Genomic DNA, 40406 nt, shown 5'->3' on the forward strand with positions numbered 1-40406 from the left:
CCGCTCCCGCGACCACCGCCCCGGCGCCGCGCGGAGACACGCGCGGGTACGCGGACGGGCCCGACCGGCGTCTGCCGGTCGGGCCCTTCTCGCTGTTCGGGTGTCGGCTCGCGCCGGTCAGCCGGTCAGCCGGTCAGCCGGTCAGCCGATCAGCCGGCCAGACGGTCAGCCGGCCAGACGGTCAGCCGGCCAGACGGTCAAGCGGTCAGACGGTCACCGGGAGACCGAGTAGCGCGGAGGCCTTCTGGAGCGGGCTGAGGGCGCGTGTCGGCGTCGCGGTCCGGGGAAGGCTGCCGCGGCAGGTGAAGCCGAGCTGGGTCATGGCGCGGAGGACTTCGCCGGTGCTGAAGTCGCGGCGGTCCTGGCGGGTGATGACCTGGCCGACCTGCTTGACGGGGTAGGTGCGGCGGCCGATGATCACGGACTCGCCGATGACCTGCTCGGGCTTGATGCCCTTCATCGATTCCAGGACGCCGCTCTTGGTCAGGTCGAACGGGAAGCGGGCGATGACACAGCGCATGATGCCTCACAGGGTGTAGGGGGGAACGGGTCGACCACGGTGAGGTGGTTCAGCGGGCGAGGGCGAGGACGCCCAGGGCGCTTCCGTGCTGGTCCACGACGGGCAGGGCGGTGAGCCTGCGGTAGTGCATCGCGTGCTGGGCCTCGGCCATCGCGGTCATGGGGGAGGTGAACGGTCCGCGGTCGCCGAGGACATCGCGTACACGGAGCTGGTCCGTGTACGCCGCGCTCTCGCGGACGGCGGTGAGCTGGGCCTGGGTGACCAACCCGGTGCACAGGCCGTCCTCGTCACAGACGAGCAGGTAGTCCGCGCGGGAGCCGGCCATGACGGCCAGGGCCACCTCGACGGTCATGTCGTCGCAGACCTGCGGACCAGCCGCTTCCATGGCGTCGTCCACCGTCCGGTGGACGAGGTCGGCATGCGCGGAGCGGGGCTGCATCTGGACCAGCGTCAAAATCTGCCTCCTGCAGAGATGGGTCAGTTTCCTGATCACGTTGTTCTCAGGCCGCCGCGTCGAAGGCGGACTGCCGTGCGCTCGCGCGCCGGGCGGCAGAAGCGGGCCCGCGGCGGCCACGGGAGGCGGAGCTGCGCTTGGGCCGCTCGGACACCGGTGCGGTGATGGTGACCGGGATGCCCGAGGGAGCCTGGGCGCCGGTGATCCGGTGGAGGGCCTCTTCGCCGGAGCGGACCTGGGTGGTCTGGGGGACGATGCCGGCGGCGGCCATGAGGCGGGTCATGTCGCGGCGCTGGTTGGGGGTGACCAGGGTGACGACGCTGCCGGACTCGCCGGCGCGGGCGGTGCGGCCGCCGCGGTGCAGGTAGTCCTTCGGGTCGGTCGGCGGGTCGACGTTGACGACGAGGTCGAGGTTGTCGACGTGGATGCCGCGCGCCGCCACGTTCGTGGCGACCAGCACGGTGACGTGGCCGGTCTTGAACTGGGCCAGCGTGCGGGTCCGCTGGGGCTGCGACTTGCCTCCGTGGAGGGCGGCGGCGCGGACCCCGCTGTCGAGGAGGTCCTGGGTGAGGCGGTCGACGGCGTGCTTGGTGTCGAGGAACATGATCACCCGGCCGTCGCGCGCGGCGATCTCGGTGGTGGTGGCCTGCTTGTCGGTGCCGTGGACGTGCAGGACGTGGTGCTCCATCGTCGTCACCGCACCGGCCGAGGGGTCGACGGAGTGGACGACGGGGTCGGTGAGGTAGCGGCGGACCAGGAGGTCGACGTTGCGGTCCAGGGTTGCGGAGAACAGCATGCGCTGGCCCTCGGGGCGCACCTGGTCGAGCAGGGCGGTGACCTGCGGCATGAAGCCCATGTCGGCCATCTGGTCAGCCTCGTCAAGGACAGTGATCGCGACCTGGTTCAGCCGGCAGTCGCCGCGGTCGATGAGGTCCTTGAGCCGGCCGGGCGTGGCGACGACCACTTCGGCCCCGGCGCGCAGCGCGCCTGCCTGGCGGTGGATCGGCATGCCGCCGACAACGGTGGCCAGGCGCAGCTTGACCGATCGGGCGTAGGGGGTGAGCGCGGCCGTGACCTGCTGGGCGAGCTCACGGGTGGGTACGAGGATCAGCGCGAGCGGCTGACCCGGCTCGGCGCTCTGGTCGGCCGTACGGGCCAGCAGGGCGAGGCCGAAGGCCAGGGTCTTTCCGGAGCCGGTGCGGCCGCGGCCGAGGACGTCACGGCCCGCGAGGGTGTTGGGCAGGGTGGCGGCCTGGATCGGGAACGGCGTGGCCATGCCCTCGCGGCTGAGTGTGGTCAGCAGCTGGGCCGGCATGTCGAGGTCGGCGAAGGCCTCGACGGCGGGCAGCGCGGGGGTGATCGTCTTCGGCGGTGCGAACTCGCCCTGGATCGCTGCGGGCCGGCGGCCGTATCCTCCCGAGCGGCTCGGACCTCCGGAGCGGCTCGGGGCTCCGGAGCGGCTGGGGGTAGACGAGCCGAAGCGGCTGCCCCGCCCCGAACCGCTGCCGGTGCCGAAAGCGGGTCCGCCGGTGCGGCCGCGGGTGCGAGAAGAGCGCTCGTTCGTACGTGTGGGGTTCATGCGGAACCTTCCTTGATACGGCACGTATCAGGGAATTCCCGCAGCGTAGGAGCGGCGCAAGGAATTGCGAGAACGGGCCGAATGGAATGCGAAAGCGGATCTGGCGGACAGGGAATCTGTTCGGGCTCAGACGCTGAAATAAAATGGTGTCATGCGGACGCGACAGCCAAGAAATAAATCGGGTGCAGCTCCGAGAGGGCCAGTCGGCCGGATCTCTCAATGCTTAATACCGCGGGTGAACGCACCGCAGGAAATGCATACAGCTGGGGCCCGCACCCCGAGGGATGCGGGCCCCAGCTGCAGAATGCGTGTCAGCGTCAGGCGGGAACGATGTTCTCGGCCGTCGGGCCCTTCTGGCCCTGCGCGATGTCGAAGGTGACCTTCTGGCCCTCGTTCAGCTCGCGGAAGCCCTGGGCGGCGATGTTCGAGTAGTGGGCGAACACGTCAGGGCCGCCACCGTCCTGCTCGATGAAGCCGAAACCCTTTTCCGCGTTGAACCACTTCACGGTACCAGCAGCCATGTCATATCTCCTTTGGGGCAATACATCGACGTCTGCACTGTGCGGACGCCGTGTCGCCGCGATGATGCCCCGCCCGGAAATTGACCGGGAAATACAAAGCGCTTCCATGTGGGCCGAAGTCCGGCTGGAGGCGCTTGAAGTTCTTGGGTACCAAAACTGCAACCGAGATCGACAGTAGCACGCTGCAGTGGCTTGTGTGCGTTGAAGATTTCCGGCCGCCGTGTGGCGGTAGAAACTCTCCCCGCGGGATCCGTTAAATTCTTAGGTCGCGGTGACAGATATTGATTCACCCCGAGCGCAGCGTTTTTGAGTGCTCGCCGCCGGCTGCAGGATGCGGCTAGCGAAGTCGTTGTCGTGGAGGTGGCCCGGGTGCCCGGAGCGGGTTTGCCGCCACGCAGTTCTCCCGTGCCCGACTGCTTGATGGGGCAGCCTCCGGCGCCTGGGGCGCCTGGGGCGCCTGGGGCGCCTGGGGTCGGCGGGGGTGCCGTGCCCTCGCGAACTGGGTAGCGCGGGCGGGGTGGTTGACCGTCCGCATTTCAGGGGGCGAACGGGCGAATCGGAGCGGGCCTGTGGCGCGGGTCGCGCGAATTCCTGCTCGCGGTTCGAGGCGGCGTCGCGCTCCTGCGGTGCAAGTGGCGCGTGAAGGGCCTTCCGGCCAGGGCGTTCAGGCGAGTTGGGGCACGCGGAGGGCACGGCAAAGGCTGAGAGGTCTAGACAACGAAGAAGGCCCAGGTCGCTGACCTGGGCCTTCTTGCAAGAGCGGATGACGGGAATCGAACCCGCGCTATAAGCTTGGGAAGCTCATGTTCTACCATTAAACTACATCCGCATATCGGTCCATTTGGTGTCTGGAGCCGTATCGTTCCTCACCCTACCCCATGATCGGCCCCCGGTGAATTCACCGCGGGGCCGTCGTCGCGTGTGGGGTGCACGAAGGGTCGTGGGGGCGGGAGTTGGGGCGTACCTTGTGCGTGCGGGGCGACGGCTGGAGTGGCGGCTGGAGTGGGTCTCGTTCATCCCCTAATGTGGCGATTCATCGCAGTACGGCTGGTTGGGGAAAGGGACTCGATGGAGCACACCGTCGTCCGTTGTGCCGAAGGGCACGTATTCAGCACCGCTTCGTTCCCGCTGCAGCACCTCGGTGCCGGCCGGATCGGGCCGGGTCGGCTGCTGCGGTGTCCGCGCTGTGCGCGGCTGCGGCACGCCGTGCCCGTGGGGGCGGCGCCGAAGCGGTAGACACCGGCGCGCGGGGTCCGCCTCGATTGGGGCGGCCCGCGCGCTCTGCGTATCCTCGGGTCGTGCTTCTCTCTGATAAAGACATCCGGGCCGAGATCGACAGCGGACGGGTTCGCATCGACCCCTTCGACGAGTCGATGGTGCAGCCCTCCAGCATCGATGTGCGTCTCGACCGGTTCTTCCGGGTGTTCGAGAATCACCGCTACGCCCACATCGACCCCGCCACCGAGCAGTCGGATCTGACCCGGATGGTCGAGCCGGACGGTGACGAGGCGTTCATCCTCCACCCCGGTGAGTTCGTGCTCGCGTCGACCTACGAGGTCATCTCGCTGCCCGACGACATCGCCTCCAGACTGGAGGGGAAGTCCAGCCTGGGCCGCCTCGGCCTGGTGACGCACTCGACCGCCGGGTTCATCGACCCCGGGTTCTCGGGGCACGTGACCCTCGAACTGTCGAACCTCGCCACACTGCCGATCAAGCTCTGGCCGGGTATGAAGATCGGGCAGCTGTGCCTGTTCCGGCTCAGCTCGCCCGCGGAGTTCCCGTACGGCAGTGAGCGGTACGGATCGCGGTACCAGGGCCAGCGCGGCCCGACGGCCTCGCGGTCCTTCCAGAACTTCCACCGGACCCAGGTGAGGCACGAGGCATGAGCGAAGTCCGCGAGAACCTGACCTACGAGGGGTTCGGGCGCGCCGTGCGCGAGCTGGCCCAGACCATCGCCGACGACGGGTACGAGCCCGACATCATCCTGAGCATCGCCCGGGGCGGCGTCTTCGTCGCGGGCGGGCTGGCGTACGCCCTGGACTGCAAGAACATCCACCTGGTGAACGTGGAGTTCTACACCGGTGTGGGCACCACCCTCTCGATGCCGGTCATGCTGGCGCCGGTCCCCGAGGCGATCGACTTCACCGACAAGAAGGTGCTGATCGCCGACGACGTCGCCGACACGGGCAACACGCTCAAGCTGGTGCACGACTTCTGCCTCGGCCACGTCGCCGAGGTCCGGTCGGCCGTGATCTACGAGAAGTCGCACTCGCTCGTGAAGTGCGAGTACGTGTGGAAGAAGACCGACGAGTGGATCAACTTCCCCTGGTCGGTCGAACCGCCCGTCGTGAAGCGTGAGGGACAGGTCCTCGACGCCTGACGGGTGCGCATCCCGTACGGAAGGGACCCGTACGGAAGGGGCCCGCCGCGCTGCTCAGCGTGGCGGGCCCCTTCGTGCGTCTCGTGCCCGTCCGGCTAGATCGTGCCCAGCTTGATGATCGACAGCAGGGCGACCAGCTGGATCGCCGACGCGCCCAGGGCCTTCGGCCACGGCAGGTCGTGCGACTTGGCGACGAGCGAGGTGAACAGCGCACCGGCCGCCACCCAGGTGACCCAGCCCAGCACCTGTACGAGCATGTTGTCGCCGCTCAGGAACATCGCGAAGAGCAGGCGCGGCGCGTCCGTGAGGGTCATGACCAGCATCGAGAGGCCCACCGTCGGCTGCCAGGCCCCGTCGCCGCCCATCTGACGTGCCAGCGTGTGGGTGACGGCGCCGAGGATCAGGCCGCAGAGCACGAAGGCCACGCCCGCCGACAGCACGATCGGGACGGCCTTGGACAGGGTGGCGTTGATGACGTCCTTGCGGGTGTCGTCGAGGCCGAAGACCGCGAGGAGCCCGTAGAGGAAGGTCACGGTCAGCGCCGGCCCCCAGACGGCGTAGTCGCGCATCTGCAGGAAGGTCGGCCCCGGCCGCGTCACGATGCCGCGCAGCAGCTCCTTCCACGGCAGGCGCGGACCGGTCGGGGCGGCGGCCTGGGCCGCACCCGCCTGGTAGGTCGCGCCGGGGTTGTACGGGTACGGGTCCTCGCCGATGGCGAAGGCCTGGGTGTACCCCGGGGCGTCGCCGGGGCTTCCCGGGCCCTGCCCGTATCCGTAGCCGCCGGGGCCCTGCCCGGGGTTGCCGCCGTGATCCGCGGGCCCGCCGTGCGGGTCGAAGTACTCGGGCTCGCCGTGCCCCCCGGCCGCGGCCTGCTGAGGCCATTGCTGGGGTGCGTAGGGCTGCTGGCCGTACGGTGCGGGTGCCTGCGGCGCCTGGTGGGGCGCCTGCTGCTGACCGTACGGCTGCTGCCGCGGGGGTTGTTGCGCGGTGCGGTTGTTGCCCCGGCCGCGTCCGATCCTGAATCCAGCCACGTGATCGAAAGTACCCGCTCCGGAGGGGCCCGGTGGCCGGGGCGGCGGAAACGGCACCCTTTGCGGCTGACCTGTGACATCCCCTAGGGGGTACCTGGAGGGCCGTCTCGGGGTGGGGTGCGCGGCGGCTCGGGGTGGGTTGCGCGGCGTCTCGGGGTGGCTTGCGCGGCTGCGCGGCGGTCTGCGGGCCTCCGTCGCGCGGGGCCGCTGCGCAGGGCTTTCCCCACCCCGCCCCTTCCCGAAACCGGGGCTCCGCCCCGGCCCCCGCGCCTCGAACGCGGAACGGCCCGCCCCCACGAGGGGCGGGCCGTTCCGGCGTACAGCGCTGCGCGGGCTACTTCGCCTCGGCGTCGGTACCCGGCTCCGCCGGGACCTCCTCCGGCTCCGCAGCCTTCGCCGCGGGTGCCTCCGCCTTCGCGGGCTCGGCCTTGGCCTCGGCCACCGGCTCCGCCTTAGCGGGCTCGGCCACCGGCTCCGCCTTGACGGGCTCGGCCTTGGCCTCGGCCACCGGCTCCGCCTTAGCGGGCTCGGCCACCGGCTCCGCCTTGACGGGCTCGGCCACCGGCTCCGCCTTGACGGGCTCGGCCTTGGCCTCGGCCACCGGCTCCGCCTTGACGGGCTCGGGCTCCGGCTCCGGCTCGATCTCCGGGGTCTTCACCGAGTCAAGCAGCAGCTGCGCCACGTCGACGACCTGGACGTGTTCCTTCGCCTGGCCGTCGTTCTTCTTGCCGTTCACCGAGTCGGTCAGCATCACCAGGCAGAACGGGCACGCCGTCGACACGATGTCCGGGTTCAGGGACAGGGCCTCGTCGACGCGCTCGTTGTTGATGCGCTTGCCGATCCGCTCCTCCATCCACATCCGCGCGCCACCCGCGCCGCAGCAGAAGCCCCGCTCCTTGTGGCGGTGCATCTCCTGCTGGCGCAGGCCCGGCACGGCCGACATGATCTCGCGCGGCGGCGTGTAGACCTTGTTGTGCCGGCCCAGGTAGCACGGGTCGTGGTACGTGATCAGGCCGTCGACCGGGGTCACCGGCGTGAGGCGGCCCTCGTCGATCAGGTGCTGGAGCAGCTGCGTGTGGTGGATGACCTCGTACTCGCCGCCCAGCTGCGGGTACTCGTTCGCGATGGTGTTGAAGCAGTGCGGGCAGGTGGAGACGATGCGCTTCGCCGACTTGGGCTTGCGCGTGGACTCGTCCTCGTCGTCCTCGCCGAACGCCATGTTCAGCATGGCGACGTTCTCCTGGGCCAGCTGCTGGAAGAGGGGCTCGTTGCCGAGGCGGCGCGGGGAGTCACCCGTGCACTTCTCGTCGCCGCCCATGATCGCGAACTTGACGCCCGCGATGTTCAGCAGCTCCGCGAAGGCCTTCGTGGTCTTCTTCGCCCGGTCCTCCAGCGCGCCGGCGCAGCCGACCCAGTAGAGGTAGTCGAACTCGGAGAGGTCCTCCGCGTCCTTGCCGATGATCGGGACCTCGAAGTCCACCTCCTTGGTCCACTCGACGCGCTGCTTCTTGGCGAGGCCCCAGGGGTTGCCCTTCTTCTCCAGGTTCTTGAGCATCGTGCCCGCCTCCGACGGGAACGCGCTCTCGATCATCACCTGGTAGCGGCGCATGTCGACGATGTGGTCGATGTGCTCGATGTCGACCGGGCACTGCTCGACGCACGCGCCGCAGGTGGTGCAGGACCACAGGACGTCGGGGTCGATGACCCCGTTCTCCTCGGCGGTGCCGATCAGCGGGCGCTCGGCCTCGGCCAGGGCCGCCGCCGGGACGTCCTTGAGCTGCTCCGCCGTGGCCTTCTCGTTGCCCTCCATGTCCTTGCCGCCGCCCGCCAGCAGGTACGGGGCCTTGGCGTGCGCGTGGTCGCGCAGGGACATGATCAGGAGCTTCGGGGACAGCGGCTTGCCGGTGTTCCAGGCCGGGCACTGGGACTGGCAGCGACCGCACTCGGTGCACGTGGAGAAGTCGAGGATGCCCTTCCAGGAGAACTGCTCGACCTGCGAGACGCCGAAGACGTCGTCCTCGCCCGGGTCCTCGAAGTCGATGACCTTGCCGCCGCTGGTCATCGGCTGCAGGGCGCCGAGCGCCGTGGAGCCGTCCGCGTTGCGCTTGAACCAGATGTTCGGGAAGCCGAGGAAGCGGTGCCAGGCCACGCCCATGTTGGTGTTCAGCGATACGACGATCATCCAGATGAGCGAGACGCTGATCTTGATCATCGCGGTGATGTAGATGGCGTTCTGCAGTCCGGCGAAGGACAGGTGCGAGAAGGCCAGCACCAGCGGGTACGAGGCGAAGTACGCGGGCTCGTAGCCGTCGACGTGGTGGATCGCGCCCTCGAGGCCGCGCAGGCACAGGATGGCGATGCCGATGGTGAGGATCACGTACTCGACGAAGTACGCCTGCCAGGACTTCGAACCGGCGAAGCGCGACTTGCGGCCGGCCCGCGAGGGCAGCGACAGCAGTCGGATCACCATCAGCACGACGATGCCGACGACCGTCATCAGGCCGATGAACTCGGTGTAGAGCTCGAAGGGCAGGAAGTCGCCGACGATCGGCAGCAGCCAGTCCGCCTCGAAGAGCTGCCCGTACGCCTGGACCAGGGTGGGCGGCAGGGTCAGGAAGCCGATCGCGACGAACCAGTGCGCGAAGCCGACGAGGCCCCAGCGGTTCATCCGGCTGTGGCCGAGGAACTCCCGGACCAGGGTGAGCGTTCGTGCCTTCGGGTCGTCCGTACGGCTGCCTGCCGGTACGGGCTGTCCGAGCTTCACGAAGCGGTAGATCTGCGCCACGGCTCGGGCGAGCAGCGCGACGCCGACGACCGTCAGGACCAGCGACACGATGATCGCGGCGAGTTGCATGGAAGGGCTCCTCGGGCGGCACTTACTAAGCGGTAACTTATCCAGTCAAGGCTTGAGGTTACCCAGTCCCGACGCCGCAATGTAGCCGAGCGCGCGGTGATCTGCGTCGCTCGCCCGTCCCTCGGGCCCGCCGTGCGGTCGCCGGACGCGACCCGGCCCCCGCCCGGCCGCCTTCCGGCCGCCGCGCCGGTGCCGTCGCGGGCCCGCCTCAGGTCCGCCGGTGCCGCCAGGCCGCCCCCGGGGTCCGCGCGATGATCTCCAGGTCCATTCCCAGCCAGTGGTTCTCCACATAGTGCCGGTCCAGCAGGTCCATCTCCTCCCACGGCAGGTCCGAACGCGCGCTCACCTGCCACAGCCCGGTCATCCCGGGCCGTACGAGCAGCCGCTCGGACCGGTCGGACGCCTTGGTTCCGGGGGCCGGCCCGACCAGCGACATCTCCCCGCGCACCACGTTGACCAGCTGGGGCAGCCCGTCCAGCGCGCACCGCTCCATCGCCGCCCCGGCCCGGCCCTCGCCGATCCGCAACCGCCAGGCCCGGAAGGGCCGTCCGCCCAGTCCGGCCGCTGGTTCGCCCACGAGGACCCGCCCGCCCTGGGTCGCGTACAGCACGCAGGCGAGCACGGTCAGCGGCAGTGCGAGCAGCGTCAGCAGGACGAGCGCGCCGGCCAGGTCGAGGGTGCGCTTGGCGGAGGGGGTCCGCCAGAGGGGCACGGCGATCGGCAGATGCATGGGGGCACCGTGCCCCACGGGCCGGGGGAAGCCGGTGCGCCGCGCTGCGAGGGTCCCCCGCTCGGCTGGCTTGCGCGTAAGGAGCGCCTAAAGGTTGAGCCCCCTCGGCTCAGCTCTGTTGACGCACGATCGACGGTCGTGCATTCTTGAGTCTGTTCCACTCAAGTCAGCTGGAGGAATCAAAATGGCACGTGCGGTCGGCATCGACCTGGGCACCACTAACTCCGTCGTCAGCGTTCTGGAAGGCGGCGAGCCCACCGTCATCACCAACGCCGAGGGCGCCAGGACCACGCCGTCCGTCGTCGCCTTCGCCAAGAACGGCGAGGTTCTCGTCGGCGAGGTGGCCAAGCGCCAGGCGGTCACGAACGTGGACCGGACCATCCGCTCCGTCAAGCGCCACATGGGCACTGACTGGAAGATCAACCTGGATGGCAAGGACTTCAACCCGCAGCAGATGAGCGCCTTCATCCTGCAGAAGCTGAAGCGCGACGCCGAGGCGTACCTGGGCGAGAAGGTCACGGACGCGGTCATCACCGTCCCGGCCTACTTCAACGACTCCGAGCGCCAGGCGACGAAGGAGGCCGGCGAGATCGCGGGCCTGAACGTCCTTCGCATCGTCAACGAGCCGACCGCCGCCGCCCTGGCGTACGGCCTCGACAAGGACGACCAGACCATCCTCGTCTTCGACCTCGGTGGCGGCACCTTCGACGTCTCGCTCCTCGAGATCGGCGACGGCGTCGTCGAGGTCAAGGCCACCAACGGTGACAACCACCTCGGTGGCGACGACTGGGACCAGCGCGTCGTCGACTACCTCGTGAAGCAGTTCCAGAACGGCCACGGCGTCGACCTGTCCAAGGACAAGATGGCGCTCCAGCGTCTGCGCGAGGCCGCCGAGAAGGCGAAGATCGAGCTGTCCTCCTCCACGGAGACCTCGATCAACCTGCCCTACATCACGGCTTCCGCCGAGGGCCCGCTGCACCTGGACGAGAAGCTCACGCGCGCCCAGTTCCAGCAGCTGACCGCGGACCTGCTGGACCGCTGCAAGAACCCGTTCCACAACGTCATCAAGGACGCGGGCATCAACCTGTCCGAGATCGACCACGTGGTCCTCGTCGGCGGCTCCACCCGCATGCCGGCCGTCGCCGAGCTCGTCAAGGAGCTCACCGGCGGTCAGGACGCCAACAAGGGCGTCAACCCGGACGAGGTCGTCGCCCTCGGCGCGACCCTCCAGGCGGGCGTGCTCAAGGGTGAGGTCAAGGACGTCCTGCTCCTCGACGTGACCCCGCTGTCCCTCGGCATCGAGACCAAGGGAGGGATCATGACCAAGCTCATCGAGCGCAACACCACGATCCCGACCAAGCGCTCCGAGATCTTCACGACGGCCGAGGACAACCAGCCGTCCGTGCAGATCCAGGTCTACCAGGGCGAGCGCGAGATCGCGGCGTACAACAAGAAGCTCGGCATGTTCGAGCTGACCGGCCTGCCGCCGGCCCCGCGCGGTGTCCCGCAGATCGAGGTGTCCTTCGACATCGACGCGAACGGCATCATGCACGTCACGGCCAAGGACCTCGGCACGGGCAAGGAGCAGAAGATGACCGTCACCGGCGGCTCCTCCCTCGCCAAGGACGAGGTCGACCGCATGCGCCAGGAGGCCGAGCAGTACGCGGACGAGGACTCCCGCCGCAAGGAGGCGGCCGAGTCCCGCAACCAGGGCGAGCAGCTCGTCTACCAGACGGAGAAGTTCGTCAAGGACAACGAGGACAAGGTCCCGGCCGAGGTCAAGGACGAGGTCGAGGCCTCCATCGCCGAGCTGAAGGAAAAGCTCAAGGGCGAGGACACCGCCGAGATCCGCACCGCGACCGAGAAGCTCGCCGCGGTCAGCCAGAAGCTGGGCCAGGCGATCTACGCCGACGCGCAGGCCGCCCAGGCCGGCGCCGCCGGTGACGCGGGCGAGGCCAAGGCCGCCGACGACGACGTCGTCGACGCCGAGATCGTCGACGACGAGAAGCCGAAGGGCGGCGCTGCCTGATGTCGGAGGAGACCCCGGGCTTCGAGGAGAAGCCCGAAGTCCCCACCGGCGCGGACGCGGACGACGCGGCCGCCGAGCCGAAGACCGCCGACTCCTCGAAGGAGAAGTCGGCGGCTCCGGCCGGGGACGTAAGCGCGGATGTGGCACTGCTCGCCCAGCTGGACCAGGCCCGTACGGCGCTCGGTGAGCGCACCGCGGACCTCCAGCGGCTCCAGGCGGAGTACCAGAACTACCGCCGTCGGGTGGAGCGGGACCGGATCGCCGTCAAGGAGATCGCGGTCGCGTCCCTCCTGACGGAGCTCCTCCCGACCCTGGACGACATCGGCCGGGCGCGGGAGCATGGCGAACTGGTCGGCGGCTTCAAGTCGGTGGCCGAATCGCTGGAGACCGCCGCGGCCAAGATGGGCCTGCAGCAGTTCGGCAAGGAGGGCGAGCCCTTCGACCCGACGATCCACGAGGCCCTGATGCACTCGTACGCGCCGGACGTCACCGAAGACACCTGCGTGGCGATCCTGCAGCCGGGGTACCGGATCGGCGAGCGTACGATCCGCCCCGCGCGGGTCGCGGTGGCCGAGCCCCAGCCGGGCACGGCGCCGAAGTCCGAGGCGGCGGAGACCGAGTCCCCGTCGGACCCGTCGGCCAAGGACGCGGATGCCCCCGACGAGGGCTGACGCTGAACACGTAGCACCAGAGGGACCAGAGGCACGAGAGGAGGGACACCGGGGATGAGCACGAAGGACTTCGTCGAGAAGGACTACTACAAGGTTCTCGGTGTTCCGAAGGACGCCACCGAGGCCGAGATCAAGAAGGCGTACCGGAAGCTCGCCCGCGAGTTCCACCCGGACGCCAACAAGGGCGACGCCTCGGCCGAGGCGCGCTTCAAGGAGATCTCCGAGGCGAACGACATCCTCGGCGACCCGAAGAAGCGCAAGGAGTACGACGAGGCCCGCGCCCTGTTCGGCAACGGGGGCTTCCGCCCCGGTCCGGGCGGGGGCGGCGGCTCGTTCAACTTCGACCTCGGCGACCTCTTCGGCGGGCAGCAGCCGGCCGGCGCGGGCGGCGGCTTCGGCGGCGGCCTGGGCGATGTCTTCGGCGGGCTGTTCAACCGCGGCGGCGCCGGCGCCGGTACGGGGACCCGTACCCAGCCGCGCCGCGGCCAGGACATCGAATCGGAGGTCACCCTCTCCTTCACGGAGGCGGTGGACGGGGCCACGGTCCCGCTCCGGATGTCCTCGCAGTCGCCCTGCAAGGCCTGCTCGGGCACCGGCGACAAGAACGGCACGCCCCGCGTGTGCCCGACCTGCGTCGGCACCGGACAGGTCTCGCGCGGCAGCGGCGGCGGATTCTCGCTGACCGACCCCTGCGCGGACTGCAAGGGCCGCGGCCTGATCGCCGAGACCCCCTGCGACGTCTGCAAGGGCAGCGGGCGGGCCCGTTCCTCCCGGACCATGCAGGTCCGGATCCCGGCGGGGGTCTCCGACTCCCAGCGGATCCGGCTGCGCGGCAAGGGAGCCCCGGGCGAGCGCGGCGGCCCGCACGGCGACCTCTACGTCGTCGTGCACGTCGACGCGCACCCGGTCTTCGGCCGCAAGGACGACAACCTCACGGTGACCGTGCCGGTGACGTTCGCGGAGGCTGCGCTGGGAGCCGACGTCAAGGTCCCGACCTTGAACGGCCCCTCGGTGACGCTGAAGCTGCCCCCCGGTACCCCCAACGGCCGTACGATGCGGGCCCGCGGCAAGGGAGCGGTCCGCAAGGACGGCACCCGCGGCGACCTGCTCGTCACGGTGGAGGTCGCGGTCCCGGCCGAGGCAGAGCTGAACGACAAGGCCCGCGAGGCCCTGGAGCTGTACCGCGAGGCGATGGCGTCGCAGGACCCGCGCTCCGCGCTGTTCGAGTCCGCGAAGGGAGCATGACATGGACGGCCGCCGCAGGAGCCACTACCAGCTCACGGACGAGACCCCGGTCTACGTGATCTCGGTGGCCGCCCAGCTCTCGGGCCTGCATCCGCAGACCCTCCGCCAGTACGACCGCCTCGGCCTGGTCTCCCCGGACCGCACGGCCGGGCGGGGCCGGCGCTACTCGGCCCGCGACATCGAACTGCTCCGCACGGTGCAGGCGCTGTCCCAGGACGAGGGCATCAACCTGGCGGGCATCAAGCGGATCATCGAACTGGAGAACCAGGTCGCCGCGCTCCAGCAGCGCGTGGCCGAGCTCTCCTCGGCGGTCGACGGCGCTGCCGCCGTCCTGCGGCAGCGCGAGGCCCAGGTCCACGCCTCGTACCGCCGCGACCTGGTCCCGTACCAGCCCCCGCAGCCGGGCAACGCCCTGGTGGTCTGGCGCCCGGCGCCGAAGCGGCCGCTGGACTGAGCGCGGCGCGCACGCGGGCGCGCAGCACGCATGAGGAAGGCCCCGCCCGGATGATCCGGGCGGGGCCTTCGTCGTCATGAGCTAGTTGAGCTCATGCAGTTCGTTTCCGTCCGCGTCGTAGGTGGTCACCGGACCCTGGGGCCAGACGGAGATCCCGTCGCCCCAGTACACGATCTCGATTTCGGTCGAGACGTCTTCCTGAACCTCTGCGAACATCACCTGGTCGGCTTCGAGGTCGTACGTCATTCCCGTCGGCTCGAACATCACCGTGAAGGGGCTGCCGTCCGCTGCCTTGATCTTGATCCTGAACTTGGCGTCACTCATCCGGCTCTGTTCCATGCGTCGAGGACCTGCTGCACGAGTTCGACGCGAGCAGGAGCGGTCTTGTTGGTGGGGATCTTGATGGCGGCGTCCCTGTACATCTCCATCAGCTCCGTCGCGTCCTCCTTCGACGCCAGATCGCGCAGTTGACTGTCCGACTTCTTTGCGTTCTTGAAACGGTCCGGACGCCCGGTCCCCCAGATCGACAGGCCGACTTCACCGACGGTCTTGTCGCTCGGAAGCTTGGTGCTCTTGCTCCATCCACCGCTCTCCGCACCCTTGCCGGTCCAGCGGCTCGGTGGAGCCTTCAAGTCTGTGACCGTACCGTTGCTGTCCACCTCGAACCTCGAGTCACAGAGCTTCTTGCAGCCCTTGGCGCCCTTGACGGCCACCTTCACCGCCTTGGCCCACTTCGCCCAAGGCAGGTCCAGTGCGCTGGTCAGGCAGCCCTTCACCGAAAGGGCGGCGCAACTCGCCCACGCGGCGGCGTCCGGAGCGATCACGAGGAGCATGAAGTTCCCGATGGCGGCGTCCCGGGGAGACCGCGCGTACGAGAACAGTCCGAGAGCCGCGGCCCCGTCGCAGAAGGCGTCCTGCGTGTCCGGGCTGTAGCACCGCTGTCCGCTCAGCCAGGCCTTCAGCCGCTCCTCGTAGGTCTTCTTGAACGGGAAGCGGACCTTCAGCTCCTTGTCGGAGAGCATGCGTCCGCCGGCGATCCAGGAATCGCCGTTGTCGTCGATCGTGACCGTGACGGTGGGCTCATCGTCGTCGAAGCTGATGGTGTCGTCATCGGGCTCCGTCGGCATGTCCTCGATGTGCTTGCCGTTGGTCCAGCCGCCGCCACCGCAGTACCCGGCGCTGCCGCAGCTTTCGAGCCCGGTCGGGTCCATCTGCGAGACGGGGTTGTTGTTGGCGTAGTTGTACCCGTTCATCTGGAGCGGGTTGGTGATGTCGATGACCGGGTCGACCGAGATGAAGCGGCCGGTGGTCGGCTCGTACTCGCGGGCGCCGATGTGCGTGAGGCCGGTGGTGCTGTCTTCGACGCCGGTGCCGAGGAAGGTGCGGCTGCCGGGCCAGTTGGTGGCCATCGCGCCGCGCTGGTTGCCGTACGGGTCGGACTTGCGGCGGGTGACCGGCTGGCCGGCCTTCTGCTCGACCGCGATGGTGCCGGTGTTGTGGTGGTCGGCCAGCAGGACCGTCAGCTTGTGGCCGGTGGCCTTGCCGCCGGTCTGGCGGACGGTGGTCGGCATGCCGTCGCCGCCGTAGTAGCGGACGGCGTCGACGGCCTGGCCGGCCTTGTCGACGGTGACCTCGGTCTCACCGAGGTAGAGCGTGCGGCTGCTGCCGGTCTCCTCGATGAGGCGCTTGCCGGCCGTGTCGTAGATGTAGGTGGTGGTGTTGTCGGCGAAGGTCCACTGCTGGGCGGCGGCGTTCGCGGCACAGGTGAAGATGTGAAGGTCGTTGCCGTCGGCCGGGTTGTCGTTGGGGACGGTGACGCAGCCATTGGCCGCCGCGTTGTAGAGCGTCTTGTCGCCGGTGCGATAGGTGAACTTCTGCTTGGCGCTCCCGTCACAGGTGGAAAGGCGCGCGTAGAGGCCGTCGGCGGTCAGGCACTTGTCCAGTGCGCGGACGGTGTCGCCGGTCAGGCGCCACTGCTGCGCACGGGTTTCGTTGCAGGGCCACAGCTGGACGGCGGTGCCGTCCGCGTTGGAGCCCTCGGCCACATCGAGGCACTTGCCGGCCAGGCCCGTGACAGCTACGGCGCCGATGCCGGGGCTGCTCGCCGAGGTGAGGTTGTTCCTCCGGTTCCAGGTCAGTGCCTGGGTGTCGGCGTCGATCTTCCGGCTCTTGGTGTTGCCCGAGGAGTCGTACTCGTAGGTGGACTGGGAGAGCAGCGTCGTGCCCTGCTTCTTCTCCACCTTGGTGAGCGCGTGGGGCTGGCTCTTGACCAGGAGCTGGCTGCCACCGGGCGGATCGATGCCGTAGGTGTACGTCGACGTCTGGTCCAGCGCCGAGTCGGTGAGGTTGTGGTTCACCAGCCGCGTGCGGTTGCCGATCTTGTCGAACTCGTACGACTGCCAGTAGCCGTCACCGTCCGGTCCGGCGGTGACGTCGCCCAGCGAGGGCCCGGTGCAGGCCGCCGTCTTGCCGGTCCAGGCCTGGGTTAGCTGGCCCATCGGGCTGTAGGAGAAGCACTGCCGGTCGATCTTGCCGCCCGGCTGGGTGTCCGTGATCGAGGTCGGGTTGCCGGCCACGTCGTAGGTGTAGGACACCGCGGAGAGCCGGTTGTAGTTGGCCGTCTCCCGGTCGGAGATCGACTGCGTGACGAGACCCGTGTTCGGGTCGTGCAGGTTGGTCGTCCACACCCGGTTCGGGGCGTTGCCCGACGCGGTGCGCAGGACCTCTCCGAAGGGGCTGTAGATCGTGTCCGCGGTGTACCAGGACAGGCCCGAGGTGGTCACCGGCAGGCCGTCGGCGTTGTAGCGGGTGACCAGCTTCTCGGCGGCCAGACCGCCCGGGGTGGCGGGCAGCGTCGTCGACTGGACCGCACCCGTGGGGGTGTAGGTGGTGGAGTAGGCGTACGTTCCGGCCAGACCCTTGGTGGCCGCGGTGTCGGGAATGGTGAGCTTCGCACCGGTGGGGCGGTACTCGGGGTCGTAGCCGGTGACCTCGGACTTGAACGCCGTCCCGTTGAGGTAGGACGTGGACGAGGCGGCCATGCCCTTCGCCCCGGCCACCGTGTCGTAGGCCCACGACGCCGTCAGGGTCCCGGTCGCCGAACCCTCGCGCGACTCGGTCTTGCGGCCGAGCTTGTCGTAGATGGTGAAGGCCTTCGTGCCGGCCGCGTTCTCCGACCAGGCCTCTTTGTCGAGGTTGTTGTAGCCGAACGACGAGGAGCCCATGTCAGGGTCCGTGGACGCGACCAGACGGCCTCGGGCGTCGTAGGAGTACGTCCAGCTGTTGTTGTTCGGGTCGGTGACCTTGGACAACTTCCCGCGTACGTCGTAGGCGTACTTGGTGTCGGTCCAGGTGGTCAGGTCGGTGGCCGTGTACCTCTGGATGAGCGTCGTGCGGTCCAGCACGTCGGTCCAGGACTTGGTGGCCTGGCTGCCCGGCAGCGGGGCCGAGCCGTCGGCCGACATCCCGCTGCGGTGGATGGTCCAGTTGCCGGCGTACATGAATACGTCGGAGTGGTGCGCGGTGCCCTCGAAGAGGGTGGTGGCGCGCACCGACCGCCCGAGACCGTCGTACGCGGTCGCGGTGGCGTTGGGGATGTGGAAGTCCGTCTCCGGGACGAAGATGTCCTTGTTCGGCTCACCCTCCGCGTAGTAGCTGTTGTTGGTCCGGCGGACGGTGCCGCTCGCGCTGTACAGCTTGTCGTTGACCAGGCGGCCGCCACCCGCGGCCTCGACCTGCGTCTGACGCGGGCGCAGCAGGCCGTCGTAGATCTCGATGGAGCTCTCGTAGGTGCCGTTGTCCCGCAGCGTGCGCGAGGTGACGGCCGGCGGCTCGTGCTCGGTGATCTGGTACTCGAAGGTCTGCCGGGCCTTGTCGATGGCCGGGTTCTGGGAAGGCGTCCAGACCGCGGTGGTACGGCCCAGGGGGTCGTAGCCGGAGGTGACCTTGCGGCCGTTCTGGTCGGTGACCTCCAGCACGGTGCCGCGGGCCGGGTCGAACTTGGTCGTCGACTTGTGGTTCAGGGCGTTGGTCGCCGTCTGACTGAAGGCGGGCCCGGTCGCCGGGGTGAAGGTCGTGGTGACGGCGTTGTTGTCGGGGTCCTGCGACTTGACCACGCGGCCCAGGGCGTCGTACTCGAAGCGCCCCGTGGTGACCCAGCCGGTGCCCGCTCCGTCCTGGGTGTCCGTCTGGAAGGGCAGACCCTTCACCGGAGCGGCGCCGAAGGCGTTCAGGACGTCGTACGAGGTGCGGGTGTTCGACAGCAGGGTGCCCGTGGCCGCCTGAGCGCAGGTGCCGGAGGTGGAACGGGCCGACTGCGGAAGTCCGATCAGGTGCTTGGCGGTGTTGTGTACGTAGGTGCTGGTGGTGCAGCTCTGCTCGTTGACCGTCCAGCCGCCGGAGCCGTTCGAGGTCATGGCCTCGCTCTGCGCGGTGGTCTTCAAGCCGTAGGTGGGCTCGAAGGTGTCGACCGCACGGCTCAGGCGCATGCCGCCCTCGATCGCCTCGTACCGGTCCATCCGCGAGGTGTCGACGCGGAAGGCCTGGAGGTCGCTGGTGCCGTCGCGCGGCCGGGAGCCCGTCTTCTTGCTCTCGTACCAGTTCAGGTCGCGGGCGGCGACGGCGGCGCCGGCCCCGGCCTTGGTGTACGTGATGCTCTCCGCGACCTTGCCCTGGTACTGCGGCAGGTCGTCGCCGAGGGTCTCGGTATTGGTGGAGTCCTTGACGGTGACCACCGCGCGCCCCGCGTCGCCGGACATGCCGCGGAAGTAGCGGGTCCGGGTCTGGGACTGCTCGGTGGCGTCCGGCTTGCCGGCGTTGGCGGTGACGCCCTTGGTCGTGACGACCGAGGCGTAGCCGCGCCACTGGTCGTAGGTGCGCAGCTCGGGCTTGGTGAACTCGTCGTCCGCCTTGGCCCAGGCGGCGTCGCCCTCGTAGGTGTAGCTGGTGGTGACGTCGGGCTGGCGCGCGACGCGGTCCTTCTCGACGACGTTCTCGACGACGTACTTGTTGAACCACTCCAGCGGCGGCGTCTCCAGCTCACCGTCCGGGGACCAGTGGTTGGGGAAGCAGCGGCCCGTGTTCTCCTCGGGCTTCGGGTGGGTGGCGCCGACCGGGCACGGGGCCGAGTAGTCGACGTAGACCTCGCCGCCGGTCTCGTTGCGGATGGTCTCCACGCGCAGGCGGTCGTAGTCCGGGGTGGCGTCGGTGGCGCTCTTCGCGACGCGGTTGGGCATGTCCTGGACGTTGGCGAGGAAGGAGACGGCCGGCAGCGAGGCGCTGAGCTGGTTGCCGTTCTCGTCCTTCTTCGTGCCGTAACCGGTGCGCGTGATCGACTCCAGCCACAGCGGCGGGTGGGTGTCGGTGCGCTGCTTCGGGAACGACTGGTCCAGGGTCCACGAGTCGACCTTGGACAGGTCGGTGGTGCCCTCGGTGCGCTGGCCGTAGGTGGTGATGCCGGTCAGGCGCTTACGGGTCCAGAAGCTGGGCACGGAGACGTAGCAGGTCTCCGCGGTGAAGGTGCAGTTCAGCGTGGACGGAGTGTCCCACCAGGGCTGCTTGAGCTCGTAGTTCTTCGACTCGAACTCGGCGTCCTCGCACTTCGTGGCGCCTTCGGCCTTGCAGCGCTCGGCCACGGTGAACTCGACCTTGGCGGCCGGGGGGCCGGAGAGGTTGTCCGAGCGCAGGCCGTAGGAGATCTGCGTCGGGTAGCCGCCGCGGACGTATCCGACCTCGGCGCTGTTCTTCTCCTTGTACTTCTCGTTCTTGGAGTAGCGGTTCTCTTCCCGCTTCCAGTCGATGATCAGTGCGTTGCCGTGGACGTCCTCGACGTAGTCGAGGTTCCAGCGCCAGGCCTGCTTGCAGGAGGAGTCCGCGAAGGCGGTCGCGTGGCAGGGCTCACCGGCGTGGTTGCCGAACACGGGGACGTTGAAGACCGAGTCCGTCACGGGCCGGGTGCCGGCGCCGTCCACGTCGTGGCGGCCGAAGGAGTACTTGGTGCCCTCGCGGGTGGTGACGACCCAGTACTCGCCGTCCTTGGCGCCGTTGGCGACGTTCGCGTCGGTCTTGCGCTCGACCTTGGAGCCGTCGTCGTTGGCGGGGATCCACGCGCCGGTGGCGGTGTCGTGGACCAGCTCGGTGGTGCTGCCGCCGAGCGACATCACCATGTTGTCGCCGGCCCAGCACAGGTCGTTCTTCTTCTTGTCCGCGCTGTTGTCGTTGTTCGGCGCGTTCTTGAGGTCGGCCGAGCAGGAGCGGTAGCGCCGCTCGACGAAGCCCGGGTGGTAGTCCCAGCCGTCACCGACCCACGAGGCCTGGCCGTTGGCGACGGACGTCTTGCCGTCCACCGCCTGGGAGCCGTAGGAGAGGGCGATCTTCGGCTCCGGGCCCGCCGGGGCCGCCGGGACGCCGAGGGGGTAGCTCCAGGAGAAGCCGCCGCCGCTGCCGCCCGCCGTCCAACTGCCGGACGGGGAGAGCGAGGTGGCCTTGTACGTGCCGCCCGCTCCGGACGCGGAGTCCGTGGCGGCCAGCACGGTCGGACCGCCGCCGCCGACGGCCATGGTGCGCATGCCCTGGCCCGGCGCCGTGGCCGGATCGACGGTCGCGCGGACGGTGCCCGTGGCGGGGTCGTTGGTGCTCGGGATGCGCTTTGCGGCGCTGCATTCGGGAAGGGTCGGCGTCGTCAGGAAGCACGCGGGGAGCTGCTTGAGTTCCAGGCGCGTGGACCACTCGGTGCCGTACAGGTCCTCGAACTGCTTGTAGTCCAGCTGCACGTCGACCGGGGTCGAGCCCTCGGCCGGCGGCGTGACCTTGATGATCGCGCCGTCGAGGCCGGCTGCCTCCGTGGCCGTGCGGGCTTCGACGGACACCGCCCAGGTGCCCGAGGGCGCCGGCGGGGTCGGGTTGCTCTCGGTGGGCGAGGCCTTGCCGATGCTGATGGGCAGCGTGCCCGCCTTCACCAGTGCCGTTCCGCTGCCCGCATTGAGTGCGACATCCGCCGTACCGGCCGCCGGGGGAGTCACCTTCGAAGGTTCGTACCCCGCCGGAGGCTGCGCGGGAGCGCCGGCCCAGCCCTCCAGCTTCGCGGCCTCGACCTTGTCGAGCTTGGCCTTCAGGTCGGCCTGCAGGTCGGGCAGTTGGACGCCGGAGCGCGAGCCGGGCGGGGCCGCCCATGCCTGCGCGGGCAGAAGAGTGGCCAGCAGCACCACGGAGAGTGTGACTCCGGTACGCGCCAGTTTTTTGCGCGCCTTCCCGTTTCCGGGCAGGCGCAAATTGTGCGCCGCAAAGGGCGACATGTATTCCCCCCATACCGCTGCCGTCCGGTTATTGGACACTCGGACGGCAAAGGATTGACAAATTGCCAGCAGATCTTGGGGGGAGTGCTCGCCGGAAGTCCACCACAACCGGGGTTGGAGTGGTCTTAATCACTTGAGGAGATTCGCATGTAGGGAGAAACTGGGTGATTCGGTGTCATCAGGGCTTGCGATTGCGCCAGTTGGAGGGTGTTTCGGGCCGGAAGATGGTCCATGATCGGGTCGCACTTTTGTCATCAATGGGCAAAGTGAAGTACGTGCGTTCGATTTGGCGCCCGAGGGGGAGAACGAAGAATGCTTGTCAGCGATTCCGAGACCGAGGCGGCGGCTGTGGCCGACGACCCACCGAGACCCAGGTGGTTCCGCCGCCGCAGGACTCTGGGCGGTGTGGCCGCCCTGCTCGCGCTGGCGGTCGCCGTGCCGGTCGGCGTGCAGGTGAGCGGGAGCGGCGAGCAGGACAAGAAGCCCGCCGCCGAGGGGGCGGGCGCTCCGGTCTCGGCCTCCGAGGCGCGCGAGCGGGCCGCCGAGAGCGGCAAGGACGTCGAGGCCACGGCCGACCGAAGCCCCAACACCACCACGTGGGCACAGCCTGACGGCCTGTTCAAGAAGAAGATTTCCAGCTCGGCGACCCGCGCCAAGGTGGGCGACCAGTGGAAGCCCGTCGACACCGACCTCGCGAAGACGGAGACCGGTTATGCCGCGAAGGCGGTGAACGGGCGCGTCGTCTTCAGCGCCGGTACCGCCGGCGCCGCGGCCGGTGACCGGGCCTCGCGCGGCGTCGTGCGTTCCGCCCTGACGGTGGACGCGCCCGGCCAGGTGTGGACGGAGCTGGTGCGTCTGGGCGTGGACGGGCACGAGATGACGGTGAGCTGGCCGGGCGTGCTGCCCGAGCCCGTCATCGACGGTCCGCGCGCGCTGTACGAGAACGTGCGCCCCGGCATCGACCTGCTGATGACCGCGCAGGACGGCGGCTATTCGCACCTCCTTGTCGTCAAGGACAAGACGGCCGCGGCCGATCCGCTGCTGGCCGAACTGAACTACCGCCTGGCCTCGCCCGACCTGGCGTTCCAGCTGGACGCGGAGTCCGGCGCGCTGTCGGCGCGTGACGCCAACGGCGACGAGGTCGCCGGCTCGCCGTCCCCGCTGATGTGGGACTCCTCCGGCAAGGTCGCCACGACGGACGACGTCGCGGCGTGGAAGGCACCGGCGGCCGCCAAGGACCACCCGACGCTCGGTCTGGCCGGTCTGGCGGGCGCGGAGCGGGCGCACCTCTCGGTCGCCGCCGCCTCCCTCGCGGAGGGCACGCTCTCACTGAAGCCCGACGCGGCGCTGCTGAACGCCGCCGACACGGTGTACCCGGTGTTCGTGGACCCGTCGTTCAAGGGTCACAAGCGTTCCTGGTCGCTGCTGTACAAGACGGCCGGCAATTCGAGTTTCTACAACGGCCAGAACTACAACGCGAGCGGTACGAACGAGGCCCGCGTCGGATACGAGTCGGACTCGGGCGGCACGTCCCGCTCGGTGTTCAACTTCGATTTCGGCACCGAGCTCCACGGTGCGGGCATTCAGACCGCGGTCGTGCGCGCCCTGCAGACGTATTCGTGGTCCTGCTCGCGCAAGGACATGGACATCTACTCGACCCCCTACGTGGGTTCGTCGAGCACGTGGAACAACACGACGGGCTGGTGGACCAAGAAGGTCGCCACCGAGAGCGCCGGCTACGGCTACAACAGCTCCTGCCCCGACAACTGGGTCGCCCCCGACATCAAGGGCCTGGTCACCGAAGCCGCGAACGGCCGCTGGGGCGCGCTGTCCCTCGGGTTCAAGGCACCGAGCGAGTCGGATTCGTACTACTGGAAGAAGCTCCTCGCCAACGGTGAGAGCGCCCCGTACATCGAGGTCACCTACAACACCCCGCCGGACGTCCCCGTCGCGTCGAACATGAGCACCTCTCCCGGTGGCCCGTGCCTGACGAGCAGCCCGGGTACGAGCATCGGCAAGACCGACGTGTCGTTCCAGATCAAGGGCAACGACCGCGACGGCAACCTCAAGATGCTGCAGCTCGAGGTCTGGGACGCCGCCAGTGGCGCGAACGTCTGGAACGAGTGGATGCAGGTGAACAGCTCCGGCGTGGTCACCCGCAGCGTGCCCCTGGACAAGTTCACGTCGGGCCGCAAGTACTTCTGGCTGGCTCGCGCACAGGACTGGGACGGATGGTGGTCTCCGGGTTCGGGCCCGGCCGACTCCGGTTCACCGGGCTGGTGCACCTTCACCGTCGACCACACGGCGCCCGCCAACCCGGCCGTGCGCTCCTCCCACTTCCCCCCGCCGGGACCGGACGGGGCCGAGTGGAGCCTGAACCCCGCCAGCACTCCCGACCAGTGGATCGAGATCCTCGGCAACGGCACCGCGGCCGCGGACATCCGCGAGTACCAGTGGAGCCTGAACCACCCCACCTGGGAGAACAAGGTCACGCCCTGGCAGAACGACCTGGCGTCCATCAAGCTCCAGGTCGACACCGCCGGTCCGAACGTCCTGTACGTCCGGACCGTCAACAAGGCCGGCAACATCTCGGTGCCGACCGAGTACCTCTTCTACGTCCAGGCCCGCCCCGGCACCGACACCCCCGGTGACGTGACCGGTGACGGCTCGCCCGACCTGCTGGCCATCGACGCCGCCGGAAACCTGCGCACGTACGCCGGTGACAAGCAGGGCGACACCGACGCCTTCATTCCGGGTGCGGTGGAGAACGGCGCGGTGGTGGCCCCCGGCTACTGGAAGGACCCGGCCACGGGCAAGGCCGCGTTGATCGGGCACGCCACCGACTGGCACCCGGGTGACGGTCTCACCGACCTCATCGCGGTCATGCCCGACGGGAAGATGTACATCTACCCGGGCACCGGCACCGGCCAGTTCGACGTCGGCCGCCGCCAGGAGATGCAGCTCCCGCTGAGCGCGCCGGACCCGGCGACGTTCCGGCAGATCGTGGTCACCGAGGACGTCGACGGTGACGGCCTGGGCGACCTGTTCGCCCTGGACGCGGACGGCTTCTGGGCCTTCTCGGGCTACACGGGCTCCAGCTTCGCCTCGTACCGGAAGATGGCCACCGGCTGGGCCGCCCGCGACATCGTGGGCGTGCGCGACGTGTCGGGCGACAAGGTTCCCGACCTGCTCTTCCGCGACAACGCCAACGCGAACCGCGGTCTGGCCCTGCGCAAGGGCAAGGCGGGCGCCAACGGCGGCGCCGATCTGGCCTCGCTGCAGTTCGCGGCGAACGCCGAGGGCGGCGTGGACTACACCTACGCCACCACCGGCTGGGGCCGTGCCGAGTACCCGCGGGTCCTCGGTACGTCCGACGCCAACGGTGACGGCGTCGCGGACATCTGGGCCGTCGGCACCACCGGCAACGAATGGCTCGTCCAGGGCGCCCCCACCGCCGTCGGCGTCGCCCTCGGACGGGACGAGGACAACTGGCACACCTTCCTCGGCATCGGATAGCCGGAGCCGACGGAACACCACGAGGAAGCGGCGCCCCGCCCCGGCCACCAGGCCGGGGCGGGGCGCCGCCCGCGTTGTGCCCGGTTCCGGGGGGCGAAGCCCCCGGCGCCTCAGAGCTCGTGGTCCTCCAGGATCCCCGACTGGGCGATGAGGAAGCCCAGCTGGGCCCGGCTGCCGCTGCCCAGGGAGGCCGCCAGCTTGGCGATGTGGGCGCGGCAGGTCCGTACGTTCATTCCCAGCCGGCGCGCGATGGCCTCGTCCACGTGCCCCTCGATGAGGAGCTGGGCGATGGAACGCTGTACGCCGGAGATGCCGCCGGGGGTGTGCCGGTAGGTCACCTCGGCGGTGAGCGGCACGGCGCGGTGCCACAACTGCTCGAACACCTTGATGAGGTAGTCGACCAGCCCCGGGTGGCGCAGTTCCAGGGCCGTGCGCCGGTCGTCGCTCGTGGGGATGAAGGCCACGGTGCGGTCGAAGATCATGAGGCGCTCTATCAGCTCCTCGAGCGTGCGGATCTCCACCTTCCCCGCCGAGATCCGGTCCACGTAGGCGAGCGTGCCCTGGCTGTGGCGCACCGTGTGCTGGTAGAGCGTACGGATCCGCACCCCGCGGTTGACCAGGGGCGCGGCGCGTTCCAGTGCCTCGGTGAGGACGGAGGTTGACCGGGCCCCTCCCGGCTGTACGGTCAGCACTTCGGTGTGGCACTCGGCGGTGGCCAGGTCGAGGGCGGCGTGGATCTGGTCGAACCCCTCCAGCACCGTGATGGCGTGGGTGTTCGCGGGGCTCTGGGCGCTGATGGTCAGAAACGGCTCGAATGCGTCGGTGAGATCTATGGTGTCCCGGCGCCGGTCCTGAATCTCCCGTTCGAGCGGGTGGAGCCGCTGGGCGAGTGCGACGGACGGGGGAACCGCGCGCAGTTGGTTCGCGTCATCGGGGTCGGGCCTCAGTAGAGCGAATTCGAGCAGGCAGGGGGCGTTCTCGACCTCGCTGCGGGCGACCCGCCCGGTGCTCAGCGCCGCCGTGTAGAGCCGCGTCCCCTCGGCGCACATGGACGTGACGGGGTGGGGATGTGTCGGTTTTGTGTCGCTTCTGGGCAAATCTCCACCCCCCAGGGTCCTGAACATGCAAGAACATGATGCATCGTCCCTGTGGCAGTGACGTGCCCGAATGAGCCATCGTCTGACACGCGGGGGAGAAGATTTCCATCAAGTGAGGACGAAGCCGACCATGTACAAGAGAATGCTTCGCTCGGTACTTGCCATTGGGTTCTCCGCCGTTGCGGTTTTTGGAGCAGTCAGCGCCGTCGGCGGGGACGTGGGGGGCACCGAGACGATAGCCGGTGAGATAGGCAAGCCGGACCTCGGCTGGGACACGACTCCCAACGCTCTCGGCACGGCCACCGCCGCATCCACCCACGACCTTGGCTGGGACTGATGACCCCCGACGACAGCGGCTTCCGCCGCGAAATGGCCTCCGCGTACCGCTCCGGCTGGCAGTTCATCGATCTCACCAGCGCCATTCCCTATGCCGGTGACTCACTGAAGGTCACCCTGTTCGGCCAGCCGATCATCGTCGTGCGCGAGGAGGACGAGGACGTCCGGGCCTACCGGTGCCTTCGTCGCCCGCGCGGCGCCCCGCAGCCCGTCCGCTGCGAAATCCGGTACGGCATGGTCTTCGTCAATCTGGACCAGCGTGATCACCAGCTTTTTGAGTCCGAATCCGCCGCCACCCCCCGCAGTGCCTGAAGCGATTCCCCCCGTCGTCACGATCGCTCAGGCGCTACCCCCACACAGCGACGCCATCGTGGACCTGACCACGATGGCGTCGCTGTGATGTCCGTGTCCAGTGGTTGAACCGGACAGGGTTCGCGCGGCCCCGGCCGGGCGCCCGCGCCCCGCGTCCGCCCGCGGGGGCCCCGCGTCCGCCTACGCCCGCCCCATGGCCCGGTCCAGGGTGATCTCCATGACCACCCGGTCCGGATTGGGCGACGGCGTGCGCCCGTACCGCTCCGCGTAGCGCCGTACCGCCTCGGCGACCGAGGCCTCGTCCGTGCGGATCACCGCGCGACCCTCCAGGGTCGCCCAGCGGCGCCCCTCCATCTGGCACACCGCGACCCGGGCCCCGCCGCGCGGGCCGGCGCCCGCGGCCTGCGCCGCCAGGACGTTGCGGATCTTCTTGCTGTTCTTGTTGCTGATCACCCGTGCCAGCCCGGCCTCCGGGTCGTACGTCACGCCCACCGGAACCACGTGCGGGGTGCCGTCGGGGCGCGGGGTGGTCAGGGTGCAGACGTGCCGCTCCCGCCAGAAGGCGAGGTACTCGGGCGTCGGGGCGAGCACGTCGTGAGCTGTGGAGGTTGCCGACATGTGCGAAGACTACGATCCCAGCCTTGAGTGGAATAGACTCAACTTTGTGTAGGTTATCCGTGTGAACTACACGCAAGCCGTGCAGTGACCCTAGTGACCGTAGGTGAGAGGAGAAGCCGCCCGTGGACGCCGAGCTGACCAACAGGAGCCGGGACGCGCTGAACGCGGCCACCAGCAGGGCCGTCAAGGACGGACACGCGGACCTGACGCCCGCGCACCTGCTGCTGGCGCTGCTCGCCGGCGAGGACAACGAGAACGTCACCGACCTGCTGGCCGCGACCGACGCCGACCAGGTCGCCGTACGCGCCGGGGCCGAGCGCCTGCTCGCCGCCCTGCCCAGCGTCACGGGCTCCACGGTCGCGCCCCCGCAGCCCACGCGCGATCTGCTCGCCGTACTGGCGGAGGCCGACGCGCAGGCCGGCAAGCTCGGTGACGAGTACCTCTCCACCGAACACCTGCTCATCGCCGTCGCCGCCAAGGGCGGCGCCGCCGGGGAGATCCTTTCCACCCAGGGCGCGACGGCGAAGAAGCTGCGCGACGCCTTCGAGAACGCAAGAGGAGGGCGGCGGGTGACCTCCCCCGACCCCGAGGGCCAGTACAAGGCCCTGGAGAAGTTCGGCACCGACTTCACGGCGGCGGCCCGCGAGGGCAAGCTCGACCCGGTCATCGGCCGGGACCTGGAGATCCGGCGCGTCGTCCAGGTCCTCTCCCGCCGTACGAAGAACAACCCGGTGCTCATCGGCGAGCCCGGCGTCGGCAAGACGGCCGTCGTCGAGGGCCTCGCCCAGCGCATCGTCAAGGGCGACGTCCCCGAATCCCTGAAGAACAAGCGGCTGGTCTCCCTCGACCTCGGAGCGATGGTCGCCGGGGCCAAGTACCGCGGCGAGTTCGAGGAGCGCCTCAAGACCGTCCTCGCGGAGATCAAGAACAGCGACGGCCAGATCATCACCTTCATCGACGAGCTGCACACGGTCGTCGGCGCGGGCGCCGGAGGCGACTCCGCCATGGACGCGGGCAACATGCTCAAGCCCATGCTGGCCCGCGGCGAGCTGCGCATGGTCGGCGCGACCACCCTCGACGAGTACCGCGAGCGGATCGAGAAGGACCCGGCGCTGGAGCGGCGCTTCCAGCAGGTGCTGGTCGCCGAGCCGAGCGTCGAGGACACCATCGCGATCCTGCGCGGGCTCAAGGGCCGCTACGAGGCCCACCACAAGGTGGTCATCAACGACAGCGCGCTGGTCGCCGCGGCCACCCTCTCCGACCGGTACATCACCTCCCGCTTCCTGCCCGACAAGGCCATCGACCTCGTCGACGAGGCCGCGTCCCGGCTGCGCATGGAGATCGACTCCTCCCCGCTGGAGATCGACGAGCTCCAGCGCTCCGTGGACCGCCTGCGGATGGAGGAGCTGGCACTGAAGAACGAGTCCGACCCCGCCTCCCGCGAGCGCCTGGAGAAGATCCGCAAGGACCTCGCCGACAAGGAGGAGGACCTGCGCGGCCTCACCGCCCGCTGGGAGAAGGAGAAGCAGTCCCTCAACCGGGTCGGCGAGCTCAAGGAGCGCCTGGACGACCTGCGCGGCCAGGCCGAGCGGGCCCAGCGCGACGGCGACTTCGACACCGCCTCGAAGCTGCTCTACGGGGAGATCCCCGCCCTGGAGCGCGAGCTCGCGGAAGCCGCCGAGGAGGAGGCCACCCAGACCGGGTCCGGGGCGGCCAAGGACAGCATGGTCAAGGACGAGGTCGGCCCGGACGACATCGCCGACGTGGTGGGCGCCTGGACGGGCATCCCGGCCGGCCGCCTGCTGGAGGGCGAGACCCACAAGCTCCTGCGCATGGAGGACGAGCTGGGCCGCCGCCTGATCGGCCAGGGCGAGGCCGTGCGCGCCGTCTCGGACGCCGTGCGCCGCACCCGCGCGGGCATCGCGGACCCGGACCGGCCGACCGGCTCGTTCCTCTTCCTCGGCCCGACGGGCGTCGGCAAGACGGAGCTGGCCAAGGCGCTCGCCGACTTCCTCTTCGACGACGAGCGGGCGATGGTCCGCATCGACATGTCGGAGTACGGCGAGAAGCACAGCGTGGCCCGCCTCGTCGGGGCCCCGCCCGGGTACGTGGGCTACGAGGAGGGCGGCCAGCTGACGGAGGCCGTCCGCCGCCGCCCGTACTCGGTGGTCCTGCTGGACGAGGTCGAGAAGGCCCACCCCGAGGTCTTCGACATCCTGCTCCAGGTCCTCGACGACGGCCGCCTCACGGACGGCCAGGGCCGGACCGTGGACTTCCGCAACACCATCCTGATCCTGACGTCGAACCTGGGCAGCCAGTTCTTGACGGATCCCTCCACGGCCGCGGAGGAGAAGAAGGCCCGGGTCCTGGACGTGGTCAGGGCCTCCTTCAAGCCGGAGTTCCTCAACCGGCTGGACGACCTCGTGGTCTTCTCGGCCCTCAGCGAGTCCGAGCTGGCGCACATCGCCGAGCTCCAGATCGGCCGGCTCGCCAAGCGGCTGGCCGACCGCCGGCTCACCCTGGACGTCACGCCCGAGGCCCTGGCCTGGCTGGCGGACAAGGGCAACGACCCGGCGTACGGGGCCCGCCCGCTGCGCCGCCTGATCCAGACGGCGATCGGCGACCGCCTGGCCAAGGAGATCCTCTCGGGCGAGGTCAAGGACGGCGACACCGTCCGCGTCTCGGTGGCGGGCGACGGCCTCCTGGTCGGCAAGGCCCTCTGAGGCACCCGCAGGGCCCCTCAGGGGCCCTGCGGGCCGGCTCCCGGCCCCGCCCAGCCGGTCCGGGCCGGCCGGCGCCCGTACGGTCCGGGCCGGCCGGCGCCCGTACGCAAACCCAGCGGAACGGGCATCCATCCCCCTTATGGCCGTCCTACCCCTGTCCGCCCGGAGCGGATCGCGGCTGCGGGGGTGGACACGGAGTGGGCGCGATGGGGGAGGATGGCCGTATCCGCACGAAGGGAAGTCACACGGTGAGCATCGACCCGGCCTCGATTCCGAACTTCGGAGGGCAGCAGCCCGATCCGCAGGCCACAGGACCGGCGGGCCCCGTGGTCCCCGACCAGGACCTCGTGAAGCAGCTCCTGGAGCAGATGGAGCTCAAGTACGTCGTCGACGACGAGGGCGACCTCGCGGCGCCCTGGGAGGACTTCCGCACCTACTTCATGTTCCGCGGCGAGGACGAGCAGCAGGTCTTCTCCGTTCGGACCTTCTACGACCGCCCGCACAAGATCGACGAGAAGGCTCAGCTCCTCGAGTCGATCGACGACTGGAACCGCCGCACCCTGTGGCCGAAGGTCTACAGCCACACGCACGACGACGGCTCCGTCCGCCTGATCGGCGAGGCGCAGATGCTGATCGGCACCGGCGTGAACCTGGAGCACTTCGTGTCCTCCACGGTCAGCTGGGTCCGCGCGTCGATCGAGTTCGACAAGTGGCTCGTCGAGCAGTTCGGCCTGGAGAAGGACGTCGACTCCACCGACGGCGACGACGAGGACGGCGGCACCGGGACCAACTAGGTCCAGGTCCCAGGCGGCCTCACGGCGCCACTCCGGACATGAGCAGCAGGTACGGCCCGTATCCGTACGACAGCCCGGCCAGCACCCCGGTCACCACGACCGCGGTGCGCGGCCGGGCTTTCGCCATGAGGGCCGCCACCGGCAGCAGCAGCGGGAACGCGGGCAGCAGGAAGCGCGGCTTCGACTCGAAGAACCCCGCGCCGCCGTAGGTCATCACCAGCAGGACGCCCGTGTACACGAGCAGCGGCAGCGGTGTCGTGCGGTCCGCGGCCAGGAGCCCGGCGAGGACCAGCGCGGCCACCAGCAGGACCACCGTCACGGTGGTGGCGAGCTCCACGCGCCCGCCGCCCAGCGCGTGCCGCGCGGAGGCGACCGCCCCGGCCCCGAAGTCGAAGCGCGAGCCCCAGCCGCTCTGGACGGCGAAGTAGCCGCCGAGGGGATCGCCGCGGTGCACGCCCACCAGCAGGACGTACGAGGCCCAGCCCGCCGGCGCCGCGAGCGCGGCGGCCCACAGCGCGGGCGCCCGGCCCCGCCGTCGCCAGAGCTCGAAGGCGGCCGCCGCCACGACGGCGGCGGCGACCGCGATCCCGGTGGGCCGGGTCAGCCCGGCGAGCACGGCCAGACCCGCGGCCCACCCCCAGCGGCCCCGGAGCACGGCGTACAGGGCCCAGGCGGCGAAGGCCGCCAGCAGGGCCTCGGTGTAGGCGAGCGTCAGCATGAGGGCGTGCGGCAGCGCCGCCCACAGCGCGACGAGCAGCAGCCCGGCGCGCGGCCCCAGCAGATGCGCCCCCACCCGGTAGACCCCGGCGGCCGCCGCGCCGGCGGCGACCCAGGCCACGGCGATCGCGGCGGTGGTCAGGGAGCCGGGCAGCACCGCGGAGGCGCAGCGGATGAGGACGGGGTAGAGCGGGAAGAAGGCGGAGTCGCTCTGGACTGACCCGATCGCGGGCCAGATCTGGGTCCGGCCGTAGCCGTGCTCGGCGATCCGCAGGTACCAGACGGAGTCCCAGGACTCGCCGAGCACCCGTACGGGGCTGCGCCCGGCCCACCAGGCGGCGACGGCGACCGCCAGCACCCCGGCCCCGCGCAGGGCCGCGTAGACCCCGAGGGCGACGAGGACGCCGGGGCGCCCGGTCCGCCCGCCGCGGCCGCGGAGCCCGTCGAGCCCGGTCCGTATGCCGCTCGACACCGTCGCCATGCATCCCGACTTTCCTGGTCTCGCCTGAGTACGCTCATCCGATGATGAGAGCTTCCGGAACGTTCAAGGTCGTCAGCTTCACTCCGACAGCGCTCACCCCGGAGCCCTCCGTGGAAACCGGGCTCCCGGTCGGAGTCGCCACGATGGAGAAACACTACGAGGGCGAAACCCTGACGGGCCGCTCGGCCACGCTCTTCACGGCCGCCTTCGACCAGGAGGCGGGCGTCGGCAGCTACGTGGCCATGGAGTCCTTCGAGGGCTCCCTCGAGGGCCGTGGGGGCGCCTTCAACTTCGTGCACTCGGCCGCCACGGACGGCGGCCCCACCCGAGCCGCCGAGCACTTCGCGATCGTCCCGGGCAGCGGCACGGCGGCCCTGAAGGGCATCACGGGCGGGGGCGGCCTGCGCGTCGCCGAGGACGGCACGCACCACATCTGGTTCGACTACGACCTCCCCTCCTGACCCGGGGTCCTCGCGCTCATGAAGCACGCTGACGGAGCCCGGTCGCTCCTGCTGGCGCTGCCCGAAGTCTTCCCGTGGGTGCGGCACCTGGACGACGAAGAGATGCGCGCGTTCACCGTGGAACTCCTGGAAGCGCTTTCCGATGCGGCGGAGCTGGGTGCGCGGGAGGCCGTGCACCGCGCGCTCGTCTCCTGGAGGGCGACGGCACGTATCAACGCCGATCCGGAGCAGCTCAAGGAGGCACTGCGTCCGCTCGACGGGGACGACCTGGGTCCCGTCGAGGTGGGCGGGTGAGCCCGAAGAAGGGCGATCGCTCGTCTCTCCCGTGCGGCACGGGCTCCGGCTGAAAGGCCGGGCCCTATGCCCGCACGTCCATCTGGCTCGCTGCTCAGCGAGCCAGCCGACCGAGGCGGTCCACCGCCTCCTCCAAAACCGCCGTCCTCTTGCAGAAGGCCCACCTGACCTGGGTGGCGCCCGCCGACTTGTCGTCGTAGAAGACCTGGTTCGGGATCGCCACCACCCCGCACCGTTCCGGCAGCGCTCGGCAGAAGGCCAGGCCGTCCGTCTCGCCGAGCGGGGTGATGTCCGTGGTGATGAAGTACGTGCCCTGCGGGCGGAAGACCTCGAAGCCGGCCGCCGTGAGGCCGGCCGACAGGAGGTCGCGCTTGGCCGCGAGGTCGGCGCGCAGCGACGTGAAGTACGCGTCCGGCAGCGCCAGGGCCTCGGCGATCGCGTACTGGAACGGGCCGGAGGAGACGTACGTCAGGAACTGCTTCGCCGAGCGGACCGCCGTCACCAGCTCCGGTGTCCCGGTCACCCAGCCGACCTTCCAGCCCGTGAACGAGAAGGTCTTGCCGGCGGAGGAGATCGTGATCGTGCGCTCGCGCATCCCGGGCAGGCCGGCCAGCGGGGTGTGGGCGCCTTCGAAGACCAGGTGCTCGTACACCTCGTCCGTGACGACCAGCAGGTCGCGCGAGACCGCCAGCTCCGCGATCGCGGCCAGCTCGGCCGGGGTCAGGACCGTGCCCGTCGGATTGTGCGGGGTGTTCAGGAGCAGCAGCCGGGTGCGCGGGGTCACCGCCGCGCGCAGCGCGTCCACGTCGAGGCGGAAGTCCGGGGCGCGCAGGGTGAGCGGAACGCGGACCGCGCCGGCCATCGCGATGCAGGCGGCGTACGAGTCGTAGAAGGGTTCGAGGGCGATGACCTCGTCACCCGGTTCGAGGAGGGCGAGGAGGGCGGCCGCGATGGCCTCCGTGGCGCCCGCCGTGACCAGCACTTCGGTGTCGGGGTCGTACGCCAGTCCGTAGAAGCGCCGCTGGTGGTCGGCGATCGCGGTACGCAGCTCCGGGACGCCGGGGCCCGGCGGGTACTGGTTGCCCCGGCCGTCGTGGATCGCGCGCACCGCCGCCTCGGCGATCTCGGCGGGGCCGTCGGTGTCGGGGAAGCCCTGGCCGAGGTTGATCGACCCGGTGGCGGCGGCCAGCGCGGACATCTCCGCGAAGATCGTCGTGCCGAAGGCGGCCAGACGGCGGTTCAGGAAGGGACGGTTGCTGCGTGCGGGAGCGCTCATGGGCGCCATCCTGCGGTGAAGCTCTGGACTTGCTCAAGTGTGCTTTGGGCCGCGCCGCCCGAGGGCATCCCCCCGGTACGCGGGACGACAGGGGATCCCGCACCCCCGGGGGACCGGGGCCTTGACGGGAAGGGGGGACGAGCATGGTGGTCGTCCTGGTCGTGGTGGGCGTGGCCGTGGCGGTGGGGGTCGTGTGCATCGGGGTGGTCGCGGGCCGCGCGGCCCGCAGCGGGTACGCGTCCGGCGGTTCGGGTGGGTCCGGCGGCAACAACAGCTGGTGGGCGGGCGGCAGCGGCAGTGGCAGCGGGTCCTCCTGCGGCTCCTCGTCCTCCTCGTGCGGTTCCTCCTCGTCCTCCTGCTCCTCCTCCTCGTCGTCCTGCGGCGGCGGAGGATGCGGATCCAGCTGACACGGGGCAGCATGGTTCGCGTGAACCGTGGACGCATGGACCGCAGATGCGTGGACATAAGAAGCGTCGACGCACGGATGCCTGGATCCGTGTGTCCGTCGCCGGAATACGTGAGACGCCCGCCGGGGACAACTTCCGTCGGGCGTCCTCTTGTTCGGGCGTCGGTACCGCGCATTACGGCGTACGGGCGGGATGCTGTTGAACACGTGAACTGTGGAGCCCCCGAGGGGATGTAAACCCCGTCAAGTTGGGTAAAAACGCTGTGAGTGCCGTGCCTTTCATGATTCCCTCGGTTGAGTAGACCAGTCCTCGGACCTCCCTGGACTTCCTGTGGACCCGTGCCGGTGTCCCCCCACCCGTTGACTACCGCTGGCGGGCCCCGGCCCATCTCCCTCGCGCGTTTGCGGAGCCGACTCATGCTCACGACCCTCCAGACCACCTATACCGACACGCGTGCCGCCGATCTCGCCTGGGCCCTGGGTCGGGACCGGCTGCCCGCCCTGGCCGTACTCAATCTCGAACTGGACGGCGCCAAAGTGGAGTTGCGCCTGCTCGGAGCCTCCCATCAGGTACTCCTGGAGGAAGGTGACGTGTACTGCTCGGAGACCGTCGCCTGCATGCCCGGCAGCAGCACGCCCCTGCCGCTCGGCGTGGCCAAGCGCGTGGGCGACTGGGAGTACGAGTTCGCCGCGCGGGTCGAGACCCTGTCGCGCGGTTCCTTCGCGGGGCGGGCGCAGGAACTGCTCGCGCTGGTCGCCGATCACCCGAACGGGCTCGCCGGAACGTTCCCCGGCAGCCCGCACGCCTTCACCGCCATGCTCGCGCAGCGCTACGAGGGCCAGATCCGGTGGCGGACCTGGCACGCCTACCCGCAGGAAGGACAACTGGTGGCGACCCGCACCCGGGTCGGCGTACGGATGGGCACCACGGGCGCGGGCGCGGCGGGCGCGACGGCGGACGGGGTCGCGACCCCCGTCCGAGCTGCCCTCGCAGCCCCTGTCCGAGCCCCCCTCGCAGCCCCCGTCCGGGCCCCCGCCCCCGCCGAGTCGCCGGCGCTCATCTAGGCCCGTGGCCGCACCCCGCACCCCGCGCGCGGCTGTCGCGGGGTTGCGGAGCGGTTACGCCAACTGACCGAACCAGTGCGCCACTTACACCCATGTGGGTGACTGGATGCAAGCAGGCCGTGACGTACGGTTCGCTGCATGATCGACCGTTCCGCCCCGCGCGGGGTGCTCCCGGCTCCGGAGCCGCGCGGCGTGGCCCGCGTCCCGGCCGCCCTTCCCGTCCGGCCCCGGACCGGCCGACTCCTCGTGCTGGCCACCGTGTTCGTCTGCGCCGCCTGCGGGCTCGTCTACGAACTGGAGCTGCTCGCCCTCGGCTCCTACCTCATCGGGGACTCCGTCACCCAGGCGTCCGTCGTGCTGTCCGTCATGGTCTTCGCCATGGGCGTCGGATCCCTGCTCGCCAAAGCGCTGCGCGACCGCCCCGCCTTCGGCTTCGCCGCGATCGAGGCCGGCCTCGCCCTCCTCGGCGGCCTCTCCGCCATGGCCCTCTACGCCAGCTTCGCCTGGCTGGGGGAGTCCCGGCCCGCGCTCATCGCCTTCTCCTTCGCCATCGGCGTCCTCATCGGCGCCGAGATCCCGCTCCTGATGGTCCTCATCCAGCGCATCCGCAGACAGGACGCGGGCGGCGCCGTCGCCGACCTGTTCGCCGCGGACTACGTCGGAGCCCTCGTCGGCGGCCTCGCCTTCCCCTTCCTCCTGCTGCCCGTCCTCGGCCAGCTCACCGGAGCCGTACTCACCGGCACCGTCAACGCCACCGTCGGCAGCGGCCTCGTCCTGTGGCTGTTCCGCCGCGACCTGAGCCGCCGGGCCCGCTGGCTGCTCATCGCCGCCAACATCACCGTCCTCGCCGTCCTGGCCTGCGCCACCGTCCTCGCCGACGACTTCGAACGCGTCGCCCGCCGCGCCGTCTACGGCGGCGAGGTCCGCGTCGCCGTGCAGACCGGGGTCCAAGAACTCGTCCTCACCGGCCCCGCGACCGGCTCCCCCCGCTCCCTCGAATTCTTCCTCGACGGCCGCCTGCGGGTCAGCGGCTACGACGAGTACCGCTACCACGAGGCCCTCGTGCACCCCGCCATGACCGGCCCCCACACCCGGGTCCTGGTCCTCGGCGGCGGAGACGGCCTCGCCGCCCGCGAGGTGCTGCGCTACGGCGACGTCGCCTCCGTCACCGTCGTCGAGCTCGACTCCGGAGTCGTGCGGCTCGCCCGCACCGACCCGATGCTCTCCGCGCTCAACGGCAGGGCGTACGAGGACCCGCGACTCGGCGTCGTCAGCCAGGACGCCTTCCGCTGGCTCCGCGGGCCCGCCGCCCGCGCCCGCTTCGACGTCATCGTCTCCGACCTGCCCGACCCCGGGATCACCCCCAGCACGAAGCTGTACTCGCAGGAGTTCTACGGGCTGGCCGCGCGGGCCCTGCGCCCCGGCGGGCGGCTCGCCGTCCACGCCGGGCCGCTGGCCACCAGGCCCCGCTCGTACTGGACCGTCGAGGCCACGCTGCGCGCGGCCGGCCTGCGCACCGCCCCCTACAGCGCGGGCGGCCGCCTCTCGGGCTTCGCCGCCGGGCCCGACCGGGTGCTCGGCGCCTCCGCCGCCGCCCCGCCGCCGCAGGACTGGGGCTTCGTCCTCGCCGCCCGCGAAGCCGTACCCAGGCTGCGCGTGGACCAGGACACGCCCTCCCTGCGCTCCCTGTCCACGCAGTCCCTCGCCGACGCCGCCCGCGACGCGGAACGGGTCCGCGTGCCGGGCCTGCCGCCGTCGACGCTCCCGCACCCGAGGTACTCGTAGGGATCGAGGTCCCGTCCCTCATTGACTTCGCCGCCTCACTGACGGGAAGCGGCCGCGTCGGTAGGCTCGACCGCATGGAGCATCAGGTGTTCGTTCCGGTCCCCGCCGCCGACGTCCGCGCCGTGCTGCGCGATCCCGCCCGGGTGGCGCGCTGCGTGCCGGGGCTCCAGCAGGACGCCGACAGCGGGGCCGGACCGCTGTCCGGCCGGATGAAGGTGCGGGTCGGCGGGCACACCGTGACCTACCGGGGCGCCCTGGCCGTCACCGAGCGGGACCCCGACCACTTCGCGGTCGACGGCGAGGGCACGGAGGTGCGGGGCAGCGGCGGCGTGAAGCTCTCCCTGGTCCTGCGCCTGACCGAGGCGGACGGCGGCACCCGGCTGGCGTTCACGGCCGAGGGCGCCGCCGACGGTCGCGCCGCGGGCTTCTCCCCGGAGGCGGCCGCCACGGCCGCACACCGTCTCCTGGACCGTGCCGCCGGCCACCTCGCGGCCCTCGCGGTCACGGACCTGCCCGGAGCGGGCGACCGGGACGCGGTCGCGGACGTGGCCGAAGCGCCCGACGAGGACTGGGTCGACGACGTGGCCGAGGCCCGGGACGCGGCGGCCGTCGAGGACACGGACGCGGGCTTGGACGCGGACCTGGACCCGGACGGGGACTCCGACTCCGACCCGGGCGTCACCGAGGTCACCGCGTCCGTGTTCGACACCGACGTTCCGCCCCCGTCGCTCGACCCGTTCCTGGAGGGCGGCTTCGAGGGCGGCGCCGGCTTCGGGGACCCCGGCGGGCCCCAGCGCCCGCCCGCGGAGGCCGCCCACGCCCGCCGCACGATGATCGGCCGCAGCGCGGAGGAGGTCGACCACGCCCCGCCGCGCGGCCGCTACGCCCCGGTCCCCGCCCCCAGCGCCGCCTCCGCGGGCGCGAGCCTGCGCTGGATCGCCCCCGCCGCCGCCGTCGCGGTCGCCTCGGCGGTCCTCCTGGGCCGCGCCCTCCGCCGCCGCGGCTGACCCCCGGACCCACCAGCCGGCGGCCGCACCCTGACGCCGCCGGCGCCGCCGAGGAACCCGCCCGCACCGCCGTGCGGGCCTGAGCACTTGGTCCGGCTGGCTAAGGTCATCGCATGAGTACGCAACTGCGCGCCGGCGGCGCCGAGGTGACCATCGACCAGGAGAACGGCTGCCGGATCAGCAGTCTGCGCATCGACGGGACGGAGCTGCTGCGCCAAGGGGCCCACTACGGCTCCTTCCCGATGGTCCCGTGGTGCGGGCGCACCAGGGACGGGCAGTTCCAGGACGGCGCGACCCTGCACCAGCTGCCGCTCAACCTCCCGCCGCACGCCATCCACGGTTTCGGCCGCGACGCCGCCTGGCGCCGCGCCCGCGCCACCGGTACGGAAGCCGTGTTCACGTACCCGCTCACCGACCCGTGGCCGTACGAGGGCATGGTCACCCAGATCTTCGAGCTCGGCGAGGACGCGCTGACCCTGACCATGGGCGTGGAGACGTACGGGGACTCCTTCCCGGCGCAGGCCGGCTGGCACCCCTGGTTCCACCGCAACCTGGGCAACGGCGGCGAGGACGTGCGCATCGCCTTCGACGCGGCCTGGCAGGAGGAGCGCGGCGCCGACCACCTGCCCACCGGCAACCGCATCGATCCCAAGCCCGGCCCGTGGGACGACTGCTTCGGCATGCCGTACGGCGTCGACGTCACGCTCACGTGGCCCGGCGAGCTGGAGCTGAAGGTCGCCGGCCGTTCCGAGTGGGTGGTCGTCTACGACGAGGAGCCGGAGGCGGTCTGCGTGGAGCCGCAGTCCGGCCCGCCGAACGGCCTGAACAGCCTCCCGCAGCTGGTCACCCCGGTGGACCCGCTGGAGATCTCCTCGACGTGGAGCTGGCGGCGGCTCCCGTAGACCCGTCGTCACAGTGGCGCCCGGCCCGGGTCCCCGGCGGCGGCTCCCGTGGGCCGCTCCCACGCGCCGTGGGGCCCGCGTCGTCCGCCCGGGCAGGGCCTAAGCTCGTGCCCATGAGTGACGTACGCGATGAGCTTCTGCAGCAGATCAAGGACAAGGCCGTCGTGCACGGCAAGGTGATCCTGTCCTCCGGCCTGGAGGCCGACTACTACATCGACCTCCGCCGGGTGACCCTCGACGGCAAGGCGGCCCCGATGGTCGGGCAGGTCATGCTCGACCTCACCGCCGACCTGGAGTTCGACTGCGTCGGCGGCCTGACCCTGGGCGCCGACCCGGTCGCCACCTCGATGCTGCACGCCTCCGCCGCGCGCGGCGAGACCCTGGACGCCTTCGTCGTCCGCAAGGCTCAGAAGGCGCACGGCATGCAGCGCCGCATCGAGGGCACCGACGTGAAGGGCAAGCGCTGCCTGGTCGTCGAGGACACCTCGACGACCGGCGGTTCCCCGCTGACCGCCGTCGAGGCCGTCCGCGAGGCCGGCGGAGAGGTCGTCGCCGTCGCGACGATCGTCGACCGGGGTGCGGCCGACGCCATCGCCGCGGCCGGCCTGCCCTACCTCACCGGCTACCAGCTGGGCGATCTCGGTCTTTGAGAAGAGCGGAAGGGGTCGCTCAACTGGTGACTTAGGTCCCCGGCCCCTGCCGACCACTTCCTGGGCAGCTTCTGACCTGGGCTTTTCCGGCCGGGGGGGGGGGGTGGGGGGGGAACCACCCCCCCCGCCCCGCCCCGGGGGGCCGCCCCCGCCGGGGGGGGGGGGCCCCCGCCGCGGGCCCGGGCCCCCCCCGCCCCCCCCCCCCC

The 40406-nt window shown here is 70.5% G+C and carries 31 protein-coding genes, 1 tRNA gene and 1 pseudogene; 19 read left to right on the top strand and 14 right to left on the bottom strand.

Annotation, left to right across the window (positions count from 1 at the left end):
- Positions 1–205 precede the first annotated feature (205 nt).
- The 5 genes from ACFWBY_RS25565 to ACFWBY_RS25585 all read right to left on the bottom strand — a co-directional run bounded on the left by ACFWBY_RS25565 (position 206) and on the right by ACFWBY_RS25585 (position 3903).
- Positions 206–520: an SCO5918 family protein gene (locus ACFWBY_RS25565; protein ID WP_385344445.1), complete on the bottom strand. Its 315-nt coding sequence runs from the start codon at positions 518–520 to the stop codon at positions 206–208.
- 49 nt (positions 521–569) lie between these two features.
- A complete protein-coding gene (locus tag ACFWBY_RS25570) occupies positions 570–974 on the bottom strand; it encodes a CBS domain-containing protein (protein ID WP_385344447.1) in 405 nt (134 codons plus the stop codon).
- A gap of 46 nt (positions 975–1020) precedes the next feature.
- Complete coding sequence (locus tag ACFWBY_RS25575) at positions 1021–2553, bottom strand: DEAD/DEAH box helicase (RefSeq protein WP_385344449.1); 1533 nt, start codon at positions 2551–2553, stop codon at positions 1021–1023.
- Between the two features lie 317 nt (positions 2554–2870).
- Entirely contained in the window at positions 2871–3074 is a 204-nt protein-coding gene (locus ACFWBY_RS25580) for a cold-shock protein (protein ID WP_112446604.1), read from the bottom strand.
- A gap of 758 nt (positions 3075–3832) precedes the next feature.
- Positions 3833–3903 (bottom strand) — tRNA-Gly (locus ACFWBY_RS25585).
- Between the two features lie 469 nt (positions 3904–4372).
- Here ACFWBY_RS25585 and dcd point away from each other — a divergent pair.
- Both dcd and ACFWBY_RS25595 read left to right on the top strand, forming a co-directional pair.
- Entirely contained in the window at positions 4373–4960 is a 588-nt protein-coding gene (gene dcd / locus ACFWBY_RS25590; protein ID WP_053675430.1) for a dCTP deaminase, read from the top strand.
- Entirely contained in the window at positions 4957–5454 is a 498-nt protein-coding gene (locus tag ACFWBY_RS25595; protein WP_385344453.1) for a phosphoribosyltransferase, read from the top strand. Before dcd ends, ACFWBY_RS25595 begins: the two co-directional genes overlap by 4 nt.
- A gap of 95 nt (positions 5455–5549) precedes the next feature.
- Here ACFWBY_RS25595 and ACFWBY_RS25600 read toward each other — a convergent pair whose 3' ends face one another.
- From ACFWBY_RS25600 to ACFWBY_RS25610, 3 genes are all read right to left on the bottom strand, one after another.
- The gene (locus tag ACFWBY_RS25600) at positions 5550–6485 is read right to left on the bottom strand and encodes a Yip1 family protein (protein ID WP_385344456.1); all 936 of its coding nucleotides are present in this window, start codon (positions 6483–6485) and stop codon (positions 5550–5552) included.
- Between the two features lie 334 nt (positions 6486–6819).
- Positions 6820–9339, bottom strand: a complete 2520-nt coding sequence (locus ACFWBY_RS25605; RefSeq protein WP_385344459.1) for a heterodisulfide reductase-related iron-sulfur binding cluster — start codon at positions 9337–9339, stop codon at positions 6820–6822.
- 208 nt (positions 9340–9547) lie between these two features.
- Positions 9548–10069 (bottom strand): sugar transferase, encoded by a 522-nt coding sequence (locus tag ACFWBY_RS25610; RefSeq protein ID WP_385344461.1) that lies wholly within the window; start codon positions 10067–10069, stop codon positions 9548–9550.
- Between the two features lie 184 nt (positions 10070–10253).
- On the opposite strand from ACFWBY_RS25610, the gene dnaK reads away from it, so the two are divergent.
- The 4 genes from dnaK to ACFWBY_RS25630 are packed head-to-tail and all read left to right on the top strand — an operon-like array spanning position 10254 to position 14468.
- Entirely contained in the window at positions 10254–12098 is a 1845-nt protein-coding gene (dnaK, locus tag ACFWBY_RS25615) for a molecular chaperone DnaK (protein WP_385409710.1), read from the top strand.
- Complete coding sequence (gene grpE, locus ACFWBY_RS25620; RefSeq protein WP_385344429.1) at positions 12098–12769, top strand: nucleotide exchange factor GrpE; 672 nt, start codon at positions 12098–12100, stop codon at positions 12767–12769. Before dnaK ends, grpE begins: the two co-directional genes overlap by 1 nt.
- A 54-nt stretch (positions 12770–12823) precedes the next feature.
- Positions 12824–14014, top strand: coding sequence for a molecular chaperone DnaJ (dnaJ, locus tag ACFWBY_RS25625; protein ID WP_385344431.1), 1191 nt, complete (start codon positions 12824–12826; stop codon positions 14012–14014).
- Between the two features lies 1 nt (position 14015).
- The gene (locus tag ACFWBY_RS25630) at positions 14016–14468 is read left to right on the top strand and encodes a heat shock protein transcriptional repressor HspR (RefSeq protein WP_385344434.1); all 453 of its coding nucleotides are present in this window, start codon (positions 14016–14018) and stop codon (positions 14466–14468) included.
- Between the two features lie 81 nt (positions 14469–14549).
- Here ACFWBY_RS25630 and ACFWBY_RS25635 read toward each other — a convergent pair whose 3' ends face one another.
- Entirely contained in the window at positions 14550–14792 is a 243-nt protein-coding gene (locus ACFWBY_RS25635; RefSeq protein WP_385344436.1) for a hypothetical protein, read from the bottom strand.
- Positions 14789–21670, bottom strand: a complete 6882-nt coding sequence (locus tag ACFWBY_RS25640; RefSeq protein ID WP_385344439.1) for a ricin-type beta-trefoil lectin domain protein — start codon at positions 21668–21670, stop codon at positions 14789–14791. Before ACFWBY_RS25640 ends, ACFWBY_RS25635 begins: the two co-directional genes overlap by 4 nt.
- 495 nt (positions 21671–22165) lie before the next feature.
- On the opposite strand from ACFWBY_RS25640, the gene ACFWBY_RS25645 reads away from it, so the two are divergent.
- Positions 22166–25276 (top strand): DNRLRE domain-containing protein, encoded by a 3111-nt coding sequence (locus tag ACFWBY_RS25645; RefSeq protein WP_385344442.1) that lies wholly within the window; start codon positions 22166–22168, stop codon positions 25274–25276.
- 110 nt (positions 25277–25386) lie between these two features.
- Here the strand turns inward: ACFWBY_RS25645 and ACFWBY_RS25650 are convergent, their stop codons facing one another.
- Positions 25387–26400 (bottom strand): helix-turn-helix transcriptional regulator, encoded by a 1014-nt coding sequence (locus ACFWBY_RS25650; protein ID WP_385344305.1) that lies wholly within the window; start codon positions 26398–26400, stop codon positions 25387–25389.
- Between the two features lie 103 nt (positions 26401–26503).
- Between ACFWBY_RS25650 and ACFWBY_RS25655 the strand changes: the two genes are divergently transcribed.
- Together ACFWBY_RS25655 and ACFWBY_RS25660 are read left to right on the top strand one after the other, a co-directional pair.
- Positions 26504–26710, top strand: coding sequence for a hypothetical protein (locus tag ACFWBY_RS25655; protein WP_385344308.1), 207 nt, complete (start codon positions 26504–26506; stop codon positions 26708–26710).
- Positions 26710–27021 (top strand): (2Fe-2S)-binding protein, encoded by a 312-nt coding sequence (locus tag ACFWBY_RS25660; RefSeq protein WP_385344311.1) that lies wholly within the window; start codon positions 26710–26712, stop codon positions 27019–27021. Before ACFWBY_RS25655 ends, ACFWBY_RS25660 begins: the two co-directional genes overlap by 1 nt.
- Positions 27022–27201: 180 nt before the next feature.
- Here the strand turns inward: ACFWBY_RS25660 and ACFWBY_RS25665 are convergent, their stop codons facing one another.
- Positions 27202–27639 carry a pyridoxamine 5'-phosphate oxidase family protein gene (locus ACFWBY_RS25665; RefSeq protein WP_385344313.1) on the bottom strand — a complete coding sequence of 146 codons (438 nt, stop codon included), beginning with the start codon at positions 27637–27639 and terminating at the stop codon, positions 27202–27204.
- A gap of 122 nt (positions 27640–27761) precedes the next feature.
- Here ACFWBY_RS25665 and clpB point away from each other — a divergent pair, with 122 nt between their 5' ends.
- Positions 27762–30362, top strand: a complete 2601-nt coding sequence (gene clpB, locus ACFWBY_RS25670; protein ID WP_385344316.1) for an ATP-dependent chaperone ClpB — start codon at positions 27762–27764, stop codon at positions 30360–30362.
- 248 nt (positions 30363–30610) lie between these two features.
- Positions 30611–31156, top strand: a complete 546-nt coding sequence (locus ACFWBY_RS25675; protein WP_385344319.1) for a YbjN domain-containing protein — start codon at positions 30611–30613, stop codon at positions 31154–31156.
- Between the two features lie 19 nt (positions 31157–31175).
- On the opposite strand, the gene ACFWBY_RS25680 is transcribed toward ACFWBY_RS25675, so the two are convergent.
- Positions 31176–32354: a mannosyltransferase family protein gene (locus ACFWBY_RS25680; RefSeq protein WP_385344322.1), complete on the bottom strand. Its 1179-nt coding sequence runs from the start codon at positions 32352–32354 to the stop codon at positions 31176–31178.
- Between the two features lie 44 nt (positions 32355–32398).
- Here ACFWBY_RS25680 and ACFWBY_RS25685 point away from each other — a divergent pair, with 44 nt between their 5' ends.
- Both ACFWBY_RS25685 and ACFWBY_RS25690 read left to right on the top strand, forming a co-directional pair.
- Positions 32399–32815 carry a DUF3224 domain-containing protein gene (locus ACFWBY_RS25685; RefSeq protein ID WP_385344344.1) on the top strand — a complete coding sequence of 139 codons (417 nt, stop codon included), beginning with the start codon at positions 32399–32401 and terminating at the stop codon, positions 32813–32815.
- An 18-nt stretch (positions 32816–32833) separates the two neighbouring features.
- On the top strand, positions 32834–33109 hold the full coding sequence (locus ACFWBY_RS25690; protein ID WP_385344325.1) for a prevent-host-death family protein: 276 nt from the start codon (positions 32834–32836) through the stop codon (positions 33107–33109).
- Positions 33110–33203: 94 nt separating this feature from the next.
- On the opposite strand, the gene ACFWBY_RS25695 is transcribed toward ACFWBY_RS25690, so the two are convergent.
- Positions 33204–34394: a pyridoxal phosphate-dependent aminotransferase gene (locus tag ACFWBY_RS25695; RefSeq protein WP_385344328.1), complete on the bottom strand. Its 1191-nt coding sequence runs from the start codon at positions 34392–34394 to the stop codon at positions 33204–33206.
- Between the two features lie 134 nt (positions 34395–34528).
- Between ACFWBY_RS25695 and ACFWBY_RS25700 the strand changes: the two genes are divergently transcribed.
- The 6 genes and pseudogenes from ACFWBY_RS25700 (at position 34529) to pyrE (ending at position 40200) form a co-directional block, all read left to right on the top strand.
- Positions 34529–34792: a hypothetical protein gene (locus tag ACFWBY_RS25700; RefSeq protein ID WP_385344331.1), complete on the top strand. Its 264-nt coding sequence runs from the start codon at positions 34529–34531 to the stop codon at positions 34790–34792.
- A gap of 416 nt (positions 34793–35208) precedes the next feature.
- Positions 35209–35712 (top strand): annotated as a pseudogene (locus ACFWBY_RS25705) (DUF2617 family protein); the annotation flags it as partial.
- 282 nt (positions 35713–35994) lie between these two features.
- Positions 35995–37641, top strand: a complete 1647-nt coding sequence (locus tag ACFWBY_RS25710) for a polyamine aminopropyltransferase (RefSeq protein ID WP_385344333.1) — start codon at positions 35995–35997, stop codon at positions 37639–37641.
- 74 nt (positions 37642–37715) lie between these two features.
- Positions 37716–38648 carry an SRPBCC family protein gene (locus ACFWBY_RS25715; protein WP_385344336.1) on the top strand — a complete coding sequence of 311 codons (933 nt, stop codon included), beginning with the start codon at positions 37716–37718 and terminating at the stop codon, positions 38646–38648.
- A gap of 113 nt (positions 38649–38761) precedes the next feature.
- Positions 38762–39550 (top strand): aldose 1-epimerase, encoded by a 789-nt coding sequence (locus ACFWBY_RS25720; protein WP_385344339.1) that lies wholly within the window; start codon positions 38762–38764, stop codon positions 39548–39550.
- Between the two features lie 113 nt (positions 39551–39663).
- On the top strand, positions 39664–40200 hold the full coding sequence (pyrE, locus tag ACFWBY_RS25725; RefSeq protein WP_385344342.1) for an orotate phosphoribosyltransferase: 537 nt from the start codon (positions 39664–39666) through the stop codon (positions 40198–40200).
- Positions 40201–40406 lie beyond the last annotated feature (206 nt).

Origin of the sequence: Streptomyces sp. NPDC060049 (assembly GCF_042736715.1) — a bacterium.
In the GTDB taxonomy this organism is placed as follows: domain Bacteria; phylum Actinomycetota; class Actinomycetes; order Streptomycetales; family Streptomycetaceae; genus Streptomyces.

Bases quoted from the DNA above. Each gene is read 5' to 3' on its own strand.
- ACFWBY_RS25595 (WP_385344453.1), top strand. From the start codon at position 4,957: ATGAGCGAAGTCCGCGAGAACCTGACCTACGAGGGGTTCGGGCGCGCC.
- ACFWBY_RS25565 (WP_385344445.1), bottom strand. From the start codon at position 520: ATGCGCTGTGTCATCGCCCGCTTCCCGTTCGACCTGACCAAGAGCGGC.
- ACFWBY_RS25685 (WP_385344344.1), top strand. From the start codon at position 32,399: ATGAGAGCTTCCGGAACGTTCAAGGTCGTCAGCTTCACTCCGACAGCG.
- pyrE (WP_385344342.1), top strand. From the start codon at position 39,664: ATGAGTGACGTACGCGATGAGCTTCTGCAGCAGATCAAGGACAAGGCC.
- ACFWBY_RS25630 (WP_385344434.1), top strand. From the start codon at position 14,016: ATGGACGGCCGCCGCAGGAGCCACTACCAGCTCACGGACGAGACCCCG.
- grpE (WP_385344429.1), top strand. From the start codon at position 12,098: ATGTCGGAGGAGACCCCGGGCTTCGAGGAGAAGCCCGAAGTCCCCACC.
- ACFWBY_RS25695 (WP_385344328.1), bottom strand. From the start codon at position 34,394: ATGGCGCCCATGAGCGCTCCCGCACGCAGCAACCGTCCCTTCCTGAAC.
- ACFWBY_RS25575 (WP_385344449.1), bottom strand. From the start codon at position 2,553: ATGAACCCCACACGTACGAACGAGCGCTCTTCTCGCACCCGCGGCCGC.
- ACFWBY_RS25660 (WP_385344311.1), top strand. From the start codon at position 26,710: ATGACCCCCGACGACAGCGGCTTCCGCCGCGAAATGGCCTCCGCGTAC.
- ACFWBY_RS25710 (WP_385344333.1), top strand. From the start codon at position 35,995: ATGATCGACCGTTCCGCCCCGCGCGGGGTGCTCCCGGCTCCGGAGCCG.
- dnaJ (WP_385344431.1), top strand. From the start codon at position 12,824: ATGAGCACGAAGGACTTCGTCGAGAAGGACTACTACAAGGTTCTCGGT.
- ACFWBY_RS25700 (WP_385344331.1), top strand. From the start codon at position 34,529: ATGGTGGTCGTCCTGGTCGTGGTGGGCGTGGCCGTGGCGGTGGGGGTC.
- ACFWBY_RS25580 (WP_112446604.1), bottom strand. From the start codon at position 3,074: ATGGCTGCTGGTACCGTGAAGTGGTTCAACGCGGAAAAGGGTTTCGGC.
- ACFWBY_RS25690 (WP_385344325.1), top strand. From the start codon at position 32,834: ATGAAGCACGCTGACGGAGCCCGGTCGCTCCTGCTGGCGCTGCCCGAA.
- ACFWBY_RS25635 (WP_385344436.1), bottom strand. From the start codon at position 14,792: ATGAGTGACGCCAAGTTCAGGATCAAGATCAAGGCAGCGGACGGCAGC.
- ACFWBY_RS25610 (WP_385344461.1), bottom strand. From the start codon at position 10,069: ATGCATCTGCCGATCGCCGTGCCCCTCTGGCGGACCCCCTCCGCCAAG.
- dnaK (WP_385409710.1), top strand. From the start codon at position 10,254: ATGGCACGTGCGGTCGGCATCGACCTGGGCACCACTAACTCCGTCGTC.
- ACFWBY_RS25665 (WP_385344313.1), bottom strand. From the start codon at position 27,639: ATGTCGGCAACCTCCACAGCTCACGACGTGCTCGCCCCGACGCCCGAG.
- ACFWBY_RS25720 (WP_385344339.1), top strand. From the start codon at position 38,762: ATGAGTACGCAACTGCGCGCCGGCGGCGCCGAGGTGACCATCGACCAG.
- ACFWBY_RS25680 (WP_385344322.1), bottom strand. From the start codon at position 32,354: ATGGCGACGGTGTCGAGCGGCATACGGACCGGGCTCGACGGGCTCCGC.
- ACFWBY_RS25650 (WP_385344305.1), bottom strand. From the start codon at position 26,400: ATGTTCAGGACCCTGGGGGGTGGAGATTTGCCCAGAAGCGACACAAAA.
- ACFWBY_RS25655 (WP_385344308.1), top strand. From the start codon at position 26,504: ATGTACAAGAGAATGCTTCGCTCGGTACTTGCCATTGGGTTCTCCGCC.
- ACFWBY_RS25715 (WP_385344336.1), top strand. From the start codon at position 37,716: ATGGAGCATCAGGTGTTCGTTCCGGTCCCCGCCGCCGACGTCCGCGCC.
- ACFWBY_RS25605 (WP_385344459.1), bottom strand. From the start codon at position 9,339: ATGCAACTCGCCGCGATCATCGTGTCGCTGGTCCTGACGGTCGTCGGC.